This window comes from Actinomadura macrotermitis (assembly GCF_009604375.1).
Lineage (GTDB): Bacteria > Actinomycetota > Actinomycetes > Streptosporangiales > Streptosporangiaceae > Spirillospora > Spirillospora macrotermitis.
On record NZ_WEGH01000002.1, the window covers coordinates 1,666,097 to 1,720,862 of the forward strand.

Annotated in this window: 58 protein-coding genes and 1 tRNA gene (2 of these 59 cut by a window edge); 36 read left to right on the forward strand and 23 right to left on the reverse strand. The window is 71.6% G+C overall.

The features are described from left to right. Positions 1–564: the start of an inorganic phosphate transporter gene (locus ACRB68_RS19795; RefSeq protein ID WP_153534228.1), read on the reverse strand. 645 nt of this gene lie to the left of the window's left edge; 564 of the gene's 1,209 nt are visible here — the first part of the coding sequence; its start codon is at positions 562–564; its stop codon lies beyond the left edge, outside the window. An 86-nt stretch (positions 565–650) separates the two neighbouring features. On the opposite strand from ACRB68_RS19795, the gene ACRB68_RS19800 reads away from it, so the two are divergent. The 6 genes from ACRB68_RS19800 to ACRB68_RS19825 all read left to right on the forward strand — a co-directional run bounded on the left by ACRB68_RS19800 (position 651) and on the right by ACRB68_RS19825 (position 5,117). Next, on the forward strand, positions 651–1,172 hold the full coding sequence (locus tag ACRB68_RS19800; protein ID WP_153534230.1) for an RNA polymerase sigma factor: 522 nt from the start codon (positions 651–653) through the stop codon (positions 1,170–1,172). Then, positions 1,169–1,717, forward strand: a complete 549-nt coding sequence (locus ACRB68_RS19805) for a permease-like cell division protein FtsX (protein ID WP_153534232.1) — start codon at positions 1,169–1,171, stop codon at positions 1,715–1,717. The genes ACRB68_RS19800 and ACRB68_RS19805 overlap by 4 nt, the downstream gene beginning before the upstream one ends. A 53-nt stretch (positions 1,718–1,770) precedes the next feature. Next, positions 1,771–2,250, forward strand: a complete 480-nt coding sequence (locus tag ACRB68_RS19810) for a low molecular weight protein-tyrosine-phosphatase (RefSeq protein ID WP_153534234.1) — start codon at positions 1,771–1,773, stop codon at positions 2,248–2,250. A gap of 6 nt (positions 2,251–2,256) precedes the next feature. Beyond that, positions 2,257–3,066 (forward strand): fructosamine kinase family protein, encoded by an 810-nt coding sequence (locus ACRB68_RS19815; protein WP_153534236.1) that lies wholly within the window; start codon positions 2,257–2,259, stop codon positions 3,064–3,066. 113 nt (positions 3,067–3,179) lie between these two features. Continuing rightward, positions 3,180–4,220: a TolB-like translocation protein gene (locus tag ACRB68_RS19820; protein ID WP_153534238.1), complete on the forward strand. Its 1,041-nt coding sequence runs from the start codon at positions 3,180–3,182 to the stop codon at positions 4,218–4,220. 69 nt (positions 4,221–4,289) lie between these two features. Then, on the forward strand, positions 4,290–5,117 hold the full coding sequence (locus ACRB68_RS19825; protein WP_207709741.1) for a PSP1 domain-containing protein: 828 nt from the start codon (positions 4,290–4,292) through the stop codon (positions 5,115–5,117). Positions 5,118–5,173: 56 nt separating this feature from the next. Here ACRB68_RS19825 and ACRB68_RS19830 read toward each other — a convergent pair whose 3' ends face one another. The 3 genes from ACRB68_RS19830 to ACRB68_RS19840 form a co-directional block, all read right to left on the reverse strand. Next, positions 5,174–6,298 (reverse strand): fatty acid desaturase family protein, encoded by a 1,125-nt coding sequence (locus ACRB68_RS19830; RefSeq protein ID WP_153534240.1) that lies wholly within the window; start codon positions 6,296–6,298, stop codon positions 5,174–5,176. A gap of 20 nt (positions 6,299–6,318) precedes the next feature. After that, positions 6,319–7,407, reverse strand: coding sequence for a ferredoxin reductase (locus ACRB68_RS19835; protein WP_153534242.1), 1,089 nt, complete (start codon positions 7,405–7,407; stop codon positions 6,319–6,321). A 187-nt stretch (positions 7,408–7,594) separates the two neighbouring features. Then, entirely contained in the window at positions 7,595–8,308 is a 714-nt protein-coding gene (locus ACRB68_RS19840; RefSeq protein WP_153534244.1) for a DUF427 domain-containing protein, read from the reverse strand. Positions 8,309–8,423: 115 nt separating this feature from the next. Between ACRB68_RS19840 and ACRB68_RS19845 the strand changes: the two genes are divergently transcribed. Both ACRB68_RS19845 and ACRB68_RS19850 read left to right on the forward strand, forming a co-directional pair. Next, entirely contained in the window at positions 8,424–9,920 is a 1,497-nt protein-coding gene (locus ACRB68_RS19845) for an alpha/beta hydrolase (protein WP_328594440.1), read from the forward strand. Positions 9,921–9,978: 58 nt separating this feature from the next. Next, positions 9,979–10,054 (forward strand) — tRNA-Thr (locus ACRB68_RS19850). A gap of 129 nt (positions 10,055–10,183) precedes the next feature. On the opposite strand, the gene ACRB68_RS41400 is transcribed toward ACRB68_RS19850, so the two are convergent. Further along, positions 10,184–10,375: a tyrosine-type recombinase/integrase gene (locus ACRB68_RS41400; protein ID WP_235959450.1), complete on the reverse strand. Its 192-nt coding sequence runs from the start codon at positions 10,373–10,375 to the stop codon at positions 10,184–10,186. A 1,456-nt stretch (positions 10,376–11,831) separates the two neighbouring features. On the opposite strand from ACRB68_RS41400, the gene ACRB68_RS19865 reads away from it, so the two are divergent. Further along, positions 11,832–12,287 carry an NUDIX hydrolase gene (locus ACRB68_RS19865; protein WP_153534245.1) on the forward strand — a complete coding sequence of 152 codons (456 nt, stop codon included), beginning with the start codon at positions 11,832–11,834 and terminating at the stop codon, positions 12,285–12,287. A gap of 337 nt (positions 12,288–12,624) precedes the next feature. Next, positions 12,625–13,374 (forward strand): DUF5131 family protein, encoded by a 750-nt coding sequence (locus tag ACRB68_RS19870; RefSeq protein ID WP_153534247.1) that lies wholly within the window; start codon positions 12,625–12,627, stop codon positions 13,372–13,374. On the opposite strand, the gene tcmP is transcribed toward ACRB68_RS19870, so the two are convergent. Together tcmP and ACRB68_RS19880 are read right to left on the reverse strand one after the other, a co-directional pair. Next, positions 13,371–14,543, reverse strand: a complete 1,173-nt coding sequence (tcmP, locus tag ACRB68_RS19875; protein WP_153534249.1) for a three-Cys-motif partner protein TcmP — start codon at positions 14,541–14,543, stop codon at positions 13,371–13,373. The genes ACRB68_RS19870 and tcmP overlap by 4 nt on opposite strands. 939 nt (positions 14,544–15,482) lie before the next feature. Continuing rightward, entirely contained in the window at positions 15,483–16,931 is a 1,449-nt protein-coding gene (locus ACRB68_RS19880; protein WP_153534250.1) for a serine/threonine-protein kinase, read from the reverse strand. Between the two features lie 77 nt (positions 16,932–17,008). On the opposite strand from ACRB68_RS19880, the gene ACRB68_RS19885 reads away from it, so the two are divergent. The 4 genes from ACRB68_RS19885 (at position 17,009) to ACRB68_RS19900 (ending at position 19,029) form a co-directional block, all read left to right on the forward strand. Continuing rightward, positions 17,009–17,728, forward strand: coding sequence for a helix-turn-helix transcriptional regulator (locus ACRB68_RS19885; RefSeq protein ID WP_153534252.1), 720 nt, complete (start codon positions 17,009–17,011; stop codon positions 17,726–17,728). A gap of 52 nt (positions 17,729–17,780) precedes the next feature. Next, positions 17,781–18,185, forward strand: coding sequence for a hypothetical protein (locus ACRB68_RS19890; protein WP_207709742.1), 405 nt, complete (start codon positions 17,781–17,783; stop codon positions 18,183–18,185). Between the two features lie 78 nt (positions 18,186–18,263). Continuing rightward, positions 18,264–18,509: a DUF2283 domain-containing protein gene (locus ACRB68_RS19895; RefSeq protein ID WP_328594442.1), complete on the forward strand. Its 246-nt coding sequence runs from the start codon at positions 18,264–18,266 to the stop codon at positions 18,507–18,509. 142 nt (positions 18,510–18,651) lie between these two features. Further along, a complete protein-coding gene (locus ACRB68_RS19900) occupies positions 18,652–19,029 on the forward strand; it encodes a hypothetical protein (RefSeq protein ID WP_153534256.1) in 378 nt (125 codons plus the stop codon). A 15-nt stretch (positions 19,030–19,044) separates the two neighbouring features. On the opposite strand, the gene ACRB68_RS19905 is transcribed toward ACRB68_RS19900, so the two are convergent. The 7 genes from ACRB68_RS19905 to ACRB68_RS19935 all read right to left on the reverse strand — a co-directional run bounded on the left by ACRB68_RS19905 (position 19,045) and on the right by ACRB68_RS19935 (position 23,988). Next, on the reverse strand, positions 19,045–19,230 hold the full coding sequence (locus ACRB68_RS19905) for a hypothetical protein (protein WP_153534258.1): 186 nt from the start codon (positions 19,228–19,230) through the stop codon (positions 19,045–19,047). Positions 19,231–19,352: 122 nt separating this feature from the next. Next, a complete protein-coding gene (locus ACRB68_RS19910; protein WP_153534260.1) occupies positions 19,353–21,143 on the reverse strand; it encodes a hypothetical protein in 1,791 nt (596 codons plus the stop codon). Positions 21,144–21,636: 493 nt separating this feature from the next. After that, positions 21,637–22,014: a DUF2255 family protein gene (locus ACRB68_RS19915; protein WP_153534262.1), complete on the reverse strand. Its 378-nt coding sequence runs from the start codon at positions 22,012–22,014 to the stop codon at positions 21,637–21,639. Between the two features lie 51 nt (positions 22,015–22,065). Next, a complete protein-coding gene (locus ACRB68_RS19920; RefSeq protein WP_153534264.1) occupies positions 22,066–22,479 on the reverse strand; it encodes a (R)-mandelonitrile lyase in 414 nt (137 codons plus the stop codon). A 21-nt stretch (positions 22,480–22,500) separates the two neighbouring features. Further along, complete coding sequence (locus tag ACRB68_RS19925) at positions 22,501–22,797, reverse strand: hypothetical protein (protein ID WP_207709743.1); 297 nt, start codon at positions 22,795–22,797, stop codon at positions 22,501–22,503. A gap of 223 nt (positions 22,798–23,020) precedes the next feature. Beyond that, positions 23,021–23,497, reverse strand: coding sequence for a hypothetical protein (locus ACRB68_RS19930; RefSeq protein WP_153534266.1), 477 nt, complete (start codon positions 23,495–23,497; stop codon positions 23,021–23,023). A 107-nt stretch (positions 23,498–23,604) separates the two neighbouring features. Continuing rightward, positions 23,605–23,988: a MarR family winged helix-turn-helix transcriptional regulator gene (locus ACRB68_RS19935; RefSeq protein ID WP_153534268.1), complete on the reverse strand. Its 384-nt coding sequence runs from the start codon at positions 23,986–23,988 to the stop codon at positions 23,605–23,607. 102 nt (positions 23,989–24,090) lie between these two features. Between ACRB68_RS19935 and ACRB68_RS19940 the strand changes: the two genes are divergently transcribed. Then, a complete protein-coding gene (locus ACRB68_RS19940) occupies positions 24,091–25,533 on the forward strand; it encodes an MFS transporter (protein WP_328594444.1) in 1,443 nt (480 codons plus the stop codon). A gap of 54 nt (positions 25,534–25,587) precedes the next feature. On the opposite strand, the gene ACRB68_RS19945 is transcribed toward ACRB68_RS19940, so the two are convergent. Together ACRB68_RS19945 and ACRB68_RS41405 are read right to left on the reverse strand one after the other, a co-directional pair. Continuing rightward, positions 25,588–27,969, reverse strand: coding sequence for a VIT domain-containing protein (locus ACRB68_RS19945; RefSeq protein ID WP_328594445.1), 2,382 nt, complete (start codon positions 27,967–27,969; stop codon positions 25,588–25,590). Next, a complete protein-coding gene (locus ACRB68_RS41405) occupies positions 27,966–28,811 on the reverse strand; it encodes a helix-turn-helix domain-containing protein (RefSeq protein WP_235959454.1) in 846 nt (281 codons plus the stop codon). The genes ACRB68_RS19945 and ACRB68_RS41405 overlap by 4 nt, the downstream gene beginning before the upstream one ends. A gap of 113 nt (positions 28,812–28,924) precedes the next feature. Here ACRB68_RS41405 and ACRB68_RS19955 point away from each other — a divergent pair, with 113 nt between their 5' ends. The 3 genes from ACRB68_RS19955 to ACRB68_RS19965 all read left to right on the forward strand — a co-directional run bounded on the left by ACRB68_RS19955 (position 28,925) and on the right by ACRB68_RS19965 (position 31,808). After that, on the forward strand, positions 28,925–29,617 hold the full coding sequence (locus ACRB68_RS19955; protein WP_153534273.1) for a nuclease-related domain-containing protein: 693 nt from the start codon (positions 28,925–28,927) through the stop codon (positions 29,615–29,617). A gap of 184 nt (positions 29,618–29,801) precedes the next feature. Beyond that, on the forward strand, positions 29,802–30,938 hold the full coding sequence (locus ACRB68_RS42090) for an RNA polymerase sigma factor (RefSeq protein ID WP_194293373.1): 1,137 nt from the start codon (positions 29,802–29,804) through the stop codon (positions 30,936–30,938). A gap of 120 nt (positions 30,939–31,058) precedes the next feature. After that, positions 31,059–31,808, forward strand: coding sequence for a coiled-coil domain-containing protein (locus ACRB68_RS19965; protein WP_153534278.1), 750 nt, complete (start codon positions 31,059–31,061; stop codon positions 31,806–31,808). A gap of 114 nt (positions 31,809–31,922) precedes the next feature. On the opposite strand, the gene ACRB68_RS19970 is transcribed toward ACRB68_RS19965, so the two are convergent. Next, positions 31,923–32,414 (reverse strand): inorganic diphosphatase, encoded by a 492-nt coding sequence (locus tag ACRB68_RS19970; RefSeq protein WP_153534280.1) that lies wholly within the window; start codon positions 32,412–32,414, stop codon positions 31,923–31,925. Between the two features lie 219 nt (positions 32,415–32,633). On the opposite strand from ACRB68_RS19970, the gene dacB reads away from it, so the two are divergent. The 6 genes from dacB to folE all read left to right on the forward strand — a co-directional run bounded on the left by dacB (position 32,634) and on the right by folE (position 39,779). Next, positions 32,634–33,944 carry a D-alanyl-D-alanine carboxypeptidase/D-alanyl-D-alanine endopeptidase gene (gene dacB / locus ACRB68_RS19975; RefSeq protein WP_328594448.1) on the forward strand — a complete coding sequence of 437 codons (1,311 nt, stop codon included), beginning with the start codon at positions 32,634–32,636 and terminating at the stop codon, positions 33,942–33,944. Between the two features lie 127 nt (positions 33,945–34,071). Beyond that, positions 34,072–35,187 carry a zinc-dependent metalloprotease gene (locus ACRB68_RS19980; protein WP_153535176.1) on the forward strand — a complete coding sequence of 372 codons (1,116 nt, stop codon included), beginning with the start codon at positions 34,072–34,074 and terminating at the stop codon, positions 35,185–35,187. Between the two features lie 16 nt (positions 35,188–35,203). Then, complete coding sequence (tilS, locus tag ACRB68_RS19985; protein WP_328594449.1) at positions 35,204–36,220, forward strand: tRNA lysidine(34) synthetase TilS; 1,017 nt, start codon at positions 35,204–35,206, stop codon at positions 36,218–36,220. 55 nt (positions 36,221–36,275) lie between these two features. Then, positions 36,276–36,839, forward strand: coding sequence for a hypoxanthine phosphoribosyltransferase (gene hpt, locus ACRB68_RS19990; RefSeq protein WP_328594450.1), 564 nt, complete (start codon positions 36,276–36,278; stop codon positions 36,837–36,839). 298 nt (positions 36,840–37,137) lie between these two features. Beyond that, entirely contained in the window at positions 37,138–39,141 is a 2,004-nt protein-coding gene (gene ftsH, locus ACRB68_RS19995) for an ATP-dependent zinc metalloprotease FtsH (RefSeq protein ID WP_153534282.1), read from the forward strand. A gap of 44 nt (positions 39,142–39,185) precedes the next feature. Beyond that, positions 39,186–39,779 (forward strand): GTP cyclohydrolase I FolE, encoded by a 594-nt coding sequence (folE, locus tag ACRB68_RS20000; RefSeq protein WP_153535182.1) that lies wholly within the window; start codon positions 39,186–39,188, stop codon positions 39,777–39,779. Between the two features lie 129 nt (positions 39,780–39,908). On the opposite strand, the gene ACRB68_RS20005 is transcribed toward folE, so the two are convergent. Together ACRB68_RS20005 and ACRB68_RS20010 are read right to left on the reverse strand one after the other, a co-directional pair. After that, positions 39,909–41,099, reverse strand: coding sequence for a CU044_5270 family protein (locus ACRB68_RS20005; RefSeq protein WP_153534284.1), 1,191 nt, complete (start codon positions 41,097–41,099; stop codon positions 39,909–39,911). Beyond that, complete coding sequence (locus tag ACRB68_RS20010; RefSeq protein ID WP_328594451.1) at positions 41,092–41,658, reverse strand: RNA polymerase sigma factor; 567 nt, start codon at positions 41,656–41,658, stop codon at positions 41,092–41,094. Before ACRB68_RS20010 ends, ACRB68_RS20005 begins: the two co-directional genes overlap by 8 nt. A 146-nt stretch (positions 41,659–41,804) precedes the next feature. Between ACRB68_RS20010 and folP the strand changes: the two genes are divergently transcribed. Genes folP through ACRB68_RS20035 form a run of 5 tightly spaced genes read left to right on the forward strand, consistent with a single transcriptional unit; the run spans position 41,805 to position 44,544 of the window. Continuing rightward, positions 41,805–42,662, forward strand: a complete 858-nt coding sequence (gene folP / locus ACRB68_RS20015) for a dihydropteroate synthase (RefSeq protein WP_407924293.1) — start codon at positions 41,805–41,807, stop codon at positions 42,660–42,662. 58 nt (positions 42,663–42,720) lie between these two features. Further along, positions 42,721–43,137, forward strand: a complete 417-nt coding sequence (locus ACRB68_RS20020) for a nuclear transport factor 2 family protein (protein WP_153534288.1) — start codon at positions 42,721–42,723, stop codon at positions 43,135–43,137. Further along, complete coding sequence (gene folB / locus ACRB68_RS20025; RefSeq protein WP_153534290.1) at positions 43,134–43,499, forward strand: dihydroneopterin aldolase; 366 nt, start codon at positions 43,134–43,136, stop codon at positions 43,497–43,499. Before ACRB68_RS20020 ends, folB begins: the two co-directional genes overlap by 4 nt. Continuing rightward, positions 43,496–44,074: a 2-amino-4-hydroxy-6-hydroxymethyldihydropteridine diphosphokinase gene (gene folK / locus ACRB68_RS20030; RefSeq protein WP_153534292.1), complete on the forward strand. Its 579-nt coding sequence runs from the start codon at positions 43,496–43,498 to the stop codon at positions 44,072–44,074. Before folB ends, folK begins: the two co-directional genes overlap by 4 nt. Further along, positions 44,071–44,544, forward strand: a complete 474-nt coding sequence (locus ACRB68_RS20035; RefSeq protein ID WP_153534294.1) for a DUF3180 domain-containing protein — start codon at positions 44,071–44,073, stop codon at positions 44,542–44,544. Before folK ends, ACRB68_RS20035 begins: the two co-directional genes overlap by 4 nt. On the opposite strand, the gene ACRB68_RS20040 is transcribed toward ACRB68_RS20035, so the two are convergent. From ACRB68_RS20040 to ACRB68_RS20050, 3 genes are read right to left on the reverse strand one after another with little or no spacing between them, the layout of a single operon-like run. Next, on the reverse strand, positions 44,534–45,547 hold the full coding sequence (locus ACRB68_RS20040) for a hypothetical protein (RefSeq protein WP_153534296.1): 1,014 nt from the start codon (positions 45,545–45,547) through the stop codon (positions 44,534–44,536). The genes ACRB68_RS20035 and ACRB68_RS20040 overlap by 11 nt on opposite strands. Positions 45,548–45,553: 6 nt before the next feature. Further along, on the reverse strand, positions 45,554–45,748 hold the full coding sequence (locus ACRB68_RS20045) for a hypothetical protein (protein ID WP_153534298.1): 195 nt from the start codon (positions 45,746–45,748) through the stop codon (positions 45,554–45,556). A gap of 47 nt (positions 45,749–45,795) precedes the next feature. Further along, positions 45,796–46,944 carry an NADH-quinone oxidoreductase subunit D gene (locus ACRB68_RS20050; protein ID WP_153534300.1) on the reverse strand — a complete coding sequence of 383 codons (1,149 nt, stop codon included), beginning with the start codon at positions 46,942–46,944 and terminating at the stop codon, positions 45,796–45,798. Between the two features lie 276 nt (positions 46,945–47,220). Here ACRB68_RS20050 and ACRB68_RS20055 point away from each other — a divergent pair, with 276 nt between their 5' ends. From ACRB68_RS20055 to ACRB68_RS20065, 3 genes are read left to right on the forward strand one after another with little or no spacing between them, the layout of a single operon-like run. Continuing rightward, positions 47,221–47,748, forward strand: coding sequence for a PH domain-containing protein (locus ACRB68_RS20055; RefSeq protein WP_328594455.1), 528 nt, complete (start codon positions 47,221–47,223; stop codon positions 47,746–47,748). Next, complete coding sequence (locus ACRB68_RS20060; protein WP_153534304.1) at positions 47,745–49,277, forward strand: PH domain-containing protein; 1,533 nt, start codon at positions 47,745–47,747, stop codon at positions 49,275–49,277. The genes ACRB68_RS20055 and ACRB68_RS20060 overlap by 4 nt, the downstream gene beginning before the upstream one ends. 19 nt (positions 49,278–49,296) lie before the next feature. After that, complete coding sequence (locus ACRB68_RS20065; RefSeq protein WP_153534306.1) at positions 49,297–50,505, forward strand: cytochrome P450; 1,209 nt, start codon at positions 49,297–49,299, stop codon at positions 50,503–50,505. Here ACRB68_RS20065 and ACRB68_RS20070 read toward each other — a convergent pair. Further along, a complete protein-coding gene (locus tag ACRB68_RS20070) occupies positions 50,481–51,491 on the reverse strand; it encodes an SAM-dependent methyltransferase (protein ID WP_328594457.1) in 1,011 nt (336 codons plus the stop codon). The genes ACRB68_RS20065 and ACRB68_RS20070 overlap by 25 nt on opposite strands. 99 nt (positions 51,492–51,590) lie before the next feature. Between ACRB68_RS20070 and ACRB68_RS20075 the strand changes: the two genes are divergently transcribed. The 4 genes from ACRB68_RS20075 to ACRB68_RS20090 form a co-directional block, all read left to right on the forward strand. Continuing rightward, positions 51,591–52,775 (forward strand): sensor histidine kinase, encoded by a 1,185-nt coding sequence (locus ACRB68_RS20075; protein WP_153534308.1) that lies wholly within the window; start codon positions 51,591–51,593, stop codon positions 52,773–52,775. A gap of 25 nt (positions 52,776–52,800) precedes the next feature. Further along, positions 52,801–53,481 carry a response regulator transcription factor gene (locus ACRB68_RS20080; RefSeq protein WP_328594458.1) on the forward strand — a complete coding sequence of 227 codons (681 nt, stop codon included), beginning with the start codon at positions 52,801–52,803 and terminating at the stop codon, positions 53,479–53,481. A 165-nt stretch (positions 53,482–53,646) separates the two neighbouring features. After that, complete coding sequence (locus ACRB68_RS20085; protein ID WP_328594459.1) at positions 53,647–53,925, forward strand: chaplin family protein; 279 nt, start codon at positions 53,647–53,649, stop codon at positions 53,923–53,925. A gap of 314 nt (positions 53,926–54,239) precedes the next feature. After that, a protein-coding gene (locus ACRB68_RS20090) for an ABC transporter ATP-binding protein (protein ID WP_153535190.1) crosses the window boundary here: on the forward strand, positions 54,240–54,766 show its 5' portion. The gene runs 163 nt beyond the window's last position; only the first 527 of its 690 coding nucleotides appear in the window; its start codon is at positions 54,240–54,242; its stop codon lies beyond the right edge, outside the window.

The following is a 54,766-nucleotide window of genomic DNA, read 5'->3' on the forward strand; positions in this document are numbered from 1 at the left end:
GCCGTGCCCGAGCGACACCGCCGCCGACGACGCCAGCTGCGCCCAGCGGAACCGGCGCTCGGTGCGGCGGGCGGGGCGGCCGCGCAGCAGCAGCCGCAGCGCCGTCATCAGCGCCGCCGCGACGACCAGCCCGGCGACCGGCGACACCACCAGGAACACCAGGGCCTTCTCCACGCTGGACGCCTTGATCGCGTCCGGCCCGCCGCGGGCGAGCCCGGCGCCGACCAGCCCGCCGATCAGCGCGTGCGAGGACGAGACCGGCAGCCCGAAGTGCCAGGACACGTAGTTCCAGGTGATCGCGCCGAGCAGCGCGGCGAACACCACCGCCTGCCCGACGTACTCGCCCCGCACGGTGGAGCCCACGGTGTCGGCGACCCCGGTGCCGAAGACCAGGAAGGCGACGAAGTTGAACGACGCCGCCCACGCCACCGCGAACCGGGGCCGCAGCACGTGGGTGGCGATGACGGTCGCCACCGAGTTGGCCGAGTCGTGGAAGCCGTTGGTGTAGTCGAACAGCAGCGCCAGCGCGATCAGCCCGATCAGGCCGGCCGTCGTCAGGTCCATGTCGGGGCCATGCCCGCCGCGGGGCCGTCCAAGATGAACGGCCGCCGAACAGGGCAACCATTTGCCTCCCGCGGTGTCTCTGGAGCATGAATGCTGAAGCAGTGGTGACCGAACGCGCCCCGGGCGACGCGTCCTCGGCCGTCACGGACCTCTACCGGGGCCACGCGCTCGGGCTGATGCGCCTCGCCCTGGTGATGGTGGGGGACCGCCCGACGGCCGAGGACGTCGTCCAGGAGGCGTTCACGGGCCTGTACCGGCGCTGGTCCCGGCTGGACGACCGGGACAAGGCGCTGACCTACGTGCGGTCGGCGGTGCTGAACGGCTGCCGCAACGCGTTACGGAGGCGCCGCCGCCCGTTCCGCGTCCAGCACGAGCCGCCGGTGTGGTCGGCGGAGGCGGCGGCGCTCGTCGGCGAGGAGCGCCGCGAGGTCCTGGCCGCACTGCACGCGCTGCCCGCCCGGCAGCGCGAGGCGCTGGTGCTGCGCTACTACTGCGAGCTCTCCGAAGCGGAGATCGCGGCCGCGATGGGCGTCAGCCGCGGCACCGTGAAATCGACCACGTCCCGGGCGCTGGACGCGCTCGGCCGGATCCTCGGGGAGGGCCAGTGAACACGACGGAGCAGCGGCTGACGGAGGCGCTGAAGGCGGCGGGCGGCACGCTCGGCCCGCAGGACGTGCCGGACCTGGTGCTGCCGGCGCGGCGGCGTTCCGCGCCGATGATGCTGGCCGCCGCGGCGGCGACGCTCGCGGTGATCGCGGGTGGGACGCTGCTGGCGTTCGGGCGGGAGAGTGTTCCCGTTCTCGGCTCGGCAGGAGGCGACGTCCGGGTGTCGGTGTTCCTCTGCACGAAGACCTCCTCCAATCCCGCGTGCGACAAGAAGGACGCCACACAGGAGGAGAAGGACGAGATCAAGAAGTATCTGATGAGGGTTCCGGGCGTCCGCAAGATGGAGTACGTATCCAAATCGGAGGCGTACCTGAGGTTCCGGAAGGACATGGAGGGAGAGAAGGGCTTCCTGGAGAGCTCGGCGAAGTCCGGCGATATCCCGGACTCGTTCCAGCTGACCATGGTCAGCAAGGTGGCGGCCAATCGGGTGCTCGAGGGCAACCTCGGCAGGCCCGGAGTGGACCAGATCGTCATGGGCCGTTCCTGATCCGTTCCGCCGGGCGTGCATCGTGCAGCACGGGCTCGGGCAGGATGGTGGTCATGCCGTATCGCGTCACGTTCGTCTGCACCGGCAACATTTGCCGCTCGCCCATGGCCGAGTCCGTTCTGCGCCACCACGTGGAGGAGGAGGGGCTGGACGTCGAGGTCGACAGTTCCGGCACCGGCGGCTGGCATGTGGGCGACGACGCCGACCACCGCACGATCGCGGCGCTGCGCCAGGCCGGGTACCGGTCGGCGCACGCCGCGCGGCAGTTCGAGACCGCCTGGTTCGGCCACTACGACCTGATCCTGGCGCTGGACGAGGGGCATCTGCGCGAGCTGCGCGCCCTCGCGCCCGACCAGGAGGCCCGCGGCAAGATCCGGCTGCTGCGCGAGTTCGACCCGGCGGCGGGCGACGACCTGGACGTGCCCGACCCCTACTACGGGAGCCCGGCCGACTTCGAGCACGTGCTGGAGCTGGTGGAGGCGGCGATGCCGGGCCTCCTGGAGGAGATCCGCACGGCGCTGAAGGACGGCTGAGCCGGCATGCGGCTGCGCGACGTGGTCGACCTCGGGACCAGCCACTCCTGGTCCCTGCAGCGCGCGACGGCCGACGACGGCCGGGAGGTGTTCGTCAAGGCCGCCGACGGGGCGTCCGGGGTGCTCGCCGCCGAGGCCGCCGGGCTGCGCTGGCTGGCCGAGGCGGGGCCGGACGCGCCCGTCGTCGAGGTGCTGGAGGCCGGTGAGCGGCGGCTGGTGCTGCCGTGGCTGGAGCCGGGCGTCCCGACGGCGCGGACCGCGGAGCGGTTCGGCCGCGAGCTGGCCGCCATGCACGCGGCCTCGCCGGGCGCGTACGGGGCGCCCTGGGAGGGCTACATCGCCGACCTCCCGCTCGACAACACCCTGGACGAGGGCCCGTGGCCGCGCTGGTACGCCGAGCGCCGCCTCGCCCCGTTCCTGCGCCGCGCCGCCGGCGACCTGGGCGCGGACGGCGTCCGGCTGGTCGAGCGGGTCATCGAGGAGATCGACGTGCTGGCCGGCGCGGCCGAGCCGCCCGCCCGCATCCACGGCGACCTGTGGTCGGGGAACCTGCGCTGGACGCCGGACCGGGCGGTGCTGATCGACCCGGCCGCGCACGGCGGGCACCGCGAGAGCGATCTGGCGATGCTGGCGCTGTTCGGCGCGCCGGAGATGGACCGGATCGTCGCCGCCTACGACGAGGCGGCCCCGCTCGCGCCCGGGTGGCGGGACCGGGTCCCGCTGCACCAGCTGCACCCGCTGCTGGTGCATGTCGCGCTCTACGGGGTTTCGTACCGCATTGCCACGATTGAGGCGGCAGTCGGGGCGCTCGGCTAACAAATCGCCAGCAACTGGTCGATAACTGAGCGATCATGGGTTTTTGTCACGTGCCGGGATGAGATAGAAACATCGGGCAGGACGTGACGAGAGGCGGGAGACGGGCGCACCCCATGGACGGCAACAGCACGGGACCGGTACAGGGGCCACGCCTCCACTCCGCCCGGCGGACGTTCCTCCCCGTCGGCGTGGCGGCGCTGGCGGCGCTCGCCGTCGCCGGCGGCCTGGACGTCGTCCACCACCACGAGCGGGTCGTGGCCAAGGAGCGCACCGCCAAACCGGCCTCCGCGAAGACGCCGAAGAAGAAGCCCGCCCAGACCGCGCTGCCCCGCTACGTCGTCGGGGTGCGCCGTCCCGGGAACGCGCTGGTCGTCCGCGACATCCGCACCGGCAAGGACGTGGGCCTGCCTGTGGCCGCGCCTCCCGGGCAGCTGTTCCAGCGCATCGCCCGCGGCGGCGGCGGGACCTACGTCGTGGCCGCCGCAGCGGGCAAGAAGGTGACGTTCCAGCGGCTGCGCCTGGAGAAGGACGGCCGCCCCAAGGAGATGGCCCCGATCCCCAACGCCGTCGTCTCGGGTGTCTCCACCGCCGCGTCCGACCTGGCGGTCAGCCCGGACGGCACGCACATCGCCTACGTGACCTACCGCGGCACCGCCGGCCGGGTGGACGTGCTGACGCCGGCGTCCGGAGAGCGCAAGACGTGGACGTCCCGGACGACCGCCCGCATCTCCAGCCTGTCCTGGGCGGGCGACACGCTGTCGTTCGTGTGGAGCCCGTCCGGCAGGAAGGCCAAGGCGGCCAAGGCCGTCCGGCAGGTCCGCACGCTGGACACCACGCTCGCGCCGGGCAGCCTGAGGGTGAGCAAGTCGGTGCTGCGGCTGCCCGCCGGCAGCGGCACCGCCGTGCTCAGCCCGGACGGCCGCAGCGTCACCACCGGCGTCCCCGAGCGCTCCGAGACCACGCTGCGCACCTACTCGATCGAGACCGGCAAGCCCACCAAGGACCTGTGGACGCAGGAGGTCCAGGGCGGCCTGCGGCGGCTGGACATCGGCGGCGGCCCCGGCCACCTGCTCGCCTACGGCGCCGACGGGCGGCTGTACATCCAGGGCGCCCCGGCCGTCCCGGCGGCCGACCTGGCCGACGCCGCGTGGTGAGCCGCCCGGCGACGCGTTAGGTTGGAGCGGCGGGCCGCGCCGCGGTCCCGCGGGCGAACGGAGCCGAGCATGGGCATGGTGATGGCCGTCAGCTTCACCCGTTACGGCCGCCTCTACTATCTGGACCCCGGCCCGCACAGCCCCCGCGTCGGCGACAAGGTGCTGGTCCCGACCGACGCCGGGCCCGAGGTCGCCGAGTGCGTCTGGGCGCCGCAGTGGGCCGACGACGACATCGGCGGCCTGCCCGTCTGCGAGGGCCTGGCGACCGACGAGCACCTGGCCCGCGACGAGGCCAACCGGCGCCTTCGCGCCGAGGGCCGCAGCGTCGCCAAGCGGCTGATCCGCCGGCACGAGCTGCCCATGAAGGTCATCGGCGTCGACCACCTCGACGCCGACAACGTCTACACGATCTACTTCACCGCGCCGCAGCGGGTGGACTTCCGCGCGCTGGTACGCGACCTGGCCCGCGCCCTGCGGGCCCGGGTCGAGCTGCGCCAGGTCGGCCCGCGCGACGAGGCGCGGCTGCAGGGCGGCATCGGGCCGTGCGGCCGCGACCTGTGCTGCGCCACGTTCCTGAAGGACTTCGAGCCGGTCTCGGTGCGGATGGCCAAGGAGCAGGACCTGCCGGTCAACCCGCTGCGCATCGCGGGCGCCTGCGGCCGGCTGATGTGCTGCCTGAAGTACGAGCACCCGCTGTACGTGCAGGCGCACGAGCGGATGCCCGCGCTCGGCGAGCGGGTGGAGACGCCCGAGGGCGCCGGGCAGGTCGTCGGCCGCAACGTGCCGGGCGACACCGTGTCGGTCCGGCTGAACGGCGGCGGCCGCTGCTCGTGCCCGTCGGCGTCGGTGTGCTCGCCCCGGCGGCAGCACGACGCCCGCTACGGCGAGGGCTCTTGAGGTAGGGGACCCGGGTACCGGCGCCGCCCCCCACGAGCGGCACCGGCCCGGGCGGCTCAGGCGGCGACGGGCTTGGCTTCGCGGGCGCGCGGCATCGGCGACGGCTCGGTCACCTTCGGCCCCGGCAGCGCGTACCGGAAGATCTTCTTCCAGGTGCTGGTGATCTGCTTGGAGAACGGGCCCGTGTGGTACGGCAGGTCGTACTTCTCGCAGAGCGCCCGCACCCGCGGCGCGATCTCCGACAGCCGGTTGCTCGGCATGTCGGGGAACAGGTGGTGCTCGATCTGGTGCGACAGGTTCCCGCTCATCAGGTGGAACAGCTTGTTGCCGGAGATGTTGGCTGAACCGAGCAGCTGGCGGACGTACCACTCGCCGCGCGTCTCGTTCGGCATCTGCTCCTCCTCCAGCTCGAACACCTCGACGTCGCCGGGGAAGTGCCCGCAGAAGATGATCGCGTTGGACCACAGGTTGCGGACGATGTTGGCGGTGAAGTTGGCCGCCAGCGTGGTGCCGAACTGCGGGCCCGACAGCAGCGGGAACGCCAGGTAGTCCTTGCCCCACTGCCGCGCGATCTTGCGGCCGATGGCGCGCAGCTTGGCCTTGGTCTCGGCCGGGTCGTTGGTGCCCGCGCGGATCTTCTCCAGCTCCAGGTCGTGCAGCGCGACGCCGTACTCGAAGAACATCGCCAGCAGCAGGTTGTAGACCGGCTGCCCGATGTTGGCCGGGTGCCAGGGCTGCTCGGGCGTCACCCGCAGGATGCCGTAGCCGACGTCGTTGTCCTTGCCGACGATGTTGGTGAAGGTGTGGTGCACGAAGTTGTGCGAGTGCTTCCACTGCTCGGCGGGCGAGACGTTGTCCCACTCCCACGTGGTGGAGTGGATCTTGGGGTCGCGCATCCAGTCCCACTGGCCGTGCATGACGTTGTGCCCGATCTCCATGTTCTCCAGGATCTTGGCGACCGACAGGGTCGCGGTCCCGGCGAGCCAGGCGGGGGGCAGCGCGGAGGCCATCAGCAGGGCGCGGCCGGTGATCTCCAGCCCGCGCTGCAGCTTGATGATCTTGTGGATGTAGTCGGCGTCGCGCTCGCCGAGGTCGGCGGTGATCTCGTCGCGCAGCGCGTCGAGCTCGGCGCCGATGGCCTCGTAGTCGGCCGGCGTCAGATGGGCGGCGGTGTTGGTCATGGTCGTGCTCCTTTCAGGTCTCAGAGTTCGATCTCGACGGGGCCCGCGGCGGCGGAGACGCAGGTCTGGACCAGATGGCCCTCCTCGCCGTGCACCTCGCCGGTGCGCAGGTCCCGGACCTGCCCGGCGCGCAGCCGGCCGACGCAGCTGTAGCAGATGCCCATCCGGCAGCCGCTCGGCAGCAGCGCGCCCGCGTCCTCGCCGGCCTCCAGCAGCGGCGTGGCGCCGTCGGCGTCGACCTCGACGTCGCTCTGGGTGAAGCGGACCCGGCCGCCCTCGCCGCCGGCGCCCGCGAGGACGGGGCGGAACCGCTCGGTCCGCAGCCGTCCGGCGGCGTCCGCGGCGGCCCAGTGCGCCTCGGCCTCGTCCAGCAGCCCGGCCGGGCCGCAGGCCCAGGCGTCGCGCCCGGCCCAGTCGGGGCAGAGCCCGGCCAGCTCGGCGAGCTTCAGCCGGCCCTGCCCGGCGGTGTGCCGCTCGATCAGGGTCAGGTTCTCGAACCGGGCGGCCAGCTCGCGCAGCTCGGCGCCGAAGATGACCTCGTCCGGCGTGCGGGCCGAGTGGATCAGCACGGTGTCGGGCATCTCGCCCTGCGCGGCCAGGTGCCGCAGCATGGCCATCACCGGGGTGATGCCGCTGCCGGCGGTCAGGAACAGCAGGCCGCGGGCGGCCGGGTCCTGCGGCAGGACGAAGTCGCCGTCGGCCGGCTCCAGCCGCACGATCGTGCCGGGCCGGGCGTTCTCCACCAGGTGGCGGGAGACGACGCCCTCGGGGTTGGTCTTGACGGTGATGGCGAGCCGGCCGTCGGGCCGCGGCGGCGACGACAGCGAGAACGTGCGCCAGTGGCGGACGCCGTCGATGTCGACGCCGATCTTCAGCCACTGGCCGGGCAGGTGGCCGGCCCAGTCGGGGCCGGGACGGATCTCCAGGGTCGCCGCGCCGGGTGCCTCGTGCCGGACCCGCTCGATCCGGCCGCGCAGCTCGGCGGTCGACCAGAGCGGGTTGACCAGCCCGAGGTAGTCCTCGGGCAGCAGCGGTGTGGTGAGCCAGCGCGCGGCGGCTGCGAGCCGTCGGGCGGGGCTACGCCGCGACGTGGCGTGCAGTGCGGGCAAAACGGGCCTCCCGGGCGCTTTTCAACTTACGCTTGCGTAACCTACGCTTACGTAGGTATAGGAAAGAAGCAAGCCCGGAACGCCAAAAGCGACGGGCATCACACCATCGCACGATGTCTCATTCGATGGTGAGATGCCCGCTGTCAAAGTGGCGGCCGGTTTTTGTGTGGAACGCTCAAATCCCGCGTCAGCCGCGGGGTTTCGGACGCTCCTGCTCCACCCCGTCGACGAAGATGTCCACCTTCTCGCCGTAGAACGCGACCAGCCCCCGCACCGCCGCGCTCTCGGGCAGCGGCGACGCGTACGACCAGGCGATGTCCTCGTGCACGGTGCCGCCGGCGCGCACCGACCAGTACTCGGCGAACCCCTTGTAGGGGCAGCCCGTCACGGTTTCGGACGGCTCCAGCAGCTCCATCCGCACGTGGGTCTTCGGGAGGTAGTAGCGGACCGGCAGGCCCGTCTCGTGCAGCATCGAGGGGCTGGAGGACTCGGCGACCGTCACGCCGTCCACCTCCACCCGCACGTGCCGCGAGCTCGGCAGCACGTCGACGCGGGTGCGGGGGTTGCGCGGATGCACGAACACCTCCTGGTCCTCCTCGAACCAGGCGTCCATCGCGCCCCACTTCAGCCGCACGAGACCGCGCAGCTCCTCCGCCGGGAAACGCAGGGCGCCGCCGGGGGCCTGCGCGCCGTCCACCCGCACCGTGTAGGAGACCGCGCCGTCCCGGCCCGGCCCGTCCTCGACCAGCTCGGCCCGCACGTCCTCGGCGGGGATGTAGTAGGCCGGGTAGTAGGGGACCTCGTAGACCAGGACCGGCCTGATGGTGTCGGCGACCAGCTGTCCGCCGAGATACGCCCGGACGCGCCTGGCGCCCTGCTCGATCCGCGGTGATGCGCTCATGATCGGGACAACGCGCCCGTCCGCCGCCTGCTTCCCGGGGACTCGGCGGCAAGGAGCGTGCGCCGGGCCGCGTGCCGACGTAGCGTAGGCGCAAGGCTACGAAACGGGGACGCAGGTGCGGACGACAAGGATCGCCGGGGCGATCGTGCTCACGCTGGCGCTGGCCACGGCGTGCAACGACGAACCCGGGGTGGCCAAGAGCCCGCCCCAGGCCACGGACCTGCAGGCCTACTACGCCCAGCGCGTCACCTGGAAACCCTGCGGCGACGGCTTCGAGTGCGGCAAGGCCGAGGTCCCCCTCGACTACGCCAAGCCGGGCGCCGAGAAGATCAAGCTCTCCCTGATCCGGCTGCCGGCCGGCGACAAGGCGCACCGGATCGGCTCGCTGCTGACCAACCCGGGCGGGCCCGGCGGATCGGGCGTCGAGTTCATCCGCAACGCCGGCCGCACCTTCGGCTCCGACCTGCGCAAGCGCTTCGACATCGTCGGCTTCGACCCGCGCGGCGTCGGCGCCAGCGCGCCCGTCCGCTGCATGGACGGGCCGCAGCTGGACCGCTTCTTCGGCGCCGACTCCTCCCCCGACGACCAGGCAGAGGTCGACGCCCTCGCCCAGGTCAGCAAGGGCTTCGCCGACGCCTGCAAGGCCCGCGCCGCGGCCGAGCTGCCCCGCGTCGGCACCCGCGACGCCGCCCGCGACATGGACGTCCTGCGCGGCGCCCTCGGCGACAAGAAGCTCACCTACTACGGCGCCTCCTACGGCACCTACCTCGGCACCTACTACGCCGAGCAGTTCCCGGGCAACATCCGCGCCGCCGTCCTGGACGGCGCCGTCGACCCCACCCTGTCCTCGACCGCCATCCTGGTCGAGCAGGCCAAGGGCTTCGAGACGGCGCTGCGCGCCTTCGCCGCCGACTGCGTCAAGACCGACTGCCCCCTCGGCAAGAACGTCGACGGCGCCATCGCCAAGGTCTCCCAGCTGCTCGCCAAGGCCGACAGGACGCCCCTCGCCAACCGCCGCGACAGCCGCAAGATCAACGACTCGTGGGCCGTCATGGGCATCGCCACCGCCATGTACGCCAAGGAGTACTGGCCCGTCCTGCGCCAGGCCCTCTCCCAGGCCCTGACCCGCAACGACGGCACCCTCCTCCTGGCCATCGCCGACCAGATGGTCGAACGCAAGCCCGACGGCACCTACAGCAACCAGACCGACGCCAACATGGCCGTCAACTGCGTCGACAAGCCCAACCCGCCCGACACCGCCACCTACGGCAAGGCCGCCGACCAGGCCAAACGCGAATCGCCCCGCTTCGGCGCCTTCGTCGTCTGGGGCGGCCTGCCCTGCGTCTACTGGCCCGTCCAGACCAAGGAGCAGCCCCACGCCATGGCCGCGAAGGGCTCGCCCCCCATCGTCGTCATCGGCACCCTGCGCGACCCGGCGACCCCCTACAAGTGGGCCCGCAACCTCGCCTCCCAGCTGGACAAGGGCGTCCTCCTCTCCTACGACGGCGACGGCCACACCGCCTACCTGCAGGGCAACGCCTGCATCACCAAGGCCACGGACCGCTACCTGATCGAGGGAACACCTCCCAAGAAGGGGACCCTCTGCCACTGATGCACACACACTCCCGAAGAACCGGTAGACTGCTGCCCGCCGCACACTTGTGAGGCAGGCCGCCTTAGCTCAGTCGGCAGAGCGATTCACTCGTAATGAATAGGTCATCGGTTCGATTCCGATAGGCGGCTCCAGCTCAGAGGCCCCGTCCGGTCATCCGGACGGGGCCTCTTGTGAGTGCCTGACTACAGGTGTTCCGATGCGGCCGCGAAGACCTCGTCCATGCTCTCCGCGCCCGCCATGAGCGCAGGCAGGATCTGGTGTCAGTACACGTCTTCAGTGACCTGGGTGGTCTGGTGGCCGACCAGCTTGGAGATGGTCTCAATGGATACTCCGGCGGCCGACAGGATCGACACGAAGCTATGCCGCAGCTCGCGCGGCGTCCACTCCTCCGCCACCAGGCCGGGCACCTTGCGCAGGATCGCGCGGATGACGTTGTTGGCGTTCCGCGGCATGCCCACAGCCGAGGCGATGACCAGATCGTTCTCCTGCCACTTCTGCCCCGCTGCCTGAGGCTGTCGCTCTGCAGCTCCATCTGGAACCGCAACGCTTCGGCGCAGCGCTTGGGCAGTGCCAGCGACCGACGGGATTTCTTGGTCTTGCCGCCGGCTCGCACCGACCACCAGACGTAGACAGCGAATTGCTCGTGTTCCCACCCGGCCTGCTTGACCGGTACCCACTCGTTGCGCTCGGCGTCGAAGGCAATCATGTGAGACCAGCACAGCGCCCGCAGTTCCTCGATGCGGATGCCGGTCAGCAGGGACAAGACGATGTAGGCGTACATCAGCGTGCCTACGGGGACCTGCACGATGGAGCTGACCTGTTCGATCGACAGCGCCTTCGAGGGACGCCCTTCCTTTCCGCGCGGAACGTCACACAGCAGCACCACGTTTCGCTTCACCTTGTCGCGCTTCTGGGCGTGGGTGATAGCGCGTTTGAGGATCGGCCGAAGCTGACGCAACGTATCGGTACTGAGCACCTTCGCTCTGCCGGCCAGCCAGACGTCCACGTCGTCTGCTGACAGTTCGCGCAGCTTCCGTGCGCCCAGGAACGGGGTGATGTGGTTGTCAGCCAGGCTTCGACACTTGATCACGGTGTCCTCATCGCGATTGCTGAGGCCGTGCTCCAGCCAGACTTGGATTGCATGGCGAACTGTGCAGCGGATGTCCCTCGCTCGGCAGTCCGTCGTCACGGTCACGCAGCTTTTGAGTGCCTTTGCCTTGCTCTTATCGCTGGCTGTCCGGACGAAGCGCTTTCCGGCAGGCGCGTAGCCCACGGTGATCTCGGCGATCCAGCGCTGACGGCTTTCGCTCCAGCGCAGTCCGCCGTCGCCTTTGGGGCATGGTTTGGGCTTTTCCTCAGGCAAGATCGGCCTTTCGGGTGCACGGGGCGCCCAGGAGGGCGGTGCGGCCGGCAGCCGGGCCGACGGGGCCGTGGGGCGGTCGGTGGCGACGCACAGGACTTCGCGGGCGAGCTAGTCGGGCATGAGGCCGGGGCGGCGGGGGTGCTGGCGAGGACGCGATAGGTGCCTACAAGAGCGGTAGCGCCGGGGGCGATGCCGTAGTTCCAGCCGGCCTTGATGTCGATCTGCCAGCCCAGCTCGCTCAGCGCCTGGCGGAGCCGGCCGCCGCCGGGGATCTGGGGTGCGCGGTCTGGAGCTCCTGGATGGCGTTGCGGATCGTCATGCGGGCGACCTTGTAGTGCGCAAGAGCTCTGCCTGGGAGGGTAGTTTGTCGCCTTCGCCCAAGCGGCCAGCCTGGATGGCTTCCCGAAAGTGATCGGCGATCTGACGGAAGTCAGTTCGGTCGCTGCTCAGGTCGAGTCCGCTCCGCAGTACTTCATCGGCGCTCAATCGCGTCCCTGCTACTCATCCAGACGTCTACTAGTGTCAGGTTACAAGGGAGGTGTGGGATGACGGATCACTCGGCCGGCCACTCGGTCAGCGTCGCAGGCGTCATCGTCGACGACGATGGCAAGGCGTTGTTGGTGCAGCGACGGGACAACGACCACTGGGAATCGCCAGGCAGTGTCCTTGAAGTCAAGGAGTCGATCACTGATGGTCTGCTGCGTGAGGTCCAGGAAGAGACAGGACTGATCGTCGAGCCCGTTGCGCTCACTGGCGTCTATAAGAACATGGCACGGGGCATCGTGGCGTTGGTGTTCCGGTGTCAGGCGGCTGGAGGTGAGCTTCAGACGAACGATGAGGCCAAAGCCTTCCTCTGGGCCTCCCCAGAGAAGGTGTCGACGATGGTCGATGAGGCGTTCGCTGTCCGGGTCCTGGACGCGATGCGCGCACACCATCCGGGACCGGAGGCCCGTCACCACGATGGAGTGCAGCACATCCCTCGCTTGGACGAAGCCAGCTAGTGCTCTAAGGGGCCGCCTGGCTCACGGCCCCCTCGTGCTCACTGCGTTGAAGAGGTCAATCATGTGCGTCTCTTCCGTAGCGCCTCGAAGGCCGTATGGGGTGTTAACGGTGGTTACGTCCTGGCCCTCTAGGGTGCAGCGTTGGAGAGATGGGGTTGAACTTTCGACTTCATCTCAAGGGGCGAGTAGAGCACTTACCTCACCTGCCTTATGGTCATGCGATTCTCTTGTTTCCTTCAGTTGCCAGTGATAAATTAATCATATCTGGAATCAGCGCCTAGGTGCAGAGTCATGGTTCGTTGGCGTGAGGCGCGACATGGCGAGAGGAGTGCAGGCGATGACGAAGCGCACGGCAATTGAGTGGACCGAGGTCACTTGGAACCCCACCACCGGCTGTGATCAGATCTCGGCTGGATGTGATAATTGTTACGCGTTGGCGCTGGCCAAGAGACTTAAGGCCATGGGTGCGGAAAAGTACCAAAATGATGGTGATCCGCGTACGTCGGGCCCCGGTTTTGCGCTCACCGTGCACCCAGACACACTGCTTCAGCCTTATAGCTGGCGAACGCCACGAGTGGTGTTCGTCAACTCCATGAGTGACCTGTTCCATGCCCGAGTGCCGCTGGACTTCGTGCGCCGGGTCTTCCAGGTCATCGCTGACACTCCGCAACACACCTACCAAGTGTTGACCAAGCGGTCGACGCGTTTGCGTCGAGTCGCTGATCGACTTGAGTGGCCCGACAACTTGTGGATGGGGGTGTCGGTGGAGGACCGCCAGGCTTTGTCGCGGGTAGATGATCTACGGCGCGTGCCAGCCAATGTTCGTTTCTTGTCGTGCGAGCCACTGCTCGGGCCGCTGGACGGATTGGACCTAGAGGGCATCGGCTGGGTCATCGCTGGCGGCGAGTCCGGGCCTGCGCATCGACCACTGGACCCGCAATGGGTCTTTGGTATCCGTGACAACTGTGTGCGCTCAGGGGTGCCCTTCTTCTTCAAACAGTGGGGTGGCCGCACACCCAAGGTGGGTGGCCGTGAGCTAGAAGGCGAGCTGTGGGATCAGATGCCCGCGTTGGCCGGCACCTGCTAGCGGGGGCGTGCAATCACTCGTTCCCGCCATCGCTTGTGCGATACCAGAACCTCCAGCTTGCCAGCAGTTTGGAGCTCTTTCAGGCACTGGTGCACTATTGTCTCGGTCGCTGACCCGTAAGCCTTACCGAAGATCTCCGTAGTTCGATCGACGACCTTGAAAGAGTTGTGCTCTTCCAGTAGCCGTTGCAGGTTTGCGGTGACCGTGCGGCGGGCCTCCTGTTCCTGACCATCAATGATCGATTTGAAAGTCTCCGCCACCGGGAACAGGGTGTCCTGGTCAACGCACTCATCATCTTCCAGCACGCCCAGGTGTTTTAGCCAAACCTGCTTGGCTCGGCCCACTGAATCGCCGAATACCCATAGTCCATAAGGGCTGCGCGTGAAGAAGACCATGTGGTAGATCGGCTGAGCATGGTGTAGACGCTTGCGTACCGGCACGGTCGCACTGAGCATTCCGGTTGCCTCTCCAAGAAGGCGAGCGTATTCCTGGACGACCGCCTCGACTACCTCCCGAAAGTCTGGAGACTTGGAGTTGCGGCGGACCTCAGCGGCAATATCGCGCCACCAGGTACCGCCGCAGGTCTCATCCATCAGTGCCTGATCGGTATGTCCCTTCTCCACTGCTCCGGCCATACGCCGTGATAGATCGGCGCTGAAGTTGATCAGTGCCTCCGTAGGAGGCTTGGTTGCACGCCGTTGGCTGCCGAGTACGTGGGTAAGCTGCTTGAAGGGCAACCCAGCTCCGCACGGATCCAAAAACAAGAAAAGTGGTACTCCGTCAGAGGCAGCGATCACTGTGTCCAGGTGTTGCTGAACAGGCCCGAATAGGGCCTGTGCGTCCAGCCCCTGCTCAGCGTACTCCTGAACTACCGGCTGCAGACTGGCAAAGTTCTTGCGGTCCTTCTCGGTGAAGAAGGAAACAGCGGTGCGCGTGCTCGCGAACCTTCGTGTTGCGCGCAGAATGTGTTCGGCTGACCCGGCGCTGCCATCGCCATAGCGGCCGCTGCCGGCGAACCCATCCAGGATCACCACCCGGTTATCCCGCGCGGACTTGCCCGGCATCGCGATGAACCGTGACATGTACTGCTTCAAGATCTCGTGCTTGAACACTGACTGAGCATGCGGATCCCGCTTGTCCAGCAGCCCACCAGACGTCCCCGTCGCCATCGCATGCCCTCCTGGTCGAACCCTCGTCAGCAGATCTACGGGAGGCAAACGAGCAAGTCAATATCTTTCCGGAAATTGCCATCCCTTGCGACCATCATTCGCTCACCAGTTCTAATGGGCCGTCGGTGCTCTACGGTAGGATGCGCCGTTGTTGGGAGTGATCGGCTAGTTTCCCCTCGGGCCAAGTAGTGCAGCACCGAAGGATGTCAAGCCTGCCACGCGCATCGTCTCCGAAGCGTTGAAGGCAGTGCGGAGCGAGGCGCCTCCTGAAACGACAGAAGGCCGGCCGCCCGCTGTTGCGGGCGACCGGCCTTCGTGTAGCCGTGTTCTAGGAGGAGCTGAACCTTCGGTAGAGACTCGCGTCGCTCTCTGGGGCAGCTGTGGCCTACGGCAGCCCGAGGTGTGAGGGCTCCGGTTGTCTGGGGAGATCTCGATTGCATGACCAGTTGCCTGACAATCGTCATGGACGTGCACGGACCTGGAGGGACGTAGGGGGCTGCTGCTTCCTGCTTTGAGGCCTCAACTCCCTAGTTGATCTTCGCTTGTAATGAATAGGTCATCGGTTCGATTCCGATAGGCGGCTCGGCAGCCCAGAAGGCCCCTCCCAGCCGGGAGGGGCCTACCGCGTGTCTCACCTCCGAGGCCGCCAGCAGACGACACTCGCGTCGTCGGACGCCTTGCCGCGTGGCTAGCGTCCCCAGAAACCACCGGACGGGTTGCGGGCGTCGTTCAGAGAGGCCGCGGGGTCATCCATCTGCTGTGTGCTCAAGAGACTCGCGGTTATGTGGACTCCTTGCGCGGGCGTGCCAAGACGGCCGATGACGAGCAAGAGGCGGTCGGGGCGCTCTGGGCATTCGGCGCATTGCGCCGCGGGGGATTGGGAGCGGGGTGGTTGGCGGTATTGCTTGGTGGTGCGGTGACTCCGGTGTCAGGGCTCTCTCAGGCGGGGTGGGTGATGGTTAGGAGGAGGCTGCCCGCGTTGTCGACCAGGCAGTGGTCCATGTCGTGGATCCGCAGCTGCAAGTCGCCGGCGGCGGGGGCCGTCAGTTCATGGTCGTCGCCGATCGCGAATATCGCGCCGTGCCCGACGCGGCCCAGGAGGACGCCGTAGTTGAGGCCGGGGTCCAGCTTGCACTTCTGGTAGATGCGGGCGTCGGTGGCGTCGTCGTAGCCGCGTGGTCCCACCGGCGCGAACAGCCTTCGGTCCACCGTCCAGCTGCCCGATGAGGTCAGGGTCAGCCGCTCGCCCTTGTGCACGGCGATTCCCGTGCTCTGCCAGCCGCTTGTTGAGTCCACCTGGGTTGAGACCTTTTCGGCGTGGGGTGGGGCCGAGGTGTGCGGGGACGGGGGTGGCGGTGCGCTGGTGGTGCTGGCGGGCGGGGGAGGTGGGGGCGAGGTTTGTTTCGTGGGTGTTGGCTTGGATGACGGGGGTGGCGTGGTGGGTGTTGTCATTTGCGGGGATGGGGCCAGGGCTGCCTGTGTTGCCTTTTGGGGTGGTGAGTCTGGGAGCAGCGAGGCCGTCAGCGCTCCGGCGGTGGCGAGTGCGGCGATGGCTCCTGCCCACAGAGCGCGGTGGGGCGTGCGTCTCGGCGCGGCCGACGGGTCCAGGAGGCGGATCACCTCCTGCGCCGTCGGGCGGACGCGCGGATTCTTGCGCAGCAGCCCCGTGATCGCCGTGGTGAGCGGGCCGAGGTCCGCGGGGATCGGTGGTTCCTCGAAGCGGACGGCGTAGAGGGTCTCGGGCAGTCCGTCCCGCCGGAACGGGGAGCGGCCCGTCAGCAACGTCAGCAGTGTCACGCCGAGCGACCACAGGTCCGACGCCGGGCCCGCGCCCGTCCCCGCGAGCCGTTCGGGCGACATGTAGGCGGGCGACCCGACGAGCTGGCCCGAGAACGTCAGGGACTCGTCGCCGTCGATCGCCGCGATCCCGAAGTCCGTCAGGCGGACGCGGCCGTCCGGGCGCAGCAGGACGTTGCCGGGCTTGACGTCGCGGTGCAGGACGCCCGCCCGGTGAACGGCGTCGAGCGCGGCGGCGAGCTGCGCGCCGATCGAGGCGACGGCGGCGGCCGGCAGCGGGCCCCGGTCCGCCAGGACGCGGTCCAGGGACGGCGCGTCGACCAGCTCCATCACGATCCACAGCTCGCCGTCGTCCACGATGTCGTGCACGTCGATGACGTTCGGGTGGTCGATCCGGGCGATCGAGCGCGCCTCGCGGACGCAGCGGCGGCGGGCGACCGGGTCGTCGGCGGTGTGCAGCTCCTTCACGGCGACGGCGCGGCCGAGCCGCAGGTCGTCGGCGCGCCAGACGGTCCCCATGCCGCCGCTGCCCAGCGGCCCGGTCAGCCGGTACCGGCCGGCCACCGTGCGGCCGGTGCCGTTCTGTGTCATCTGCCCTCCCGCCGTGCCCTTTTCACCGCGATGATGAGTCCACCGGGACGGTTCGGGAATGGCCCGAAGGTGGAAACTTGAGCGACTATGCGGCCCTGGAACGGCGCGACCTCGAAGCGCTGCTCGACCTGCAGTTCGCGTGCGCGGGAGCCGGATCCGTGCGGGCCCTGCGGGAGGCCGCCGTCGAGGTGCTCGCCCGGCGGTTCGGCTACCGGACGGCGACGTTCTTCACCGGCGCGACGTTCGCCGGCATCTTCACCGACGCGCGGCCCGTCGTGAACGGCCTGCGGAAGTGGACGCTGCCCGCCTACCAGGAGGAGTTCCACCGGCTCGACCCGTTCGCGGCGCTGGCCCGCCAGGGCCCGCCGCCCGGTCCGGTGTCGCTGGACGTGCTGCCCGGCGCGCTTCGGGACGACCGGTACCTGCGCACGTTCCTGTTCCGCAGCGGCTTCCACGCCAAGATCGTGATCCCCGTGCCGGGCCGGCGCCTGGCGGGCGGCATCGGCCTGCTCGCCGAGGAGCCCGGCGCGTTCGGGCCCCGCGACCTGGCGCGGGCGCGGCTCGTCGGCCGGCTGCTCGCGCCGCTGCTCGACGCGCGTGTGGGCGCGCGCGAGCCGGACCTGCTCGACGCGCTCACGGCGCGGCAGCGCGAGACGGCGCGGCTCGCCGGGCAGGGGTTCACCAACGAGGAGATCGCCGCCGCGCTGCACATCACGCGCGACACCGTGAAGAAGCACCTGTCGCGGGTGTACGCCGTTACCGGCACCAACCGGGTGGGGTTGGCGCGGCTGGTGTGACGGTTTCGGGTGGGCGCTGCTGCTCTCTGGTCGGGGTGATTAGACTCCGCGTGTGGTCGGTCTTTTAGCCGGGATCATTGGTGCGCTGCTCGGCGTCTCCGGGGTCCTGCTCGGTGCGTGGATGCAGGGCAGGCGCGAGCATCGGAAATGGTTACGGGATCAGAAGCTCGCCGGCGCCGCTGAGATGATCGGTGCGGGGACCAGCATTTTCGAGCTTCGCAGCGGTAGTGAGGGATGGCTCGAATCGGTTGAGCCGGGCGAGCTGAGGGCGTGGCAGTCTCAGCTGCAGCGGGGTCGGGCGGTCATCCATTTGCTGTGCACCCAGGAGACTCGCGGTCATGCGGACTCCTTTGCGCGGGCGTGCTGGCGTGCCAAGTCGGCCGATGACGAGCAGGAGACGATCGAGGCGCTCCGCGCGTTCAACACTGCGCTCCGCAAGGAGATCGGGAGCGAGTAGCGCTTAGCACCCTGCATGGTTCCTTGCCGTGCCTTCGGCAGACTGTGGTCCTCATACCCGTCGCGGCTAGGAGAGTGCGTGGCCGAACTCAAGGTGACTTATGACGGGCAGGCCAACGCCGCCTACATCTATTTCGAGGACCCTGTTCAGGCCGGGGCGCCGGGGTCGGCGGTGAAGATGTATCCGTGCGACCCCATCGCCGTCGGCGGGATGATCAATCTCGACTTCGACCGGGAGGGGCGTGTCATCGGCATCGAGATCCTGGACGCCAGGTCGATGCTGTCGCCATACCTGATCGAGGCTGCTGAGCGCCTGGACACCTGACGAGGGGCGAGGCGCTCGCTGCGTCTTCGAGGGTGCCGGTTCATGTGGTCGGCGCGTTCGGGCCGGCGCCTCTGCATCCGGCGCTGTGTCCTGCTGTCTGCGCATGTCACTGTGGTCTTCGGTGACGTCCCAGGGCGCTCGCATGGAGTTGGAGACGGCCCTCAAAGCCGCGGAGTCCTTGTTGACGTGCTGCGAGCCGATACCGCCGGTGACCGTGACGATCGACGCTCAAGGCGAGCGGCAGATCACTGTTGGGCATGGCGCCACGTCCGAGGTGGCGGTCGCGGTCGAGCTGATCTGGACGGAGCTTCTTCAGAAGGCCGCCGAGTACAGATGTGCGGCGGCCTACCTGACGACGGAGGGCCAGTCCGAGCTTTGTTTGACGGCCACGGTCGAACATGCCGAAGGACAAGCCGTGGAGGTCGCCGTCCCCTACCGAAGGCGCCGACGGGTTTTCAGGCACAAGGTCGTGCTCGGCGAGCTTGTGTCAACGGAGCGGGACTGCAGAGTCTGGGGTTGAAGGGCGCTTGCCTGCTCAGTTCGCCTTACGGCCTCGAACCCGGTTGAACCAGGCGAAGAAGGCCTGGGAGTACCTGATCGCACGGGTGGGGTCCCCGCCACCGGCCATTGATTGCATGCCGATGAAGTCCGCGTTGGGGTCCCGGCGCCGCTCGTACTCCGCGTTGCTCTGGCCAGGAAGGCGTTTTTCGGGCGCGGCCATGGTTGCTCCAACGGTCGTTGAGGATCTTGCCTCACGCTAGGGGTTCTGCTGGGGGCGATGCCCAAGGTCGCCCTTGGTGGCGGCGGTCTGGATCTGCCGAGGGCGTCCTATGGGCGTCACCGTCAGGATGGGCCGATGATGTCGACCACCGGCGGCAGTCCACCGACGCGGTCACCGGTTGTGGAATCCAGCTGGAAGAAGCCGGTAGCGCCGGGGATCGAATTGTTCGAGGAAGTGACTCCTCGGCACTGACGCACGACAGCGTCCGGTGCCGGCGGCTTGTCGCGATTACCGGCCGCCATGCGTGTACAGCGGGTAGCGGTGAACATCGCATCGTGCGCCATGACGGCCCACCCGTCGTCGACGTCGGCCGCAGGAAAGCCTCGGTCGGTGAAATCGCTGATGAACGACCGCAGGTTCGCCGGTTGTGCCTTGCCCTGCGGCGGATGAAGGCTCGCCTGGTGGACGAGCGGCACGAAGACGACCGAAGTCGGCGAGCGCCCCTGCTGCGGATCGGGATGGAGAAGCGCATCGCGGACGGGAGGGTTCAGGTAGAGCACGGAGGCATCAGAGCCGGTGACCACGGTGACCGGTCCTGAGCAGTTGCGCTTGACCAGGAGATTGAGGAATTTGACCATGTACATCGCGCGGCCCGCGTAGAAGACCAGGTCGGGCGGATCGGTGCCGCAGACGTTGTTGGAGATCGTCGTGAAGTCGTTCTCCAGGTCGCCTTCATCGGCGTTGCGGTTGCCGAACACATTGATCTTGGTGCCGCTGTTCTTGAGATAACCTCCGAATACGCCGCGCTGGAACGCATCGGACAGCGACTTGGTGTACAGATCGGGTTGCGAGCTTTCTACGCTGCTGTCCCGCACCAGGAGCGCCCGCAGCGGCCTGCCGTTCTTCGCCGGGTTTTTGCGCAGGGTCTTGGCCACCTCTGTGAACTGGCGGCTGACCGGGAAGGGCATTCGGAACAGCCCGGGGATCGGGCCGCGCGAATCGATCCGCCCGGTCATGTCGAACCCGTCGGCGGTGATGATGTCGCCGACCACGGGGATCTGCTCCTTGCTGAGGGCGCGTACGGCCTGCACCGTCTCGGTCTGGCTGAAGCCCATGCCGGTCACCGCGGTCAGGTGATCATGGCCGCCGCGCAGGCGCTTGATCTTCTCCACCACCCGCTCCCAGTAGCGCTCACCGGAGCCCGGGTTGGCGACCACCAGCCGGATCTGCGGGGCGCCGCCAAGGGGCAGGCCCTTGGAGTTGGCCCGGTTGGCGCGGTACTGGGCGGTCGCGGCGCCTTCCAGTTCGTGGAGGATCCGGTCGTCGTGCAGAGTCTTCTCCGTGACCGGGGCCATGAAGGCGATGGTGGCGTACTTCTGCGACCCACCGTCGGTGACGAGCTTGTTCTCGGCGCCGATCGCGCGCATGACCCTTTCGAACCGCGCCCCGAAGACATCCGGCTTCGTTCCGTCGGCGATGCCGATGCACTCGCCCTCGTTCTCCGCCAAAGATCCACAGCGTCTCGGCAGCAGGTTCCAGATGACCAGCCCGGCCACGATGACGACGGCCGTGGCGGCCGCCGTGCAAACAAGCCAGTTCTCGCGGTAGAAGGTTCCTATTCTGCAGAAGGCGGCCCAAGCCGACCGCAAGAATGAGAAGAACCAGTTCCCCGGGAGCCACCAAAGCACGGCGAGGACCAGGATGCCGGCGGTCAGCACGGCGGCGGCCACAAAGTATTCACGGTTGGCGGCGAGCGCCCCGGCAAAGCCTGGGATGCCCGTCACGTAGATCGTGACGATGGCTGCCCGAGCGGCGTCGCGCTTAGCCTGTTGCCTCTGTGCCCTCTGGTGCGCGTCGTTGTGCCCTCGGCCGTCGTTCTGTGATCCGTTGCGGTTCGGCTCCTCGGGAGGCATGGCCCGAACGTAGATCGCACGAGAGGCCGCTCTCTAGGGCATCGGCCACAAAGATGTCCAACTGAAATGAAGTCTCGGAGCCGTGATTCGCTGCGCCGGGCTGCATCGCTCTTCACCTCAAAGTCAAAGCAGGCCAGGAGATGGATCCGGACAGTTATGGATCTTGTTCGTTGGACTCGTCGTGACAATAGGACATCGGTTCGATTCCGTTAGCCTGCTCCAGGTCAAAGCCGGTGGATCGCGGTCGTGGCAGCCCCGGCTGCAGAGAGGCCAAGCGGTCATCCACCTGCTGTGCGCTCAGGAGACTCGTGGTTATGCGGGCTTCTTTGTGCCGGCTTGCCGAACCGGCTATCGAGGCACTCCGTGCATTCGGCTCCTCGCTCCGCGAGGAGATCGGGAGCGAGTAGCCCCTGGGCGCTTGCATGGCCCGAGGGGTAGCCGGTCGCCGTGGGGTGGGGCTTCGCCAGGCCGGCGGGCCCAAACTCGCTGCGGGTCAGCGGGGCTGGAGTTTGGTGGTGGTCCGGCGGGCAGGGTCGGCGACCATGGGGTCGACGTAGGTGCTGCTGTGGTGGCCGTACTTGATGCGGTACGCGGCGTCGATGCGGTCGTTGAGTTCGGGGTCGGGGGCCGCGACGAAGGACACGTCGGTCTCGACGCCGCCGGAGCTGATGCGGCCTCGGCCGCTGGCGCGGGCGGCGCGGAACCAGGCGCCGTCGGGGCCTCGGTAGGAGCGGACGTACAGGTCGTCGCCGTCGCGGACGACCCAGATCGGGGTCGGGCGGCGCAGTGTGCCGTCATCGCGCTGGGGTGCGACCTCCAGTTCTTCGGCGGCTTCGATCGCGGCAAGGTCGTTGCTGTTCCAGCCGGTCATGTTCTCGAGCCCTTCACGGTGTGCGATCGCCCATGGCGCCGGTTCGAGCTGTCAGCCGGCCACGGCGTTCTGGGCGGCGGCGTACTGCTCGGCGGTGACCGGTTCCAGCCAGGTGGTGCCGTCGCCGCTGCCGTCGCCGACCACCATGGCGATGTGGGCCATCAGGGTGGTGTCGGTGGCGCCGTGCCAGTGCTCCTCGCCGGGCGGGCACTTGAGGGTGTCGCCGGCGCCGACCCGGACGACCTGGCCGTCGCGGGTGCCGACCAGCCCGATGCCGTCGGTGATGTACAGGACCTGCCCGAGGGCGTGGGAGTGCCAGTTGGTGCGGGCGCCGGGGGTGAAGCGCACCAGGGCGGAGGCCAGCCGGGCCGGCTCGGCCGGGGACGCGATCGGGGTCAGGTAGACGTCGCCGGTGAAGCGCTCGGCCGGGGCTTTCACCGTGGCGGCGGTGGTGCTGCGTTCCATCGTGCTCCTTGGGTGAAGAGGTCAGGCGTCGCGTTCGCCGGCGATCCGCTTGAGCTGGGTGATCGCGGGCATGGCGTTGGGCCGGCCGGCGTAGAGGGCGCCAGGTTGGTGATCGCCTCGGACAGCTCCTGGACGCTCAGCCTGTTGTCCAGCGCGACGCCGAGCTGCTCGCTGCGGTACAGGGCGGGTGATCAGGCCGCGGTCGCGCGGCGACGGTTCGGGCCGCTGCCAGATGTCGCCGAACAGGACGTGGTCGGTCACCTCGACGAGCCTGGGCGCGATCCGTGCCGGCTCCTGCGGCGCGGGCTGTCTGGGCATGCGAGGTCTCCTTGGCTGATCGGTGACGTGCCCCGTCTTCCTGTGTTCCCAGAAACCCGCAGGTCGAAGAGGTGTGGCGGCACCCGGTGGCTCGCAGGGGGATCTGACCTCACGCTGAGCGGGGCCTTCGGGCCTGGACGGCCAGAAGGCCCCTTCCCGGATCGGGAGGGGCCTTCTGGGTCGTGCGGCGGGGGGCGGCGCGGGTGGAGGGGCGCGCCGGGGATCAGTACTCGTAGTAAGGGTTCTTGATGTACTGCACGCGGGTGCAGGACTGGTAGGAGTTGCTGACCGGCAGGTTCTTGCACAGGTGGACCTTGACGCCGCGCAGGAACGCCACGCCGCCCGAGGTGTGCTTCCAGGTGTAGGTCTTGTTCTTGCCGCACACCTTCTTGCTGGTGTACTCGATGTCGTTGCCGGGCCGGTCGATGATGATCCGGGCCTGGGCGCACCAGCGGCCGGCCTGGGTGTCGCGGATGGTGAGGTTCCACTCGGCCTTGTCGCTGGTCCAGCCGTCGTGCCAGCCGATCCAGCCCTTGGCGTTGGTGCCGTTGGCGGTCTTGTTGACGCTGGTCTTGCGGGACGCGGCGGCGATGGCGGCGGGCCCGTCGGCGTGGGCGGCGGTGAGGGGCGCCAGGGTGAGGGCGGTGCCCGTGGCGAGGGCGAGGGCGGCGGCGCGGCGCGCGGACCGGCTGAGGGTCATGGGTGCCTCCGGGAACGACGGGGCGGACGCACTCATGGTGGCGAGCGAGGGGGGCGTTCCGGGCGAAGATCGATGATCTTGGGTCCGGAATGGGTCCGGGGGCCCGGTCAGGCGGTGGCCGGGCCCAGGTGCTCGGCGAGGATGGCCAGGTGGGTCCGGTGGGCCGCGGCGTGGCGTTCGATGCCGGCGCCGGTCGGCCGCACGAAGATCCCGCGGCGGTCGGTCTCGCACAGCGCCCGCTCGACCAGGCCGTCCTTCTCCAGCCGGGCGACCGTGCGCGACAGCGCGCTCTGGCTGAGGTACATGTCGGCCGCGATCTCCTGCATGCGACGAGGCTCACACCGGGCCTCGACGAGGCGGTCCAGCGTCTCGAACTCGCTCATGGTGAGCCCGTGCGCCTCCTGAAGGGCGCGATCGAGATGGCAGGCGACCGTGTTGTAGCAGGTCGCGAGCTTGCGCCATCGGCCGACGAGGGCCGCCTCCGACTCCATGGCGCGGAGCGTACCATGCGCACGCATCAGATGCGAGCGCATTAAATTCGGCAGAAATTTTTGCGTGGACATTTGATGCACACGCATGTACTGTCCTGCGACGTGACCATCACCGAAACCTCCCCCGTCACTCAAGAGCCGGGCGCCGCGGCGCCGGCCGGGCAGAGCTGGACCCCCAGGCTTTGGGGAGTCCTCGCGGTGCTGTGCGCCGTGTTGTTCCTGGACGGCCTGGACGTGTCGATGGTGGGCGTCGCCCTGCCGTCCATCGGCACCGAGCTGGGGCTGTCCACCACCTCCCTGCAGTGGATCGTCAACGGTTACGTGCTCGGCTACGGCGGGCTGCTGCTCCTCGGCGGCCGCACCGCCGACCTGCTGGGCCGCCGCAACGTCTTCCTCGCCGCGCTGGGCGTCTTCGCCGTGGCGTCCCTGGTCGGCGGCCTGGTCGACAACGGCACCCTGCTCATCGTCACCCGGTTCGTGAAGGGCCTGGCGGCGGCGTTCACCGCGCCGACGGCGCTGTCGATCCTCACCACCACCTTCCACGAGGGCCCGGCTCGCAACCGGGCGCTGTCGATCTTCTCGGTGTTCGGCGCGAGCGGGTACTCCTCCGGGCTGATCCTCGGCGGCCTGCTCACCAGCTTCGGCTGGCGCTGGACGTTCCTGACCCCGGTGCCGCTCGCGGTGCTGGCCCTGGTCGCGGGCATCGCGCTGATCCCGCGCGACAAGCGGGCCGACGAGGGCGGCCACGACCTGGTCGGCGCGGTCACGCTGACCGCCGGCATGCTGCTGGCCGTCTACACCGTGGTCTCCGCGCCCGAGCGCGGCTGGCTCGACCCGGTCACCCTCGGCTCGATCGTGCTCGCGGTGGCGCTGCTCGTCGCGTTCGTGATCACCGAGAACAAGGTCCGGCACCCGCTGATCCGGCTCGGCATCCTGCGGGTCGGCTCGATCGTGCGCGCCAACATCAGCATCATCGCGCTGTTCGGCTCGTTCCTCAGCTTCCAGTTCATGATGACCCTCTACCTGCAGGACGTGCTGCACTGGTCGCCGCTGAAGATGGCGATGGCGCTCCTGCCGATCGGCCTGCTGGTGGCGTTCGCGTCCCCGTTCGTCGGCAAGCTGATCACCCGGTACGGCACCTCGCGGCTGATCGTCAGCTCCATGGTGTCGCTCAGCCTCGGCTACGTGTGGTTCCTGTCCACCGCCGGCGACAGCCCGAAGTACCTGGTCAGCGTGCTGCCGACCATGCTGCTGCTCGGCGGCGGGTTCGCCTTCGGGTTCAGCTCGATCATGGCGCAGGCCACCGACGGCATCGAGGACGCCGAGCAGGGCCTGGCCTCCGGCCTGGTGCAGACCTCCGGGCAGGTCGGCGCGGCGCTGGTGCTGGCCGTCGTCACCGCCCTGGTGGCGAGCGACGGCCAGGGGAGCGGCGACTTCGGCCAGTTCCACCCGGGCGTCAACCTGGTCACCGGCATCGCGGTGCTCGGGCTCGCGTTCAACGTGCTCCCGCTGCTCGGCCGCCGCCGGCAGCCCAAGCACGCCTAGCAGTACACAACGGGTCAGGCCCGGCGCACCGGTGACGGTGCGCCGGGCCTTCGGCTATCGCGGGCGCTTCCAGAAGGCGCGCTTCGCCGGGGGTGCGGTGACATCGGTGAGGACCTGGACGGTGCGGTCCCACAGCGTGGTGACGTCGGTCTGCGGGGTGTGCCGCAGGGCCTGGAGATCGGCCATGAGCGCGGCCAGGGGCGACGACCCCGGCAGTGCGGGGGCGACCGACTCCAGCAGGGGCAGCACGACGTCCACCAGGTGGGCGGCACGGTCGGCGACCGGGACGCGGGGGAGCCGCTCCAGCTCGGCGGCCAGCCGGCGGCGGGGCTCGTCGGCGGCGGGCTTGGGCGGGGAGGCAGGCTCGGGCGCGGGGACGGGGCCGCCGCCGAAGTCCGGGGCTCCGCCGGAGGGGGCGCGCATGCTGCCGCGGGCCGCGCCGCCCATGCGAGGACGGCCGGCGGGCGCGGGGCGCGGCACCGCGCCGCCGTAGGCGGCCATCGGCGGCGCACCCGGGGCGGGCATCGGCGCGCTCTGGGCGATCATGGGCGCGGCCATCGGCGCCGCCGGCGCGGCCCAGCCGTCGGGGAGCTCGACCGGCTGGACGACCTGGTGCGGCGCCCCGCCGTCGGTGACGGTGCGCTCGTCCACGGCGACGAACGCCGTGAAGCGGCAGAGGGTGGAGAAGCGCAGGGACGTGTCGATGATGCGCTTCTCCAGGTCGTCGCCGCCGGAGACGGTGTAGCGGTCCTCCAGGTCGCGCAGGTGCGCGCGGGCCCACAGGGCGGTGAGCGCCGGGTTGCCGGCCGTCGCCGCGGCCGCCCGCTGCTCCCAGGGCGTGCCGGACGGGGTCGTGCCGCGCACGGTCAGCGTGCCCGCGGGCGCGCCCCGGTAGCGGCCGGTGATCACCAGCGGGACGCCGGGGAAGAGCGAGCCGAGCCGCCGGGGCGCCACCGTCTCCGGGTCGACGCGCAGGCCGTCGGCGTGCAGGGACAGGCCGGTGGCCAGGGGCGCGCCGATGCGGCGGTGCACGCCCTCCATCGCCTCGTCCAGCCGGTCCTCGGACTCGACCAGCTCGCAGCTGCCGCCGCCCGCGAGGCGGCGCAGGAACGCGGCGTTCACCGCGCGGTCGATGCCGACCGTGTGGACGCGCACCCCGCCGAGGCGCGGGGCCAGCTCGGCCAGGAGCTGGTCCTCGTTGCCGACCTGGCCGTCGGTGATGAGGACCAGCACCCGGTCGCGGCCGGCGTCGGTGAGCAGCGACGCGGCCTCGGCGAGCGGGGCGAGCATCTCGGTGCCGCCGCGCGCGTCCACGGCGGCCAGGTGCTCGACGGCGCGGAAGCGGTTGCGGTCGGTGCCGGGGTGCAGGCCGGCGGGCAGGTCGCGGGGGCGTTCGACGACGTGGTCGAAGGACAGCACGGCGAAGCGGTCGTCGCCGGTGAGGGTGTCGGCGATCCGGGCCGCCGCGCGGCGGGCCGCGACCATCTTCCAGCCCTGCATGCTGCCGGAGCGGTCGAGGACGAGCACGACGTCGCGCGGGCGCGGCCGCTGCTCGCCGGCGGGCAGCACGGTGAGGGAGAAGGTGCCCTCCTCGCCCGTCTCGTCGGGCACCAGGGAGAGCGCGGACGTCTCGTGCGGGGCGTGGACGAGGCGCAGGAGGAAGTCGCGGTTCAGGCGCTCGCCCGGCTGCAGGCGGACCGTGACGCGGTCGCCGGCCCGCTCCTCGGTGACCACGTGCAGGGCCGAGCGGATCTCGGTGAGCGGCAGCCCGGCCGGGTCGACGTCCACGGTGACCGAGAGCCGCACCGGGTTCGGGAAGCCAGGCAGCAGGACCGGCGGGCTGATGCGCGAGGCGTCGGGCACCGCGTCGGTGTCGGCGGCGGTGCCGGGGCCGGCCTGCTCGCCGGGCAGGGGGGCGCCGGGGATGTAGCGCGGCGCCACGACGAGCGGGAACCGGAAGGTGGCCGCGCCGCCGGCGTCGCCGGTCTCGTAGGGCAGCGGCTGGGTGAGGGTGAGGGTGATCGTCACGCGCTCGCCGGGGAGGATGTTGCCCACCCGCATGCCGAACACGTCGGGCCGGTCCTCCTCGGCGATCGCGGCGCGCCGCCCTGCGGCGATGGCGGCGTCGTAGTCCTGGCGCGCCTGCCCGCGCTCCTTCAGCACGCCGTCGACGGTCCGGTCGGCCGCCTCCATGCGCAGCGCGGTCACGGCCGCCCGGTCGGGCAGCGGGAAGACGTAGGTGGCCTCCAGCGGGACGTCGAAGGGGTTGCGGAACCCCTGGACGAGCCGGATGCGGGCGGCCAGGCCGGTGATGTCGGCCTGCACGTCGACCGAGTCGAGGGGCAGGTTCCCCTGATCGGTGCTGAGCGCGCCCAGCCCGCCGTCGGGGGCCGGGGGCGTCGCGGTCTCGGGGAGTGGGCTGATGAGCACGGTCACTGTGGCCTCCCGGCTGTGGCGTCGGACGGAGGGTGGGCGTGGGCGTCGGTGGGGGGCGGAGAGGCGATCAGGCCGCGTCGGCGCAGTTCGTGCAGGAGAGGGCGGGCCGCCTCCTCGATGGCGGCGAGGTCGTCGGGGGACAGGGCGGCGCCGTCCAGCAGGACGGTGACGTCCGGGGCGAGCCGGACGCCTTGGACGAGGGACGGGCCGGCGGCGGGCGGGTTCTCGCCCCCGAGGGCCACCGGCAGCTTCGGGAAGGACACGTCGGGCCGGCTCGCCCAGAAACGCGCCCGCTCGGCTTGGGATTCGCCGGCTTGGGGTTCGCGGGCTTCGGGTGCTTGGCCGGTTGAGGCGCCGGTCGGTGTGCCGGGTGAGCCGCCGGACCTCTCGGTCGGGGGTGTGGTGCCGGTGGTCGGGTTTGCGGGCGTGTTGCTGGCGGCGCTCCCGGCTGCGGCGCGGCGGGGAGCGGGCGCGCTGGGCTGCCCGGCCGGCGCATCGCTGGTCGGGGGCGTGCCGCTCGGTGCGGTGGGAGGCAGGGCGGCTATGCGTTCGAGGGTCGTGTCGGTGGCGCCGGTCAGTTCGACCTGGATCTCGGCGATGGAGCGGCCGAGGGCCTGGCGGCGTTTGATCGCGACGAGCTGGAGCAGGTGGCGCGGGCCGTAGAGGGCGACCCGGCCGCGGCGCCCGAGGGGCGGGTCGAGCAGGCCGATGGTGGTGTACCAGCGGATCAGGCGTTCGTTGGGCTGGTCGCGCACCCGTCCGCTGAGCCGGCCGGCGGCGCCGTCGGCCAGGGCCGCGGAGGCGTGCTCGGCCAGTTCGCCGATGGTCCAGGTGACGTCCATGAGTCGATGATGACACTGTCATCGTTACAGTGTCAATGTTTTCGAGACGGTCAAAGTCCTTGAAGGCCGGGCCGGGCTGCCGCACCCTGGGCTCGTCGGGGAGGGGGCGTTCGGTGCGGAGCAGGGGTGATGCCGGGGCCTCGGCCCGGGCCCGGTACCGCGCCCTGGTGGCGGAGCACCGCAGGGAGCGCCTGCTGGTCCGCGCGCTGGTGGCCGCCGGGGCGGGCGTGGTCGCGGCCGGGCTGGGCGGCTGGACGGCCGGGACGGCGGCGGCCGTCGCGGTGTTCGCCGGGCACGCGGCCTGCATGTGGGCGCGGCCGGGCCCGATGAGCGGATGGCGGCAGGGGGCACGTGCCGAACGGGCCACCGGGCGGCGGCTCGCCCGGCTCGATCCGGCCGGGTACCGCGTGCTGCACGACCGGGCGCTGCCGGGGGCGGCCACCAACATCGACCATCTCGTCATCGGGCTGACCGGCGTGTACGTGATCGCGAGCCGGCATCGGCGCCGGTTCGCGCGGACGCGCGGGGAGCAGGAGCGCCGGGCGGCGGAGGTCGCCGCGCGGATAGGGGCGTCGGTCGCCGCACTGCTGTCCGCGGAACTCGACTACAAGCTGACGGTCGTCCCCCTTGTCGCGGTGCACGGTGCTCAGGGGCCGCGGGGCGGGACGCGCCACGGGGACGTGCTCCTGCTGCCCGTCAAGGAGGTCGCGGGAGAGGTCGCGGAACGGCGGGCCGTTTTCAGCGCCGAGCAGGTGGCCACCATTGCCGACGCGGCGGCGCGAGTCTTTCCGGTGATGCGTTCCTGAGGGCCATTAAGGGCCTTCGCCCTGTGTGCCTGATCCGGTGCGCAGCGGAGAGTTGGCTGGTGGCGGCTTCCCGGCTAATTCCGGCAAGTGGGTCATTTTTCTTTAATAGGGCCAAGTGTCGGGTGACCCGTTCGATATTTTTGAAATGCCGCTAAAAGAGGCCGGGAGGCTTTACCTTTCTGCCATGGACGACGACATCCTCGTCCGTGCGCTGCGCGCCCGCGACCCCGGCGCCGTGGCCGCGGTGTACGACGCCTACGGCGAACGCCTCCACGCGTTCTGCTGGTTCCGCACGCGCGACCGGGGCGTGGCCCGGGCGGCGCTGCGCGACGCCCTGATCGTCGCCGAGGCGCACGTCGAGCGGCTGCGCGAGCCCCGCCGCCTCGGCGCGTGGCTGTACGCCCTCGCCCGGCAGGAGTGCGCGCGCCAGATGGCCGACGGCGAGCGGACGCCGGAGGAGGTCCGCGCCTCCACCGTGCGGCAGGGCAAGGCCTGGGAGGCGGTGAATGCGCTGCCGCCGCCCGACCGGGAGCTGCTGGAGCTGCGGTTCCTGCACGGGCTGCCGCCGGAGGAGATCGCCGCCGTGCTCCAGGTGCCCGAGGAGCAGGTCCGCGGCCGCCTGGAGCCGGCGCAGGCCGGGCTGGCCGCGCTGCTCGCGCGGGGCGAGGAGGAGCGGTCCCGCCGGGTCGCGCCCGGGAAGGTCTTCGCGGCGCTGCCGGTGCCCGGCCCGCCCGCGGACCTGCGCGCCGAGGTGGTGGCGTGCTCCGCCGATCCAGAGCTGGCCGGGCGCCGGTCGTTCGTGGCCACCAGGGTCACCGGCCTCGGCGAGGACGGCTTCCCGTGCCCGCCCCGGGAGGCGCCGCAGAGGCGCCGGATTCCGGGCGTGGCGGTGGCGGTCGTCGCCGTCGCGGTGCTCCTGCTCGGCGTCGGGGCGGCCGTGTACCGGCACACGGCCGCCCCGGAGAGCGAGGGCGTCCGGACGGCGACCACCGGCGAGCCGGACACGGTGGTGTCGCCGCCGCCCTTCCGGGGGACCTTCGGGGAGAACCTGCCGGTGGCCGGGCGTCCCCGGCCCGCCGCGTCGCCGGACCCGGCCGCCTCCCCGCTGGAGACGCGGCCGGAGACGCCGGCCTCGGACCGGCCCGGCGAGGCGTCCCCGGGCAAGAAGCCGGTGTGGCCGGCGCGGACGGTCCCGCCGCACCCCAGCCCCGACCCTTCACGGGCGCCTTCGCCCGAGCCGGCGCCCTCGCTGACCGCTTCACCGGTTCCGTCGCCTTCCGGCAGCGGGCCGAGCCCGGAGGCGCCGCCTCCCGGCGGGTGATCGGATCTCCGGCCGGGCGCCTTTCGCGGACGTCCGGCGGCGCGCGTTCGGAATGTCACCCCTGTCAACTACTCTGAGTCGCCGATTGAATACTTCATGTAGGTGACATGGGGGAGGAACGTGTTCCCATCACCGGACGGCCGTCGCGTGGTGCTGCGCCTGGCGGTCTTCTCCTCGTGCGCCGCCGCCGCCGTGTCCGGCCCCGGGGCGTCCGCCCGGACGCGCGAGCCCGCACCGATCGTCCGGGACGCCGGCGCCCGGGTCGCGGCCATGCCGGCGCAGGCCGACGGGGAACTCGACCGGCTCGCCGTGAAGGCGGAATCCGCCGTGGAGCGCTACCACGGCGAGCTGGTGAAGCTGGAGCGCGCCCGCGCGTCCTACGCCGACATCCAGGGAAGGCTCGCCGAGGCCGCGCGGCGGGTGCAGGAGGCGCAGGCCGCCATGGCCGCGTTCGCGGCGGGCGCCTATAAGGGCGACACCGGCTACAGCGCCTGGACGGTCCTGGCGGGCGGGAACGACGGCCCGCAGGCGTTCATGGACCGGGCGGCGCTGGTGGAGATCCTCGCGCGCCGCCGGGCCGGGGCGATGCAGGACCTCCAGGCGGCCCGGAACGTCGCCGAGCTGTTCCGGCGGCAGGCCGAGGAGAGCTTGAGAGAGCAGCAGGCCGCGACGGAACGCGCGGCGAAGGCGAAGAAGGCGGCGCATCGCGCCGTCGCCGAACGGCGGGCCGCGCTGCAGCGGATCGAAGCGCACAAACGCGGTCCGGGACGGCGCCCCGGCAGCGCGCGCGCCACACCGGCCGCATGGCGGCCAGGGCAGGGCGAGGCGGCGCGGGCCGGGGCGATCGGCGCGGCCCGCCCCGCCGGGTGAGCGGCCCGGACGCGCGAGGACCCTCCCGCGCTGATCACGGGAGGGTCCTGCGATCGCCACGCCGCGGACGGCGGGGAGCGGATCGTCGCCGCCTCGCGGACTCGGCCTCAGCCGTCAGTGGCCGCCCTTGTCGGCGGCGCGCTTGCGCGAGCGCTCCACCTCGAGCTCGGCCTCGACACGCCCGACCCAGTTGGCGCCCTCGACCGACTTGCCGGGCTCCAGGTCCTTGTAGACCTCGAAGAAGTGCTGGATCTCCAGGCGGTCGAACTCCGGCACGTGGTGGATGTCGCGCAGGTGCTCGCTGCGCGGGTCCGTCGCCGGGACGCACAGGACCTTGTCGTCGCCGCCCGCCTCGTCGGTCATCCGGAACATGCCGACGGCGCGGCAGCGGATGAGGCAACCGGGGAACGTCGGCTCCTGCAGCAGGACCAGCGCGTCCAGCGGGTCGCCGTCCTCGCCCAGGGTGTCCTCGATGAACCCGTAGTCGGCCGGGTACTGGGTCGAGGTGAACAGCATCCGGTCGAGGCGGATGCGACCGGTCTCGTGGTCCACCTCGTACTTGTTCCGCTGGCCCTTCGGGATCTCAATGGTGACGTCGAAATCCAAGATGTCCTCCGCTCCCTGCGCGCTCGCAGTGAATAGTCTTCGGGAGTCCGTGCGGGTGAGGCCGACCCCCACAGGGTGGGTTCCCTGGTACAAGGATGTCGCACGTTGGTGAGTGCTGAGCAGGAGAGGGGCGTTCACGCGCCGATGCAGGCCCGCACCCTAGCAATGATCACGCTGTCCCTCCTCAATCTTTTCAGTGCCGGCGCCGGGGCGGCAGTGGTGAAATTCACACCCTCCCGGCGCCTGTCCCCGCAGCCCCCGGCCGTCGCCGCGCACGACGCGGTGCGCACCGCGGCCGTGCTGCCCGCGGCCGACCCGGCGGCCGCCCGCATCCCGGACGCGTCGGTGCTGGCCGGACGGCTGTCGGCGCTGCTGGCCGAGCCCGGCGGCGCGAAGACCAACGCGGTGGTGATCGACGCGGTCACCCGGCGGCCGCTGTTCCAGCAGCGCGCGGACGAGCCGGCGACCCCGGCGTCCACCACCAAGCTGGCCACCTCGGTGGCCGCGCTCGCGGCGCTCGGCCCGGAGCACCGGATCACCACCCGGGTGGTGCGGGGCACCGGCGGCGGGATCGTGCTGGTCGGAGGCGGGGATCCTACCCTGACGGCCCGTCCCGCGCGGCCCGATGCGGGACATCCGCCCTACGCGTCGCTCGCCGGGCTGGCCGCGCAGACCGCCGCGGCGCTGAAGGGCGCGGGCGTGCGGAAGGCCCGCGTCGACTACGACGTGTCCGCCTACCAGGGGCCGCCCACGGCCTACGGGTGGAAGGACAACTACCTGCCGGACGGCGAGCTCGCCCCGGTCAGCGCCCTCACCGTGGACGAGGGCCGCGTCTCGCCCGACGACTCCGGGCACGACACCCGGGTGGCCGACCCGCCCGCGGCCGCCGCCGCGCAGTTCGCGGCGCTGCTGACGCGCGCGGGCGTCGCCGCCGAGGCCGGGCGCGTCACGCGGGCGCCGCAGGGCGCGGCGGTGCTCGGGCAGGTGCGGTCGCCGACGGTGGCGGCGCTGGTGGAGCACCTGATGACCGACAGCGACAACGACGTGGCCGAGGCGATGGCCCGGCAGGTCGCGATCCGCACCGGGCGGCCCGCGTCGTTCGCCGGCGCCGCGCAGGCCGTCGGCAGTGTGCTGGCGGGCCTCGGCGTCGCGGACGGGGTGACGGTCAACGACGGCAGCGGCCTGTCCACCCGCAACGCGATCGCGCCGATCGCGCTGGCCCGGATCGTCGCGCTGGCGGCGTCCCCGGACCGCCCCGGCCTGCGCGCGGCGATCACCGGGCTGCCGGTCGCGGGGTTCACCGGGACGCTGAAGAGCCGCTACGACGTGCCGCAGAGCCGGGCCGGGGCCGGCGTGGTCCGCGCCAAGACCGGCACGCTCGCGGGGGTCAGCACCCTCGCCGGGCTCGCCGTCGACGCCGACGGGCGGATGCTGGCGTTCGCGTTCATGGCCGGGGACGGCAAGGGCGCGGTCGACCCGGGCCGGCTGGACCGGCTCGCCGCCGCCGTCGCCTCCTGCGGCTGCGGGTGATGGGTCCGGCCGGGGCGTGTGGCCGGTGCCGTACGGGAGATAACCAGAACGGTCGTTCGTTGGACGATCGTGCAGGGCGCCCACGGCGCCACGTCGGAAACGTACGGTGGAGTACATGAGCGCCTCGATGATCGACTGGAATGTGGCCGTCCAGACGGGCACGCGGCTCGTCCGCCCCGGGCCGCAGGTGAGCCACGACGAGGCCCGGGAGGTCGTCGCGGAGCTGCGCGACCTGTCGCGCCTCGCGCACGGCCACGTCCGCGAGTTCACCGGCATGGACACCGAGCTCGATCCGGCGCCGGCCACCATCGTCGACCGGCCGGGCTGGATCCGCGCCAACGTCGACGGGTTCCGGGTCGTGCTGGAGCCGCTGATGGAGCAGCTGCAGGAGCGCCGCAGCTCCGGACCGCTGAGCGGCGGCCCCGCCGGGGTCGTGGTGCAGGCGGTCGGGTCGCGGGTGACCGGCGCGCAGGTCGGGGTGCTGCTGTCCTACATGGCCAGCCGGGTGCTCGGGCAGTACGAGCTGTTCCTGCCGCCCGACCCCGACGGCCGCGCGCCGACCGGGCGGCTCACCCTGGTCGCGCCGAACATCGTGCACGTCGAGCAGGAGCTCGGCGTCGACCCGCACGACTTCCGGCTGTGGGTGTGCCTGCACGAGGAGACGCACCGGGCCCAGTTCACCGGGGTGCCGTGGCTGCGCGAGTACGTGCAGGACCAGATGACGAAGTTCCTGCTGGCCTCCGACCTGGACCCGGGCGCGATGCTGGAGCGCATCCGCGACGCCGCCGACGTGGTCGCCGACGCGTTCCGCGGCGGCGAGGGCAACCTGATCGACGCGATCCAGACGCCCGAGCAGCGCGAGATCCTGGACCGGCTGACCGCCGTCATGACCCTCGCCGAGGGCCACGGCGACTACGTGATGGACGCCGTCGGGCCGGAGGTCGTGCCGTCGGTGCAGCAGATCCGGTCCAAGTTCCAGGGGCGCCGCGACGGCGGTTCCCGGCTGGACAAGACGATCCGGCGGCTGCTCGGCATCGACCTGAAGATGAAGCAGTACGCCGAGGGGTCCAAGTTCGTGCGGCAGGTCGTGACCGAGGTCGGCATGGCCGACTTCAACAAGGTCTGGGGGTCGCCCGAGACGCTGCCCACCCACGCGGAGATCAAGGAGCCGGCGCTGTGGATCGACCGTGTCGTCGGGCCGCGCGCCATCGACGTGCCGCCGGCCGAGGCCAACGGCGCCTGACCGGCCGCGGGGCACGGTGACCGGGCCCGACCCGGCGGTCGCGGCCGTCCGGGTGGCGGTCCGGCGGACGCTGGCCGCGCTGCCGCCGGGGGAGATGGTGCTGGCCGCGTGCAGCGGCGGCGCCGACTCCCTCGCCTTGGCGGGCGCGCTGGCGTTCGAGGCGCCGCGCTCGGGACGTCCTGCTGGAGCGGTCACCGTCGACCACGGTCTGCAGGACGGCTCCGGCGCGCGCGCGGACAAGGTCGTGCGGACCCTGGCCGACCTGGGCCTGGACCCCGCCGGGTCCGTCGCTGTGACCGTGGGGACGGAAGGCGGCCCTGAGAACGCCGCGCGTGACGCGCGCTATGAGGCGTTGGACACAGTTGCGACCCGGTTGCGGGCCTCCGCGGTCCTCCTCGGTCACACGCGCGACGATCAGGCCGAGACGGTGCTGCTCGGCCTCGCGCGGGGTTCCGGAGCCCGTTCCCTGGCCGGGATGCCGCCATCCTTCGCGCGCGCGCAGGTCCGCTACGAAAGGCCCGTGCTGGGCCTCGACCGCGCCACAACGCGCCGCGCCTGCTTGGCGATGGGCCTCGAACCGTGGGACGACCCCCACAACGACGACCCCGCCTACACGCGAGTCCGCGTACGCCACGAAGCCCTGCCCGCACTGGAGAAAAGCCTCGGCCCGGGAGTGGCCGAAGCCCTGGCCCGCACGGCCCGGCTGCTGCGCGACGACGCCGACGCCCTCGACGCCATCGCCGCGCAGGCCCTCGCCGGCGCCACCCGCGACGACGGCCTCGACGTGACCGCCCTCGCCGCCCTCCCGCGCGCCGTCCGCACCCGCGTTCTGCGGACCGCGGCGGTCGAAGCGGGCAGCCCACCGGGTACGCTCGCGGCCGTCCATGTCGATGAGGTGGATCGGCTGGTCACGGCATGGCGCGGGCAACGGCACGTCGACCTGCCGGGGGGTCTCCGCGCCTTCCGGCGGTGTGAAAGGCTGCAGTTCGGCCCGGCCGAAGCCATGCCGCACGCGCGCCGTCACCACAAGTGACCGTCTTGCGGCGCGCGCCGGGTACGTCGCTGTGTATGTCTCAGAGGGTGGGATCGTGGACGAGAAGGACCTGGGCGCCGACCTGTCGAAGGTGCTGATCCCGGAGGACCAGCTCCAGGCCAAGGTGCGCGAGCTGGCCGCGCAGATCGACGCCGACTACGCCGGCAAGGACCTGCTGCTGGTCGGGGTGCTCAAGGGCGCCGTCATGATCATGGCGGACCTGGCGCGGGCGCTGCACACGCCCGCCTCCATGGACTGGATGGCGGTGTCGTCCTACGGCTCGGGCACCAAGTCGTCCGGCGTGGTGCGCATCCTGAAGGACCTGGACACCGACATCATCGACCGGCACGTGCTGATCGTCGAGGACATCATCGACTCCGGCCTCACCCTGTCGTGGCTGATCAGCAACCTGCGCTCGCGCGGCCCGGCGTCGCTGGAGATCTGCGCGCTGCTGCGCAAGCCCGAGGCGGTCAAGACCGAGATCGACTGCCGCTACCTCGGGTTCGACATCCCGAACGAGTTCGTTGTCGGCTACGGCCTGGACTACGCCGAGAAGTACCGCAACCTGCCCTTCGTCGGCACGCTCGCCCCGCACGTGTACGGCGGTACCGGCTCCTGACCTGCGGACTCCCGTACAAGGGGGGTTCATGGGGCAGGGAACATAACACCGCCACGAATCGTTGCAAGGATCGTCGACGGGTATATCGAACGGGATCAGGGGATCGGCGCTGGCTGCATCCCCTGTATTCAGCGGTGTACCGTCGATATCCCGGGTACAGAGGCCGGGGAGCCTACACGGATCCGCCGACTGAGCAACCGAACCCGGTTCGCAGTGGCGCCCGTCCCCCAGCGGACGGGCGAGGATCGCCAAACAGACGTTGTCAGGAGGGACGGGCCCCGTAGGGGTTACCGGATACATGGACGTGAAGCGCTATTTTCGCGGGCCGCTGCTGTGGATCCTGCTGTTCGGCCTTCTGGTCGCACTCGTCATGTGGAGCGTCAACCCCGGCCGTTCGTTCGACAAGGCCGACACCTCCCAGGTGGTCCAGGAGATCAACGCGGGCCAGGTGAGATCCGCCAAGATCATCGACAAGGACCAGCGGATCGAGGTCACGCTCACCAACGGCAAGCGCCAGCAGGCCTCGTGGGTGGACGGCCAGGGCATCCAGCTGCAGAACCAGCTCCAGCAGCAGGCGACCGCCGGCAAGCTGACCGGTGGCTACAACGTCGAGGTTCCGAAGCAGAGCCTCATCATGAACCTGCTGTTCAGCCTGCTGCCCATCGTGGTCATCGTGCTGATCTTCCTGTTCATCATGAACCAGATGCAGGGCGGCGGCTCGCGCGTGATGAACTTCGGCAAGTCCAAGGCCAAGCTCATCACCAAGGACACCCCCAAGACCACCTTCGCCGACGTGGCGGGCGCGGACGAGGCGCTGGAAGAGCTTGAGGAGATCAAGGACTTCCTGCAGAACCCGGCCAAGTTCCAGTCCATCGGCGCCAAGATCCCCAAGGGCGTGCTGCTGTACGGCCCGCCCGGCACCGGCAAGACCCTGCTGGCCCGCGCCGTGGCCGGCGAGGCCGGGGTGCCGTTCTACTCGATCTCCGGCTCGGACTTCGTGGAGATGTTCGTCGGCGTCGGCGCCTCGCGCGTGCGCGACCTGTTCGAGCAGGCCAAGACCAACGCGCCCTCGATCATCTTCATCGACGAGATCGACGCCGTCGGCCGGCACCGCGGCGCCGGGCTCGGCGGCGGCCACGACGAGCGCGAGCAGACCCTCAACCAGCTGCTGGTCGAGATGGACGGCTTCGACGTCAAGGGCGGCGTCATCCTGATCGCCGCCACCAACCGTCCCGACATCCTGGACCCGGCGCTGCTGCGCCCGGGCCGGTTCGACCGCCAGGTCACCGTGGACCGCCCCGACCTGGAGGGCCGCAAGGGCATCCTGCGCGTGCACGGCCGCGGCAAGCCGTTCGCGCCCGACGTCGACCTGGACGTCATCGCCCGCCGCACCCCCGGGTTCACCGGCGCCGACCTGGCCAACGTCATCAACGAGGCGGCGCTGCTCACCGCCCGCTTCGACCGCAAGCTGATCGACATGGACACCCTCGAGGAGTCCATCGACCGCGTGATGGCCGGCCCCGAGCGCAAGACCCGGGTGATGTCGGAGAAGGAAAAGAAGATCATCGCCTACCACGAGGGCGGTCACGCGCTGGTGGCGCACGCGCTGCCGAACGCCGACCCCGTGCACAAGGTGACGATCCTGCCGCGCGGCCGCGCCCTCGGTTACACGATGACGCTGCCGATGGAGGACAAGTTCCTCACCACCCGCTCGGAGATGACCGACCAGCTCGCCATGCTGCTCGGCGGCCGGACGGCCGAGGAGCTGGTGTTCCACGAGCCGACCACCGGCGCGGCCAACGACATCGAGAAGGCCACCTCGATCGCCCGCAACATGGTCACCGAGTACGGCATGAGCGAGCGCCTCGGCGCCCGCAAGTTCGGCACCGGCGCCGGCGAGGTCTTCCTCGGCCGCGACGTCGGCCACGAGCGCGACTACTCCGAGGACATCGCCTCGGCGATCGACGACGAGGTCCGCCGCTACATCGAGGCCGCGCACGACGCCGCCTGGGAGATCCTGGTGGAGTACCGGGACGTCCTGGACGACCTGGTGATCAACCTGATGGAGAAGGAGACCCTCTCCAAGGACCAGGTGCTGGAGATCTTCGCGCCGATCACCAAGCGGCCGCTGCAGAAGTCCTACACCGGCTACGGCAAGCGGCTGCCGTCGGACCGGCCGCCGGTGCTCACCCCCAAGGAGCTCGCGCTGATGGGCCCGCAGGACGTCGCGGACCTCAGCAAGGGCAACGGGCAGGGCGCCACGGCCTCCGACGCGGTCGACGCGGCCGAGGGCGAAAGCTGATCCCCTTGTCCCACCTGTACGACGACGAGCCCGCGGAGGCGGCCCTGACCGGGCCGTCCCCGCTGGCCGCCGGCATCGACCACGCGCGCATCGAGAAGGCCGTCCGCGAGATCCTGCTGGCGATCGGCGAGGACCCCGACCGCGACGGCCTGCTGGACACCCCCGCCCGCGTCGCCCGCGCCTACGCCGAGCAGTTCGCGGGGCTGCGGCAGACGCCCGAGGACGTCCTGAACAAGGTCTTCGAGGCCCACCACGACGAGATGGTCCTGGTCAAGGACATCGAGGTCTATTCGACCTGTGAGCACCATCTGGTGCCCTTCCATGGTTTGGCGCATGTCGGATATACCCCGAACAAGACCGGCCAGGTGACGGGGCTGTCGAAGCTGGCGCGGCTGGTGGACGTGTTCGCCCGCCGGCCGCAGGTGCAGGAGCGGCTGACCAGCCAGGTCGCCGACTCGATCATGCGGATCCTGGAGCCGCGCGGCGCGATCGTGGTGATCGAGGCCGAGCACCTGTGCATGACGATGCGCGGCGTGCGCAAGCCCGGCGCGAAGACGATCACCTCGGCGGTGCGCGGCGACTTCCGCGAGCACCCCGAGACGCGCGCGGAGGCGATGAGCCTGATCCTGGGCTCCTAGAACGACCAGCGGAGCGGGGCGGCACCTCACGGTGCCGCCCCGCTCCGCGTTTCCCGCCCTGCGACCCCGGCAGGGGCGACGGCGCGGCCGGCCCGTCGCGGTGGCGGACGACCCGGCCGGCGGGGCCGGTCAGTTCGGGGCCGTGTCCGTCCAGCCGGCGGCCTCGAACACCTCGTAGGCCGCCACCTCGCCGGGCTTGTGGAACCGGTCGGGCTGGGTCGCGACCGTCAGGCGGCGCGGCCTGCCGTCGTCCCCGGGCGGGAGCGCCCGGGAGCCGTGCGGCGGCCTGGCCACCAGGTCGCGGATGGCCAGCAGCGTCCCGGTGCCGGGGTCGATGATCCACTGCCGCCGGTAGGTGCCGAGCTGCTTGGGCGCGCTGAAGACACCGAGGGGGATCGTGGTCTCCAGCGGCAGGGAGACCACCGTGCCGGTGCGGCCGAGCGGGTCGGCCGCCCGTCCCTCAGCCCGGACACCGGGCAGGCCGGCGAGCAGCCGGAACGCCGCCGCCCGGACCCTGGCGGGGGCGGGCTGGCGGGCCAGCAGGTCGCCGAGGACATCGCTCAGCGCCCGGACGCGTTCGGGGCCGCGCAGGGCCCGCAGGGGCTCCTCGGTGGCCTGCTTGGAGTAGGCGTGCCAGTCGCCCCTGAGGTCCAGCAGGGCGTTCTCCAGCGCCTTGGGCTCGGTCGGCAGCTGGGCCAGCCGCGCGATCGGCAGGTTGTAGAACCGCGAGCCGGAGTGCCAGCCCTTGCTGAACTTCCGGCCCTGCGCAGGGGAGGGCTTCATGAACAGCGTTATCGGCGCCGACCCGTCCCCGGACGGGATCTGCACCTGCGAAGGCGCCCCCGCCTTCCGCCACTTCCGCATGTCCTCGGGGGTCCACGGACGGGCGGGCAGGTCGTCCGAGGAAGGGTAGCCCCTGCCGGCCGGGTCGACCCAGGTCTCGTACCCCTGCCTGGCCTCGATCTTGTAGTGGTCCGCCGCGGTCCGGCCGACCGCGTAGATCGTCCCGTCGATGCGCCGGGTGTGCCAGTACTTGCCGGTCCGCGCCTTCAGCGCGTTCGTGGCGGCCACCAGCAGCACGTCGCCGGGCTGGGGGGCGCCCGTGCCCGCGTCCTCGTCCGGGGTCAGGGACAGGACGGCCGCCGACCCCGCGGCCACGGTGGCCGTCGCCAGCAGGCCGGCCACCGGGAGCCGCCAGCCGCGGCGGGCGCGCGGCGCCGGGCCGCCGGGCCGCCAGCCGGCGCGCATCGCGAGCCGGTCGGGGTGCTCCTGCTCGGCCAGGGCGGTGCGCATCTGCCGCAGCGCTTCGATCTCACGCATCGTCGTTCTCCTCGGGGAGGGCCTTGCGGAGCTTGGCCCGGGCTCGGTGGATCTTGGCCTTGACGGTGCCGAGCGGCAGGTCCAGGACCGCCGCGATCTCGGCGTAGGACAGCTCGCCCCAGGCGAGCAGCAGCACCGCGTCGCGGTCCTTGGCGTTCAGTGAGGCCAGCGCCCGGGCGAGGGCGGGACCGAGCGCGGCGGCCGCCAGCCGGTCGCCGGCCGCCTCGGCCAGGCCCTCCTCGGCCGGGTCCACGCCGGTCCGGGCGTAGGCCCGGTACATGCGGCTCTCCTGCCGGTGGTGCCGGGCGATCAGGGTGCCGGCGATGCCCCACAGCCACGCGCCGAACTCGGCCCGCCCGTCGTACCTGGCGCGCCGCCGGAACGCGATGGCGAACGCCTCCGACACCAGGTCGTCGGCGAGAGGGAGCCCGAGGCGCCGCTTGATGTAGGCGTGCAGCCGGGGCGCGTGGCGGCGGAACAGCTCGCCGAACGCCTCGGGATCGTCCAGGGAGGCGGCGACGAGCTTGGCGTCGTCCGGCGCCTCCCCGGTCTGGCTCACTGCTCTCGCCATGGGCATGGGCCGGTGTGTCCCTTCATGGATGCTTCCTTCGATGCCGGGGGTGCTGACACCCTCCTCTCTCCCGCAGGCCGCTCCCCGGTTGCACCCCCTGCGGAGGGGGTGCCGGGAAGGAATAGGGTTGGTGCATGACCAGTGCCGTCGTTCCCGGGATGCCCGCGCCAGGGCGGTGCCTGGTGATGGGCGTGGTCAATGTGACCCCCGACTCCTTCTCCGACGGCGGCGCCTGGTTCGACGCCGACAAGGCGGTCCGGCACGGCCTGGACCTGGTCGCCGAGGGCGCCGACATCGTCGACGTGGGCGGCGAGTCCACCCGGCCGGGCGCGCAGCGGGTCTCGGAGTCCGAGGAGCTGCGGCGGATCGTGCCGGTGATCGGGGCGCTGGCGGCCGAGGGCGTGCCGGTCAGCGTCGACACGATGCGGGCCGAGGTCGCCGAGGCCGCGGTCGCGGCCGGGGCGCGGCTGGTCAACGACGTGAGCGGCGGGCTGGCCGATCCGGCGATGGCGCGCGTGGTGGCGGCCGCCGGCGTCCCCTACGTGGTCATGCACTGGCGCGGGCACAGCCACGACATGCAGAGCCGGGCGGTGTACGCCGACGTCGTCGCCGAGGTGCGGGCCGAGCTGCTCGGCCGGGTGGACGCCGTGCTGGCCGCGGGCGTCGACCCGTCGATGATCGTGCTGGATCCGGGGCTCGGCTTCGCCAAGAGCCCCGAGCAGGGCCACAACTGGGCGCTGCTGGCGCACCTGGACGCGCTCACCGGCACCGGCCACCCGGTGCTGGTCGGGGCGTCGCGCAAGCGGTTCCTCGGCCGGCTGCTGGCCGGCCCGGACGGCACGCCGCGGCCGTTCGCCGGCAGCGACGACGCGACCGTCGCGGTCACCGCCCTCGCCGCGGCCGCCGGCGCGTGGTGCGTGCGGGTGCACCGGGTCCGGCCGAACGCCGACGCCGTCCGCGTGGCGCGGGCGGTCCGGGAGGGCTCGGGTTGAGCGGGACGGACGGGCGCGGCGCCGCAGGGGCGCCTCGCGGACGAGCGGGGGACGCCGGTTGAGCAAGGATCTGGACGAGGCGCACGCGGCGTTCTACGCCGCGTTCGAGGCCGGCGACCTGGACCGGATGGCGGACCTGTGGGCCGACGGCCCGTTCGCCGCCGGGGTCAGCTGCGTGCACCCGGGCTGGCCGATGCTGCGGGGCCGCGACGAGGTGCTGCGGTCCTGGGCGCTGATCATGGCGAACACGACCTACATCCAGTTCGTGCTGACCGACGTCGAGGCCGACGTTTACGGCGACCACGCCGTGGTCACGTGCAAGGAGAACGTCCTCACCGCCGACGAGGAGAGCGAGGAGGGGTTCCTCGCCGGGGGCAGCATCGTGGCCACCAAGGTGTTCGTCCGCGACGGCGGGGAATGGCGGCTGCTGCTCCACCACGGTTCACCCATTCTCAACAGCGCAGAGGAAGAATGACTCTCGACCGGATCGAACTGAGCGGGCTGCGCGCCCGGGGCCGGCACGGGGTGCTGGCGGCCGAGCGCGAGCTCGGCCAGGAGTTCGTGGTGGACGTGGCGCTCGGGCTGGACACCCGTCCCGCCGCCGCGTCCGACGATCTTTCGCGTACCGTCGACTACGGATCGCTCGCGAGCCGGCTCGTCGCCGTGGTGGAGGGGGAGCCGGTCGATCTGATCGAAACGCTGGCGGACCGGCTGGCGAAGATCTGTCTGGAGGACCCGAACGTGGCGGAGGCGGAAGTCACCGTGCACAAGCCGGGCGCCCCCGTGCCGCATCCCTTCACGGACGTCGCCGTGAAGATCAGGAGGAGTCGCCCATGACAGCGTCCGACCGCATGCCCGACCGCACCGCGACCGGCGGCCACATGCTCGTCCAGCACCGGGTCGTGTTCTCGCTCGGCAGCAACCTCGGCGACCGCCTGGAGAACATCCAGGACGCCATCGACACGCTGTTCGACGCGCCGGGCCTGACGTTCGTCGCGGTGTCGCCGGTCTACGAGACCGCGCCGTTCGCGCCGCCCGGCGAGGAGCTGCCCGCCCAGGGCGACTACCTCAACATCGTGCTGGTCGCCGACACCAGGCTGCCGCCGGAGAACCTGCTGGAGCGCGTGCTGAACATCGAGAACTCGATGCGCCGGGTGCGCGAGGTCCGCTGGGGCCCGCGCACGCTGGACATCGACATCGTGCTGTTCGGCGACGTGACCTCCGACGACCCCCACCTCACCCTGCCGCACCCGCGCGCGCACGAGCGGGCCTTCGTGCTCGTGCCGTGGGCCGACATCGAGCCCGACGTGCTGCTGCCGGGCCACGGCCGGGTCGGCGACCTGGCCGGGCCGCTGCGGACCGCGGGCGGTGTGACCCGCCGGGACGACCTGACCCTCCAGCATCCTGCATGAGACCTTCCAAGCCCGGGTTCCTGCTCGCCCTGGTGGCCGTCGTCGCGGTGATCACCTGGGCGGTGGTGCGCACCGCGTACCTGTCGCTGCCGCCGCTGCCGTGGACGGCGGTCCCGACGCTGCTGCTGCTCGCGCTCGGCGAGGTCGTCGCCGGGGTGAACGTGCTGCGCCGCATCCGCCACAAGCCGGGCACGCGGCGGGTGGAGCCGCTGGCGGTGGCGCGGATGGCGGCGTTCGGCAAGGCCAGCGCGCACGCGGCGGCGGTGCTGGCCGGGGTGTTCGCCGGGTTCGCGCTCAGCCTCGGCGGCGCGCTGGACAAGCCGACGCCCCGGCACGACTTCTTCGTCAGCGGCGGGACGGGCCTGGCCGCGCTCGTCCTGGTCGGCGCGGCGTTCTTCCTGGAGTACGCCTGCCGGGTCCCGAAAGACCCCGAGGACGAGGAGCACGGCCAGGGCGTCTCTAGGGCTTGATCAGGTAGGGGATGCCGGCGGTGAGGAAGCGGCGGGGGAACTCGTCGCGCAGCCGCCACAGGCCCGCGTCGATGACGAAGTGCGCCATCACCGCGCCGAGGTAGGCGCCGTACAGGGCGCGGCCGAGGACGTCCGGCGAGCCGTGCAGGTGGGCGGCCTGGGCGAGCGCGATGCCGCCGAGGACGCCCACCGTCATCATGATCGTCAGGCCGGTGCCGGGGCGGCGGCCGGGGCGCGGCGCGCCCGCCAGCAGGCCGACGATCAGCAGGTACTGGTAGCCGTGCGCGATCGTCAGGCCGGCGACGGCCGCGTAGGGGGACGTGAACGCGAACACCGGCGCGAAGAACAGCAGCGAGATCAGGTAGATCGCGACGAAGGCGGGCGGGCGGGCCTGCCGCCGCGCCAGGCCGTACAGGCCGATCCCGACGCCCGCCGCGAAGACCGCGAGCGCGGCCGGGAACAGGAAGCGCAGCCGCGGGTCGACGCCGAGCTGGAGCAGTTCGGGGTGGCTGATCAGGCCCGCGATGCCGCCGACCCCGGCGACGACGATGCCGAGGCGCTCGAACCGCGCGACCGAGCCGCTGCGCTGAGAGACCCCGGCGAGGGCGGCCATGCCGAGGTTCTGCTTCTGGAAGTGGAAGAACTGCCAGGCGAAGTAGGCCAGCAGGGCCCATTCGAGGTGCTTGTAAGGGACGACCGCGGCGGCGGCGGCCGTTCCGGCGATGAGGGCGGCCGGGGCGATGACGTAGCGGCCGGGGTGGGCGCGGGCGTGCGCGCGGATCTCGGGCAGCGTGTAGAACCAGGCCGTCGAGGCGACGTGCACCGACGAGCCGAGGAACAGCAGGGCGCCGAGGGCCGCGCCGGGCCCGTCCGCCGCCGCCGGGGCGAGCGCGATCGCGGCCGCGAACGCCCCGAGCGAGAGCAGGATCGTGCCCGCCAGCCAGGTGCGGCGCAGCGTCCGGAACACCGGCGGCGGCGCCGGGACGGTGGCGGGAGCGGTCATGAGGGGTCAGCCGCCGCCGCAGGCGCCGGCGGCGTTGGCCGGGTCGGTCAGGATGAGGAACGCGATCACGGCCGCCATGAGGACGGTCAGCACCGCCGCCGGGATGGCGAGCGACAGCACCACGGTCTTGCGCCGGCCGCCGCCGGCGGGCGCGGGCTGTTCCCAGGCCGTCCAGGCGGGCTCGGGGGACATTTGGGTCATAAAAGCTCCTTCCGTCATGCATGGGATGCGGGAAGGAGCCCCTCGGTTCACTTGTCGATGTCGCCGACCACGAAGAACATCGAGCCGAGGATCGCCACCATGTCGGCGATCAGGGTGCCCGGCAGCATCTCCGACAGGACCTGGATGTTGCTGAACGACGCCGACCGCAGCTTCATCCGCCACGGCGTCTTCTCGCCGCGCGACACCAGGTAGTAGCCGTTCAGGCCGAGCGGGTTCTCGGTCCAGGCGTAGGTGTGGCCCTCGGGGACCTTCAGCACCTTCGGCAGCCGCTGGTTGATCGGGCCCGGCGGCAGGTCGGCCATCCGGTCCAGGCAGGCGTCGGCCAGGTCCAGGGAGGCGTGCACCTGGTCCAGCAGGCACTCGAACCGGGCCAGGCAGTCGCCCTCGGCGCGGGTGACCACGCGCACGTCCAGCTCGCCGTAGGCCAGGTAGGGCTCGTCGCGGCGCAGGTCGAAGTCGACGCCGGACGCCCGCGCGATCGGCCCGGACACCCCGTACTGCAGGATCTGCTCGCGCGACAGCACGCCGACGCCCCGGGTGCGGGCCCGGAAGATCTCGTTGCCCATGATCAGGTCGGCGATGTCGTCCATCCGGGAGCGGACCGCGGCCACGGCGTGCCGGACCCGCTCGCCCCAGCCGAGCGGCAGCTCCTCCTTCAGGCCGCCGACCCGGTTGAACATGTAGTGCATCCGGCCGCCGGAGACCTCCTCCATGACCCGCTGCAGCTCCTCGCGCTCGCGGAACGCGTAGAAGATCGGGGTGATCGCGCCGACCTCCAGCGGGTAGGAGCCGAGGAACATCAGGTGGTTCAGCACCCGGTTCAGCTCGGCCAGCAGCGTGCGCGCCCACACCGCGCGCTCGGGCACCTCCATGCCGAGCATCCGCTCCACCGCCAGCACCACGCCGAGCTCGCTGGAGAACGCCGACAGCCAGTCGTGCCGGTTGGCCAGCACGATGATCTGCCGGAAGTCGCGGACCTCGAACAGCTTCTCGGCGCCCCGGTGCATGTAGCCGACGATCGGCTCGGCGGAGCGGATGCGCTCGCCGTCCAGGGCGAGCCGCAGCCGCAGCACCCCGTGCGTGGACGGGTGCTGCGGGCCGATGTTGAGGATCATGTCCTCGGTGGCCAGCTCCTTGGCCCCCGCGCCGATGCCGACGATCCGCTCCGTGCTCATGGCCGCTCCTCAGTCCAGAGCCCGCGCGCCCACCCGGTGCTCATACGCGCCCTCCTGCGATCACCTGCTCATCGTCCCATGGCGAACCATGCCGCTTTTCCGGTTGACTAGGGGGCAATGAACGCAACCCATGGCGAATCACCCCACGAGCCGCCTGCGGGGCCGATGCCCTCCGGACCGGCGGCTCCGGCGGTCCCCGTACCGGACGGCCTCGTGCAGGACGGCCCCGCGCCGGCCGGACCTGTGCCGGCCGGTCCCGTACCGGCGGGCCCGCCGGTGGCGCACGCCTACCCCCAGCGGCCCGAGTACGCGGCGGACCAGGCGTTCGAGCCCGGCAGCGGCCTGCACTGGATGCGGCTGTCGCGGCGCCACCCGTGGGAGCGGCGGATCATGGCGGCGGTGTGGGCGGTGCCCGTCGCCGCCGTCGGGGCGTTCGTGTTCGCGCAGGGCGGCGGCGCGGCGGGCGGGCTGCTGTGGGTGGCGCTGGTCGTCCTCGGCACCGTGCTGGCCTGGATCGTCGCCGAGCTGGCGTACCGGTCCTACGGGTACGCCGAGCGCGCCGACGACCTGATCGTCACGCACGGGGTGTTCGTGAGGCGCCTCATCGTCGTCCCCTACGGGCGGATGCAGTTCGTCGACGTCACCGCCGGGCTGCTGGAGCGGTGGATGGGCGTCGCGACGGTGCGGATGCACACCGCCGCCGCCGCGACCGACGCCCGCATCCCGGGCCTGCCGGCCGCCGAGGCCTCCCTGCTGCGCGACCGGCTCGCCCAGAAGGGCGAGGAGCGGAGCATGGGGCTATGAGCGGTCCGTACGCTCCCGGCCCCTACGGGCCCTACGGGCAGCGTCCGCCCCACGCGGCGCCGCCGCCCGGGTACGGGCCCCCGCAGCCCGGCCAAGGCCCGCCGCGGCCCGGCTACGGCCCCCCGCGGCCCACGTTCATGCCGCCGCACTATCCGCCGCCGCAGTACGGCCCGCCGCAGCAGCCCTACGGCTACCTGCCGCAGCCGCCGCCGCCCGTGCGGTTCTCCGAGGGCACGCACCGGCTGCACTGGGCGACGATCCCGCTCCGCGCGTTCGTGTTCATGGTCATCTACTTCGCGCTGCTCGGCTTCCCGCTGCTGCTGACCCGCACCGAGAACGGCGCCCGCTTCCTGGACGCCCCCGAGGTGCTGCTGCGCTTCCTGGTCGTGACCGTCCCGTTCATGATGGTCGCGACCGGCGCCGCGCTGTGGGGCTGGTTCGCGGTGCGGTTCCGGGTGGACGGCGACGACCTGGTCGTGGAGAACGGCGTGCTGCGCAAGCGCGCGCGCCGCATCCCGCTGTCGCGGGTGCAGGCGATCGACCTGGTCCGGCCGCTGATGACGCGGATCTTCGCGCTCACCGAGGTGCGGGTGGAGCTGGCGGGCGGCGAGCAGAGCGAGATCGTGCTGCGCTACCTCGGCCGCGGCGCCGCCCAGCAGCTGCGCGCCGAGCTGCTCGCGCGCGCCGCCGGGCTGCCCGGCCACACCCCCGAGGCGCCCGAGCGGCCGCTGTGGCGGCTGTCGTTCGGCGCGCTGCTCGGCTCGCTGGTGTTCCGGCTGCCGGTCCTGGCCACGATCGTGCTGTTCTTCGTCTCGCTGATCTACATGCTGCTGTTCAGGGAGGGCGGCATGCTGGCGGTCGCCGTCCCGGCGCTGCTCGGCCTGATCCGCGCGGTGTTCGCGCCGATGGTGATGTACGCCGGGTTCACCGTGGCGATGTCGCCCGACGGCGTCCGGCTGCGCTACGGCCTGCTGGAGACCCGGATGCAGACGGTCCCGCCGGGCCGGGTGCAGGCGATCGGGCTGGTCGAGCCGGCGCTGTGGCGGGCGATCGGGTGGGCCCGGCTGGAGGTCACCGTCGCCGGGTACGCCGGCGAGCGGCAGGCGTTGTCGTCGGTGCTGCTGCCGGTGGCGCCCCGGCACGTCTGCCTGTACCTGATGTCGCAGATCTTCCCGGGCACCAACGTGGACGCGGTCGCGCTGCTGCCCGCGTCGGCCAAGGCGATCGCGCTGGACCGGGCCGACGGCGCCGGCACCGACGACGCGATCTTCGTGTCCCGGCACGGCTGGCCGGGCCGCCGCACCGACGTGATCGCGCACGCCCGCGCGCAGAGCGTGCGGCTCACCGTCAACCCGCTGCAGCGGCTGCTCGGCCTGGCCACCGTGCACGTGGACGCGCCGCCCGGTCCCGTCCGGGTCGCCGCGGCCGACCGCGACCTCGGCGAGGCGCGCGCGATCGTGGAGTCGACGGCGCGGCGGGCGCGCGCGGCGCGCCGCGCGGGCGGCGAGAAGGCGCGCTGGGCCCGCTGACCGGGGCATATTGTCGGGCATGACGGAAAACCTGTACGACCCGTGGTCCTCTGAGTTCGTCGCCGACCCCTACCCCGCGTTCGAGCGGCTGCGGGAGACCGACCCGGTGTTCTTCCACGAGCCGACCGGCCAGTGGGTGATCAGCCGGTACGCCGACGTCGACGTGCTGCTGCGCGACCGCCGCCTCGGCCGCTCCTACCTGCACCTGGCCACGCACGAGGAGTTCGGGCAGACCGCCGAACCGGAGTTCCTACGCCCGTTCTGGGACCTGGTCCGGGCCGGGATGCTCGACGTCGAGCCGCCCGTGCACACCCGGCTGCGGCGCCTGGTCGCCAAGGCGTTCACCGCGCGGATGGTGGAGGGGCTGCGCCCGATGGTCCGGTCGCTGGCCGAGGAGCTGGCCGGCGGGCTGGCCGCGCGGGGCGGCGGCGACCTGCTGGCCGAGGTCGCCGAGCCGCTGCCGGTGAACGTGATCGCCGAGATGCTCGGGGTGCCCGCGTCCGACCGGGCGCTGCTGCGGCCCTGGTCGGCCGACATCTGCGGCATGTACGAGCTGAACCCGTCGCGGGAGGCGCAGGAGACCGCGGTGCGCGCCGCGGTGGAGTTCTCCGCATACCTGCGGGAGCTGGCGCGGGCCCGCCGCGCCGACCCGCGCGACGACCTGATCAGCGCCCTCGCCCAGGTCGCCGACGAGGGCGACCGGCTCACCGAGGACGAGCTCGTCGGCACCTGCGTGCTGCTGCTGAACGCCGGGCACGAGGCGACCGTGAACGCCACCGGCAACGGCTGGTGGGCGCTGTTCCGCAACCCCGGCGAGCTGGCCCGGCTGCGCGCCGACCACGCGCTGGTCCCGACGGCGGTGGAGGAGATGCTGCGCTACGACACACCCGCGCCGATGTTCGAGCGGTGGGTGCTGGCCGACATCGAGGTCGCCGGCGTGCACATCCCGAAGGGCGCCGAGGTGGCGCTGCAGTTCGCGTCCGCCAACCGCGACCCCAAGGTGTTCCCCGCCCCGGCGCGGATGGACGTGGCCCGCGACCCCAACCCGCACATCTCCTTCGGGCTCGGCATCCACTACTGTCTCGGCGCGCCGCTCGCCCGCATCGAGATGGCCGAGTCGCTCGGCGCGCTCCTGCGCGCCGCGCCCGGGATGCGCCTGGCCGCCGAGCCGAAGTGGAAGCCCGGCTACGTCCTGCGCGGCCTTCAGGGCCTCGACGTGGAGATCTGAGCCGGCAGCGGGACGCCGGCCGCCTGGACCAGCCAGCCGAAGCCGCCGAGGCCGGCCGGGTCGGTGAGCTCGGCGTCCTCGCCCGCCGCGCAGAGCGCCGCCAGGTAGCCGCGCGGGTCGCGGTGGGCCAGGTCCAGCGGCGGGCGGGCGCCGGACAGGCCGAGGCCGCGCAGCGCGGCGCGCTGGGTGGTCAGCAGCGTCGCGTCCGCGCCCGCCCGCTCCCCGGCGGTGGCGCAGGCGTCCAGCGCGACGTGCGCGGTGACGTCGCAGGAGCCGTCGGGGACGGCGGGCACCGTCGCGCCGTCGCGGTAGCCGGTGAGCGTCCCGTAGACGGGCCGGGCGGCGCGCTCGTGCGCGTAGTCGATCGCGACGGCCACGCCGCGCTCCAGCCGCCCGATCACCGCCGCCCAGGCGGCGCAGCGCGGCGCGCCGAGCTCGGCGCGGTCGCCCGGCTCGCGCAGCGGCCACCAGCGCTCCAGCCACGCCAGCTCGGCGGCGGACGGCTCGGGGCCGGGCCGCTCGGCGCCGGTCGCCGGGTCGACCAGCAGCGTGCGGGGGCCGGCGGGGGTCTGCTCGACCACGTCCAGCGGCACGTTGTCGAGCCACTCGTTGGCGATGACCAGGCCGGTGACCGCTTCGGGCAGGTCCGCGCGCCAGCGCACCGCGGCCGGGACGTCCGGCGGGCGCGGCGCGATCTCCACCGCGACCGGGGCGAGCCGGGCCGCCAGCGCGGGATCGGCGGCCTCCAGGACGTGCGCGAGCAGCCGGCCCGAGCCGGCGCCGACGTCGACCAGGTCCAGCCGGGCGGGGTTGCCGAGCGCGTCGTCCACCTCGGCGAGCAGCCGGGCGACCGCGCCGGCGAACCGCGGCGAGGCGTGCACGGACGTGCGGAAGTGCTCGGCGGGCCGCTCCCCGCGCCGGTAGAAACCGCCCTCGCCGTACAGCGCCCGCTCCATCGCGGTACGCCAGGTCGCCCACGCCGCCACGGCAGTGACGTTACCGCCCTTCGCGGCCCATCCCTGCGGCCGATGCGGGTCAGACCTGCGGTCGATGCCGGATGACCTGCGGTTACCTACGCTGGAGGCATGATGGGCAGGCTGTGGGACTGGTGGCGCGCCCGGCGCGTGCTGGTGGACGCCGCGTTCGTCGTGCCGTTCCTGCTGCTCGTGGCGCTGTCCGCGAGCTCGGAGACCAACCCGAGGAACCCCACGTACGTGCCGTGGGGCTGGTACGTCTTCTTCTCGGTGGCGCTGCTGGTCCCGCTGGTGGTGCGGCGGCGCTGGCCGCGGTCGGTGTTCGCGGCGGTCGCGCTGCTCTGCTTCGCCCAGTGGCTGCTCCACATCCGGATGATCCCGTCCGACATGGCGATCCTCGTAGCCCTGTACACCGTCACCGCGTACTGCGCGTTCCGCTGGGGGCTCGCCGCGCTCGTGGTCGCCTTGGCGGGCGTGGTGATGGAGACCACGCAGCAGATGGGCTCGTGGAAGCACATGCGCATGCCGCTGCTGTTCTTCTCCACCTTCATCGTCGGCGTCTGGCTCCTCGGTCTGCACATGCGGACCCGCCGCCAGTACCTGCGGTCGCTGGAGGAGCGCGCCGAGCGGCTGGAGCGCGAACGCGACACCGAGGTGCAGATCGCGCGGGCCGGCGAGCGCGCGCGCATCGCCCGCGAGCTGCACGACGTGGTGGCGCACAACGTGAGCGTGATCGTGGTGCAGGCCGACGGCGCGTCGTTCGCCATCGACACCGACCCGGCGCGCGCCAAGCAGGCCCTCACCACGATCGGCGACACCGGGCGGCTCGCGCTCGCCGAGATGCGGCGGCTGCTCGGCGTGCTGCGCGCCGAGGACGACTCCGGCGCCTACGCGCCGCAGCCGGGCGTCGAGCAGCTCACCGAGCTGGTCGAGCAGATCCGCGCGGCCGGGCTGCCGGTGACGGTGCGGGTCGCCGGGGTGCCGCTGGAGGTGTCGCAGGGCCGCCAGCTGACGATCTTCCGGGTGGTGCAGGAGGCGCTGACCAACACCCTCAAGCACGCCGGACCCCGCGCGTCGGCCGACGTGATGCTGCACTATGGCGACGACGCCGTCGACGTCGTGGTGATGGACGACGGCCGGGGCGCCGCGGCCGTCGTCGACGGGTACGGGCACGGCCTGATCGGCATGCGCGAGCGGGTCGCGGTGTACGGCGGGCAGGTGCGCGCCGCGCCGCGCGCCGGCGGCGGCTTCGAGGTGGCCGCGCGGATTCCGGTGCGCGAGGAGGCCCGGGCCTGACCGGCCCGGCGGGGAGGGGACGCTGGTGATCCGTGTGGTGCTGGTCGACGACCAGGAGCTGGTGCGGGCGGGGTTCACGATGGTGCTGGACGCCCAGCCCGACATCGAGGTCGTCGGCGAGGCCGGGGACGGCGGCCACGCCCTGGAGCTGCTCGCCGCGACCACGGCCGACGTGGTGCTGATGGACGTGCGGATGCCGCGGATGGACGGGATCGAGGCGACCGGCCGGATCGTGTCCGGGGGCTTCCCTGGGGACCCCAAGGTGATCATCTTGACCACCTTCGACCTGGACGAGTACGCGTTCGCCGCGATCAAGGCGGGCGCGGCGGGGTTCATGCTGAAGGACGCCGGGCCGGCCCAGCTGGTCGAGGCGATCCGCGCGGTGCACTCGGGCGACGCGGTCGTCGCGCCCTCCACCACCCGGCGGCTGCTCGACCGGTTCGCGCTGCATCTGCCCGACGCCGGGCGGCGGCCGCACCGGGCGCTGGACACCCTCACCGAGCGCGAGCGCGAGGTGCTGCTGGAGGTGGCGCGCGGGCTGTCCAACGCCGAGATCGCCGGGCGGCTGTTCGTGTCCGAGGCCACGGTGAAGACCCATATGGGACGCATCCTGACAAAGCTCGGATTGCGGGACCGGGTCCAGGCGGTCGTGTTCGCTTACGAGACAGGGCTCGTCAAGAGCGGCCAAACGGGCGACCCGCTGTAGCAAGGGGATGACCCTGTGGTGGCCTTTTGTGTTCAAGCTTGGGTCACCGTTTCCCTTACCAATGAGTAGCTGGGTAGTTACCGTACGTGATGCCACCAGCGGTGACATCGCGCTGATGTGAATGTCAGTCGGGCCTTTCGGGCCCCTACGTACGGGAGGACCAACGTGCTCAAGAAGCTCGCCGTCACCGGCGGCCTCGGCCTGGCCGTCGCCGCCTCGGCGCTCACCGCCACACCCGCCAGCGCCGATATCGACACCACCGGCCACGGAAGCCTGCTGGGCGGCAACCAGCTGATCCTGCCGATCTCGGTCCCGGTCAACGCCTGCGGCAACGCGGTGGCCGTCCTCGGCCTCGCCAAGTCCGGCGGCTGCAAGGGCAGCAGCGCGGTGGTGTCCAACGACTTCAGCACCCACGGCGGCTACCACAAGCACGGGCATCACTGACCAAGGCGCAGGGCGTTCCACACGCCCGGACACGGACGCCGGAGACCCGCGCGGGTCTCCGGCGTTCGCGCTGTGTACGACCTGAGTCGTACGCGGCGCGCCGGACCAGCCGAACGGCTGACGTGATCGTGGCCGCAGGTCCGATGGCGGCGGGGCCGCCGGTTCCTAGCGTTGGCAGGGTCGTCAGGGCCCCGCCGCAGGGGCCGTCGCATCCGCGTTGAGGAGTCATCGTGACCAGCACGTTCGCCGGCCCGCCGGCCGAGGCGCCGGGCGCCGCCGCGCCGCCCGCCGTCGTGGCCACCGGGGTGTCCAAGATGTACGGCTCGGGCGACGCGGCGGTGCACGCGCTGCGCGGGGTCAGCGTGGGCTTCGCCAAGGGCGCCTTCACCGCGATCATGGGGCCGTCGGGGTCCGGCAAGTCGACGCTGATGCACTGCCTGGCCGGCCTGGACACCATCGACGGCGGCACGGTGCTGCTCGGCGACACCGAGATCACCGGGCTCGGCGACAAGCAGCTCACGCTGCTGCGCCGCGAGCGCGTCGGGTTCGTCTTCCAGGCGTTCAACCTGCTGCCGACGCTCACCGCCGAGCAGAACATCCTGCTGCCGCTGGAGCTGGCCGGGCGCAGGCCCGACCGCGGCTGGTTCGACCAGGTGGTGGACGTGGTCGGGCTGCGCGACCGGCTGCACCACCGGCCGGGCGAGCTGTCGGGCGGCCAGCAGCAGCGGGTCGCGTGCGCGCGGGCGCTGGTCGCCCGGCCCGAGGTGATCTTCGCGGACGAGCCGACCGGCAACCTGGACTCGCGCGCGGGCGCCGAGGTGCTCGGCTTCCTGCGCGCCTC

What these genes read in the sequence shown, in the direction of transcription:
- ACRB68_RS19800 (WP_153534230.1), top strand. Translation starts at nt 651, where the DNA reads ATGAATGCTGAAGCAGTGGTGACCGAACGCGCCCCGGGCGACGCGTCC.
- ACRB68_RS19810 (WP_153534234.1), top strand. Translation starts at nt 1,771, where the DNA reads ATGCCGTATCGCGTCACGTTCGTCTGCACCGGCAACATTTGCCGCTCG.
- ACRB68_RS19815 (WP_153534236.1), top strand. Translation starts at nt 2,257, where the DNA reads ATGCGGCTGCGCGACGTGGTCGACCTCGGGACCAGCCACTCCTGGTCC.
- ACRB68_RS19820 (WP_153534238.1), top strand. Translation starts at nt 3,180, where the DNA reads ATGGACGGCAACAGCACGGGACCGGTACAGGGGCCACGCCTCCACTCC.
- ACRB68_RS19825 (WP_207709741.1), top strand. Translation starts at nt 4,290, where the DNA reads ATGGGCATGGTGATGGCCGTCAGCTTCACCCGTTACGGCCGCCTCTAC.
- ACRB68_RS19830 (WP_153534240.1), bottom strand. Translation starts at nt 6,298, where the DNA reads ATGACCAACACCGCCGCCCATCTGACGCCGGCCGACTACGAGGCCATC.
- ACRB68_RS19840 (WP_153534244.1), bottom strand. Translation starts at nt 8,308, where the DNA reads ATGAGCGCATCACCGCGGATCGAGCAGGGCGCCAGGCGCGTCCGGGCG.
- ACRB68_RS41400 (WP_235959450.1), bottom strand. Translation starts at nt 10,375, where the DNA reads ATGCCGCGGAACGCCAACAACGTCATCCGCGCGATCCTGCGCAAGGTG.
- ACRB68_RS19865 (WP_153534245.1), top strand. Translation starts at nt 11,832, where the DNA reads ATGACGGATCACTCGGCCGGCCACTCGGTCAGCGTCGCAGGCGTCATC.
- ACRB68_RS19870 (WP_153534247.1), top strand. Translation starts at nt 12,625, where the DNA reads ATGACGAAGCGCACGGCAATTGAGTGGACCGAGGTCACTTGGAACCCC.
- tcmP (WP_153534249.1), bottom strand. Translation starts at nt 14,543, where the DNA reads ATGGCGACGGGGACGTCTGGTGGGCTGCTGGACAAGCGGGATCCGCAT.
- ACRB68_RS19880 (WP_153534250.1), bottom strand. Translation starts at nt 16,931, where the DNA reads ATGACACAGAACGGCACCGGCCGCACGGTGGCCGGCCGGTACCGGCTG.
- ACRB68_RS19900 (WP_153534256.1), top strand. Translation starts at nt 18,652, where the DNA reads ATGGAGTTGGAGACGGCCCTCAAAGCCGCGGAGTCCTTGTTGACGTGC.
- ACRB68_RS19905 (WP_153534258.1), bottom strand. Translation starts at nt 19,230, where the DNA reads ATGGCCGCGCCCGAAAAACGCCTTCCTGGCCAGAGCAACGCGGAGTAC.
- ACRB68_RS19910 (WP_153534260.1), bottom strand. Translation starts at nt 21,143, where the DNA reads ATGCCTCCCGAGGAGCCGAACCGCAACGGATCACAGAACGACGGCCGA.
- ACRB68_RS19915 (WP_153534262.1), bottom strand. Translation starts at nt 22,014, where the DNA reads ATGACCGGCTGGAACAGCAACGACCTTGCCGCGATCGAAGCCGCCGAA.
- ACRB68_RS19920 (WP_153534264.1), bottom strand. Translation starts at nt 22,479, where the DNA reads ATGGAACGCAGCACCACCGCCGCCACGGTGAAAGCCCCGGCCGAGCGC.
- ACRB68_RS19925 (WP_207709743.1), bottom strand. Translation starts at nt 22,797, where the DNA reads ATGCCCAGACAGCCCGCGCCGCAGGAGCCGGCACGGATCGCGCCCAGG.
- ACRB68_RS19930 (WP_153534266.1), bottom strand. Translation starts at nt 23,497, where the DNA reads ATGACCCTCAGCCGGTCCGCGCGCCGCGCCGCCGCCCTCGCCCTCGCC.
- ACRB68_RS19935 (WP_153534268.1), bottom strand. Translation starts at nt 23,988, where the DNA reads ATGGAGTCGGAGGCGGCCCTCGTCGGCCGATGGCGCAAGCTCGCGACC.
- ACRB68_RS41405 (WP_235959454.1), bottom strand. Translation starts at nt 28,811, where the DNA reads ATGGACGTCACCTGGACCATCGGCGAACTGGCCGAGCACGCCTCCGCG.
- ACRB68_RS42090 (WP_194293373.1), top strand. Translation starts at nt 29,802, where the DNA reads ATGGACGACGACATCCTCGTCCGTGCGCTGCGCGCCCGCGACCCCGGC.
- ACRB68_RS19980 (WP_153535176.1), top strand. Translation starts at nt 34,072, where the DNA reads ATGATCGACTGGAATGTGGCCGTCCAGACGGGCACGCGGCTCGTCCGC.
- ftsH (WP_153534282.1), top strand. Translation starts at nt 37,138, where the DNA reads ATGGACGTGAAGCGCTATTTTCGCGGGCCGCTGCTGTGGATCCTGCTG.
- ACRB68_RS20005 (WP_153534284.1), bottom strand. Translation starts at nt 41,099, where the DNA reads ATGCGTGAGATCGAAGCGCTGCGGCAGATGCGCACCGCCCTGGCCGAG.
- folP (WP_407924293.1), top strand. Translation starts at nt 41,805, where the DNA reads ATGACCAGTGCCGTCGTTCCCGGGATGCCCGCGCCAGGGCGGTGCCTG.
- folB (WP_153534290.1), top strand. Translation starts at nt 43,134, where the DNA reads ATGACTCTCGACCGGATCGAACTGAGCGGGCTGCGCGCCCGGGGCCGG.
- folK (WP_153534292.1), top strand. Translation starts at nt 43,496, where the DNA reads ATGACAGCGTCCGACCGCATGCCCGACCGCACCGCGACCGGCGGCCAC.
- ACRB68_RS20035 (WP_153534294.1), top strand. Translation starts at nt 44,071, where the DNA reads ATGAGACCTTCCAAGCCCGGGTTCCTGCTCGCCCTGGTGGCCGTCGTC.
- ACRB68_RS20040 (WP_153534296.1), bottom strand. Translation starts at nt 45,547, where the DNA reads ATGACCGCTCCCGCCACCGTCCCGGCGCCGCCGCCGGTGTTCCGGACG.
- ACRB68_RS20045 (WP_153534298.1), bottom strand. Translation starts at nt 45,748, where the DNA reads ATGACCCAAATGTCCCCCGAGCCCGCCTGGACGGCCTGGGAACAGCCC.
- ACRB68_RS20050 (WP_153534300.1), bottom strand. Translation starts at nt 46,944, where the DNA reads ATGAGCACGGAGCGGATCGTCGGCATCGGCGCGGGGGCCAAGGAGCTG.
- ACRB68_RS20060 (WP_153534304.1), top strand. Translation starts at nt 47,745, where the DNA reads ATGAGCGGTCCGTACGCTCCCGGCCCCTACGGGCCCTACGGGCAGCGT.
- ACRB68_RS20065 (WP_153534306.1), top strand. Translation starts at nt 49,297, where the DNA reads ATGACGGAAAACCTGTACGACCCGTGGTCCTCTGAGTTCGTCGCCGAC.
- ACRB68_RS20075 (WP_153534308.1), top strand. Translation starts at nt 51,591, where the DNA reads ATGATGGGCAGGCTGTGGGACTGGTGGCGCGCCCGGCGCGTGCTGGTG.